Source organism: Paenibacillus agri (assembly GCF_013359945.1).
Lineage (GTDB): Bacteria > Bacillota > Bacilli > Paenibacillales > Paenibacillaceae > Paenibacillus_AQ > Paenibacillus_AQ agri.
Genome location: NZ_JABWCS010000186.1, coordinates 1 through 57,671, shown reverse-complemented (window position 1 = coordinate 57,671; position 57,671 = coordinate 1). Strand labels below are relative to the sequence as shown.

At 48.7% G+C, this 57,671-nt stretch carries 34 protein-coding genes; 30 read left to right on the top strand and 4 right to left on the bottom strand.

The genetic code is table 11. From position 1 onward, the window contains the following. Positions 1 to 161: 161 nt before the first annotated feature. Together HPT30_RS03615 and HPT30_RS03610 are read left to right on the top strand one after the other, a co-directional pair. Complete coding sequence (locus HPT30_RS03615) at positions 162 to 2,837, top strand: YhgE/Pip domain-containing protein (RefSeq protein WP_175370125.1); 2,676 nt, start codon at positions 162 to 164, stop codon at positions 2,835 to 2,837. A 147-nt stretch (positions 2,838 to 2,984) separates the two neighbouring features. Further along, entirely contained in the window at positions 2,985 to 4,382 is a 1,398-nt protein-coding gene (locus tag HPT30_RS03610; protein WP_175370124.1) for a helix-turn-helix domain-containing protein, read from the top strand. A gap of 199 nt (positions 4,383 to 4,581) precedes the next feature. Here the strand turns inward: HPT30_RS03610 and HPT30_RS03605 are convergent, their stop codons facing one another. After that, the gene (locus tag HPT30_RS03605) at positions 4,582 to 5,364 is read right to left on the bottom strand and encodes a DeoR/GlpR family DNA-binding transcription regulator (RefSeq protein WP_312876288.1); all 783 of its coding nucleotides are present in this window, start codon (positions 5,362 to 5,364) and stop codon (positions 4,582 to 4,584) included. A 255-nt stretch (positions 5,365 to 5,619) separates the two neighbouring features. Between HPT30_RS03605 and HPT30_RS03600 the strand changes: the two genes are divergently transcribed. The 7 genes from HPT30_RS03600 to HPT30_RS03570 all read left to right on the top strand — a co-directional run bounded on the left by HPT30_RS03600 (position 5,620) and on the right by HPT30_RS03570 (position 12,980). Beyond that, entirely contained in the window at positions 5,620 to 7,386 is a 1,767-nt protein-coding gene (locus HPT30_RS03600; RefSeq protein ID WP_175370123.1) for an L-fucose isomerase, read from the top strand. Between the two features lie 27 nt (positions 7,387 to 7,413). Continuing rightward, positions 7,414 to 8,856, top strand: coding sequence for a rhamnulokinase (locus HPT30_RS03595; RefSeq protein WP_175370122.1), 1,443 nt, complete (start codon positions 7,414 to 7,416; stop codon positions 8,854 to 8,856). Between the two features lie 89 nt (positions 8,857 to 8,945). Continuing rightward, the gene (locus HPT30_RS03590; protein ID WP_175370121.1) at positions 8,946 to 9,596 is read left to right on the top strand and encodes a class II aldolase/adducin family protein; all 651 of its coding nucleotides are present in this window, start codon (positions 8,946 to 8,948) and stop codon (positions 9,594 to 9,596) included. Positions 9,597 to 9,615: 19 nt separating this feature from the next. Continuing rightward, positions 9,616 to 10,044: an RbsD/FucU family protein gene (locus HPT30_RS03585; RefSeq protein WP_175370120.1), complete on the top strand. Its 429-nt coding sequence runs from the start codon at positions 9,616 to 9,618 to the stop codon at positions 10,042 to 10,044. Positions 10,045 to 10,485: 441 nt separating this feature from the next. Further along, the gene (locus HPT30_RS03580) at positions 10,486 to 11,427 is read left to right on the top strand and encodes an alpha/beta fold hydrolase (protein ID WP_376766987.1); all 942 of its coding nucleotides are present in this window, start codon (positions 10,486 to 10,488) and stop codon (positions 11,425 to 11,427) included. A gap of 22 nt (positions 11,428 to 11,449) precedes the next feature. Then, positions 11,450 to 12,412, top strand: a complete 963-nt coding sequence (locus HPT30_RS03575; RefSeq protein ID WP_175370119.1) for a phosphotransferase — start codon at positions 11,450 to 11,452, stop codon at positions 12,410 to 12,412. 208 nt (positions 12,413 to 12,620) lie between these two features. Next, on the top strand, positions 12,621 to 12,980 hold the full coding sequence (locus HPT30_RS03570; protein ID WP_175370118.1) for a nuclear transport factor 2 family protein: 360 nt from the start codon (positions 12,621 to 12,623) through the stop codon (positions 12,978 to 12,980). A gap of 150 nt (positions 12,981 to 13,130) precedes the next feature. On the opposite strand, the gene HPT30_RS03565 is transcribed toward HPT30_RS03570, so the two are convergent. Further along, the gene (locus HPT30_RS03565; RefSeq protein ID WP_175370117.1) at positions 13,131 to 13,943 is read right to left on the bottom strand and encodes an ABC transporter permease subunit; all 813 of its coding nucleotides are present in this window, start codon (positions 13,941 to 13,943) and stop codon (positions 13,131 to 13,133) included. Then, positions 13,940 to 14,827, bottom strand: coding sequence for an ABC transporter ATP-binding protein (locus HPT30_RS03560; RefSeq protein ID WP_175370116.1), 888 nt, complete (start codon positions 14,825 to 14,827; stop codon positions 13,940 to 13,942). Before HPT30_RS03560 ends, HPT30_RS03565 begins: the two co-directional genes overlap by 4 nt. A gap of 74 nt (positions 14,828 to 14,901) precedes the next feature. Here HPT30_RS03560 and HPT30_RS03555 point away from each other — a divergent pair, with 74 nt between their 5' ends. The 17 genes from HPT30_RS03555 to HPT30_RS03475 all read left to right on the top strand — a co-directional run bounded on the left by HPT30_RS03555 (position 14,902) and on the right by HPT30_RS03475 (position 44,077). Further along, positions 14,902 to 15,510 carry a TetR/AcrR family transcriptional regulator gene (locus HPT30_RS03555; RefSeq protein WP_175370115.1) on the top strand — a complete coding sequence of 203 codons (609 nt, stop codon included), beginning with the start codon at positions 14,902 to 14,904 and terminating at the stop codon, positions 15,508 to 15,510. Positions 15,511 to 15,782: 272 nt separating this feature from the next. Beyond that, positions 15,783 to 16,727, top strand: a complete 945-nt coding sequence (locus tag HPT30_RS03550; protein WP_246316916.1) for an ABC transporter permease — start codon at positions 15,783 to 15,785, stop codon at positions 16,725 to 16,727. A gap of 27 nt (positions 16,728 to 16,754) precedes the next feature. After that, the gene (locus HPT30_RS03545) at positions 16,755 to 17,642 is read left to right on the top strand and encodes a carbohydrate ABC transporter permease (protein WP_175370113.1); all 888 of its coding nucleotides are present in this window, start codon (positions 16,755 to 16,757) and stop codon (positions 17,640 to 17,642) included. Between the two features lie 82 nt (positions 17,643 to 17,724). After that, positions 17,725 to 19,401, top strand: a complete 1,677-nt coding sequence (locus tag HPT30_RS03540) for a type 2 periplasmic-binding domain-containing protein (protein WP_175370112.1) — start codon at positions 17,725 to 17,727, stop codon at positions 19,399 to 19,401. A 100-nt stretch (positions 19,402 to 19,501) separates the two neighbouring features. Beyond that, entirely contained in the window at positions 19,502 to 21,388 is a 1,887-nt protein-coding gene (locus tag HPT30_RS03535) for a sensor histidine kinase (RefSeq protein ID WP_246316913.1), read from the top strand. Then, positions 21,381 to 22,916: a response regulator gene (locus HPT30_RS03530; protein WP_175370131.1), complete on the top strand. Its 1,536-nt coding sequence runs from the start codon at positions 21,381 to 21,383 to the stop codon at positions 22,914 to 22,916. The genes HPT30_RS03535 and HPT30_RS03530 overlap by 8 nt, the downstream gene beginning before the upstream one ends. A gap of 59 nt (positions 22,917 to 22,975) precedes the next feature. After that, positions 22,976 to 24,604: a glycoside hydrolase family 5 protein gene (locus HPT30_RS03525; protein WP_175370111.1), complete on the top strand. Its 1,629-nt coding sequence runs from the start codon at positions 22,976 to 22,978 to the stop codon at positions 24,602 to 24,604. A gap of 435 nt (positions 24,605 to 25,039) precedes the next feature. Next, positions 25,040 to 28,993 carry a X2-like carbohydrate binding domain-containing protein gene (locus HPT30_RS03520; protein WP_175370110.1) on the top strand — a complete coding sequence of 1,318 codons (3,954 nt, stop codon included), beginning with the start codon at positions 25,040 to 25,042 and terminating at the stop codon, positions 28,991 to 28,993. A gap of 82 nt (positions 28,994 to 29,075) precedes the next feature. Continuing rightward, positions 29,076 to 29,930, top strand: a complete 855-nt coding sequence (locus tag HPT30_RS03515) for an NAD-dependent epimerase/dehydratase family protein (protein ID WP_175370109.1) — start codon at positions 29,076 to 29,078, stop codon at positions 29,928 to 29,930. 192 nt (positions 29,931 to 30,122) lie between these two features. After that, positions 30,123 to 32,414: a helix-turn-helix domain-containing protein gene (locus tag HPT30_RS03510; RefSeq protein WP_175370108.1), complete on the top strand. Its 2,292-nt coding sequence runs from the start codon at positions 30,123 to 30,125 to the stop codon at positions 32,412 to 32,414. Between the two features lie 324 nt (positions 32,415 to 32,738). Beyond that, the gene (locus HPT30_RS03505) at positions 32,739 to 33,623 is read left to right on the top strand and encodes an ABC transporter permease (protein ID WP_175370130.1); all 885 of its coding nucleotides are present in this window, start codon (positions 32,739 to 32,741) and stop codon (positions 33,621 to 33,623) included. 15 nt (positions 33,624 to 33,638) lie between these two features. Beyond that, positions 33,639 to 34,541, top strand: a complete 903-nt coding sequence (locus HPT30_RS03500; RefSeq protein WP_175370107.1) for a carbohydrate ABC transporter permease — start codon at positions 33,639 to 33,641, stop codon at positions 34,539 to 34,541. A 137-nt stretch (positions 34,542 to 34,678) separates the two neighbouring features. Further along, positions 34,679 to 36,292 (top strand): extracellular solute-binding protein, encoded by a 1,614-nt coding sequence (locus HPT30_RS03495; protein WP_175370129.1) that lies wholly within the window; start codon positions 34,679 to 34,681, stop codon positions 36,290 to 36,292. 97 nt (positions 36,293 to 36,389) lie between these two features. Beyond that, positions 36,390 to 37,523: an SGNH/GDSL hydrolase family protein gene (locus HPT30_RS03490; RefSeq protein WP_175370106.1), complete on the top strand. Its 1,134-nt coding sequence runs from the start codon at positions 36,390 to 36,392 to the stop codon at positions 37,521 to 37,523. A 90-nt stretch (positions 37,524 to 37,613) separates the two neighbouring features. Then, positions 37,614 to 39,305, top strand: coding sequence for a right-handed parallel beta-helix repeat-containing protein (locus tag HPT30_RS03485; protein ID WP_246316912.1), 1,692 nt, complete (start codon positions 37,614 to 37,616; stop codon positions 39,303 to 39,305). A gap of 49 nt (positions 39,306 to 39,354) precedes the next feature. After that, positions 39,355 to 41,739, top strand: a complete 2,385-nt coding sequence (locus tag HPT30_RS03480; protein WP_175370105.1) for a glycoside hydrolase family 95 protein — start codon at positions 39,355 to 39,357, stop codon at positions 41,737 to 41,739. 277 nt (positions 41,740 to 42,016) lie between these two features. Beyond that, positions 42,017 to 44,077: an alpha-galactosidase gene (locus HPT30_RS03475; protein ID WP_175370104.1), complete on the top strand. Its 2,061-nt coding sequence runs from the start codon at positions 42,017 to 42,019 to the stop codon at positions 44,075 to 44,077. A gap of 164 nt (positions 44,078 to 44,241) precedes the next feature. Here HPT30_RS03475 and HPT30_RS03470 read toward each other — a convergent pair whose 3' ends face one another. Then, the gene (locus HPT30_RS03470) at positions 44,242 to 45,111 is read right to left on the bottom strand and encodes a helix-turn-helix domain-containing protein (protein WP_175370103.1); all 870 of its coding nucleotides are present in this window, start codon (positions 45,109 to 45,111) and stop codon (positions 44,242 to 44,244) included. 330 nt (positions 45,112 to 45,441) lie between these two features. On the opposite strand from HPT30_RS03470, the gene HPT30_RS03465 reads away from it, so the two are divergent. From HPT30_RS03465 to HPT30_RS03450, 4 genes are all read left to right on the top strand, one after another. After that, a complete protein-coding gene (locus tag HPT30_RS03465) occupies positions 45,442 to 47,649 on the top strand; it encodes a beta-galactosidase trimerization domain-containing protein (RefSeq protein WP_175370102.1) in 2,208 nt (735 codons plus the stop codon). 15 nt (positions 47,650 to 47,664) lie between these two features. Further along, positions 47,665 to 49,989, top strand: a complete 2,325-nt coding sequence (locus HPT30_RS03460) for a glycoside hydrolase family 95 protein (RefSeq protein ID WP_175370101.1) — start codon at positions 47,665 to 47,667, stop codon at positions 49,987 to 49,989. A gap of 274 nt (positions 49,990 to 50,263) precedes the next feature. Continuing rightward, positions 50,264 to 51,802 carry a response regulator gene (locus HPT30_RS03455; RefSeq protein ID WP_175370100.1) on the top strand — a complete coding sequence of 513 codons (1,539 nt, stop codon included), beginning with the start codon at positions 50,264 to 50,266 and terminating at the stop codon, positions 51,800 to 51,802. A gap of 538 nt (positions 51,803 to 52,340) precedes the next feature. Further along, complete coding sequence (locus HPT30_RS03450; RefSeq protein ID WP_175370099.1) at positions 52,341 to 57,311, top strand: S-layer homology domain-containing protein; 4,971 nt, start codon at positions 52,341 to 52,343, stop codon at positions 57,309 to 57,311. The last annotated feature ends 360 nt before the right edge of the window (positions 57,312 to 57,671 follow it).

Genomic DNA, 57,671 nt, shown 5'->3' with positions numbered 1-57,671 from the left:
AATCAAACGAGTATTGTACTACTAATAACGATGAAATGGTGGAAAGGTTGCAGATATTTTTGGACTACTGCAAAAAAACTGAATAGTCGCCATTCATAGTAAACGAAGGCTGCTCCGGGCATATTAGAATATCCAAACTTGAGGCTGGGAGTGACCGGAAAATGGCTGGAATTATCCGTATCTACCGAAACGATTGGCGCAATGTATTCAAGGTCCCGACCGCAGTTCTGCTGATAGCTGCGCTGGTTGTGCTGCCTTCCATCTATGATTGGGTGAATGTGGCGGCTGTGTGGGACCCTTACAGCAACACCTCAGGGATCAAGATTGCGGTAGCCAGTCTGGATGAGGGGGCTTCCGTAGATAACAAGAGCTTCAACATCGGCGAGGAGGTACTGGAAAGCCTGCATCATAATAAAAGTCTGGGCTGGACCTTTGTGGATGCAGAGCAGGCCAGGTATGGAGTACAACGCGGGGATTATTATGCCAGTGTTGTCATCTCTAAGGATTTTTCCAGCAAAATGGCCGGTATTCTGGAAGGTCGGCTGAATAAGCCGGAAGTTGAATACACCGTGAATGAGAAGATTAATGCGATTGCACCTAAAATTACGGCCAAGGGTGCGTCATCCATCACGGCCCAGATTAGCGAGCATTTTACCGCTACCCTCAGTGAGACGGTGCTGACCGCTCTCGGCAGGATCGACCGACAGTTTCAGTCTGAGCTGCCCGTGATCCGCAGAGTGGAGAAGGGATTGTTCCTATTGGAGGATAACCTGCCAGAGATTGAAGCTGCCGGGAAAACAGTGCTGAAAATTCATCAGGATTGGCCGCAAATTCACCAGTCGGCAGAGCGGCTGGCGACGCTGGAGCAGAAGCTGCCAGAGGTCGAAAAGGCAGGGACAGCGATCGAAACGGTGGATGACCATTGGCCGCAGATCAATGAAGCGGCAGGGCATTTGACGGAGCTAGAGTCCAAGCTGCCGGAGCTGGAACGGGCAGCGAAACTTGTGAGCGGGCTCGATGAGCATTTTGATGACGTGGCCGGGGTCTTAGACAAGGCAAGTGTGGATATGGAAAATGGGCGGAAGATCGTGGATGCAGCGATTAAGGCCCTGCCACAGGCCGACAAGATTGCGGCAGCCGGAAGTGCCTTTGGTCAGCAACTGCAGCAATTTATCGAGAAGAACAACGCGGCCCTCGCTGCGATTCCCCCTGTAATCAAGCAGAATCTGTACTTGCTGGAGCAGACGGAGAATGCTGTCTCTCAGCTCGCAGAGGGATTGAAGGCTGGTACGATAGAGACAGCGGCCGCACTGAGCGCGCTTAATGCGAATTTGACCCGGCTTGCTGCCGGGAAAAATGTACTGGACCGCACGATCTCGCTCTTGAATTCACTGGATAAGTTGTCGTCCGGAAACGTACTTGCGGCCGAAATACAGGCTCTGGATGGGATCCGGGACCAATTCGCCGATCAATCCGCGCTAGCCGGAAGTCTTGCCTCGGCCTTGGAAGCCGGTGGCGAACCGGATGCTGGCAAGATACAGCAGCTTAGCACTGGAGCGGGACAGGGATCTACGGCGCTTGGCCGGCTGATCTCCCGCTTCGAGTCGCACACGCTGCCGGCCATTCAAAGCGCACTGCAGCCGCTGACGGCGGCTGCACAGGACGCTGCGACCCGGCTCCAGCAGGTGCCGGAGCAGCTGCCCGCGCTGGCCGCCATCCTGCAGGATGCAGCAGCGGCCATACAGTACGGGCAGGAGGGCTTGACGGCGCTGCAGAAGGATCTGCCCGCCATCCGGGCGGCCGTCCATACCTCGGCCGCCGGGATTGCGGACAAGATGCAGCGCTTCAGCACTTTTGTCCGCGATGTCCTGCCGCGGATTCAGCAGGGCCTTCCCGGCGCTGGACAGCGAATCCACGAAGCGGCGGATTTTGCCCGCCACGATCTGCCGGCGGTAGAGCAGAAGGTCCGCAAGGCAGCGGACCTGATCCGTACCGGGCTGCCGAAGGCGGACAAGGGGGTAGAGCGCGCCGCAGAGCTGGTGCGGGATGACCTGCCGCTACTGGAGGCCGCCATCCGTAAAGCGGCGGCGACGATCCGCCAGATCAAACAAGAGGTGAATCTGGAGCAGATTGCAGATCTGCTTGGGGGCGATATCAAGTCCAAAAGTGATTTTTTGGCTAATCCCGTAATCCTCAAGGAGAATAAGCTGTACCCAATCCCGAACTACGGGTCGGCCATGACACCTTTCTACGTGGTACTGTCCATATGGGTGGGCGGAACGCTGCTGATTTCGCTGCTCCGAACCTCTGTGGAGACAGGGGGCATAATTTATAAGTCGTATCAGCTCTACTTCGGACGACTGCTTACTTTTCTCACGGTAGGTATTTTACAGGCGTTGGTGGCCGCACTGGGTAATATTTATATCTTGAACTGTTATGTGGCCGACAAGCTGTGGTTCGTCCTGTTTGCAATGCTGATCAGTATCGTATTCGTGACGATCGTCTTCACCTTCGTCTCTGTGTTCGGTAACATCGGTAAAGGGATTGCCATCGTGTTCATGGTGCTGCAGTTTTCCAGCTCCGGAGGGACTTTTCCCATCAGCACTACCGGTCCTTTTTTCCAGGCACTGAATCCGTTCATGCCCTTTACTTATGCGATTAGTCTGCTGCGGGAAGCGGTTGGTGGCATCCTGCCAGAGGTGGCCATCCGTGATGCCCTGTATCTGGTTGGCTTCGGTCTGATCGCTCTGGTGCTGGCCTTGACACTTAAAAAGCCGTTGGAGCGGTTCATTCACAAGGCCGCAGAACAGGCAGAGAAATCAAAATTGATTTCTTGAAAATATAGAAAAAAAGAAAAAATTCTCAATTTCTTAAAGATATCTTTGAAAACTCAACCATTTTATTGACCTGTGTATTATTTACATCTAATATATAGGTATAAATGATCTTTAATTCTAAAATATGGGTTTGGAGGTGGTGTTTGTTTGAATCCAGAGACCACAATCCGGGCGGAATTGGACAAGTATCTGAGAGATAATGACCTGACGGTGAGCCAATTCTCCAAAATTTCCGGGATTCATTCCGGCACGCTCAGCAGACTTGTCAGCGGTAATCGTCCGATTGCCATGCAGCAGCTTGAGCGCATCACCTCGGGAATGGGACTTGGCGAAGGCGCTTTGTATGATTTGTATGTTGATGAATGCTTCGTGCATTCTGCCCCCAACTGGCGGCGATTGGGTCCCTTCCTTCATCGTTGTGCCGAATTGAACAAGCTGGAGTGTATCCGAAGGATAGCCGCTAATTTGATGGATAATCTGATGTATGCACAAGTACTGTTTGAGACAGCTGAAGATTTTTTTAACAATGACAAGTATGAAGCTGCTGCAATTCTGTACGAGAGCGTCGCTGAAAGTGAGAAATATCAGCATTCTGAGCGGCTGGCGCTTTGTCAGTACCGGCTGTTCAAGATCGCGCTAGGGTATGATCAGGATGCCAATCTGCGGGCTGCGGTGTATTTTGAGTATTTTGTCGAGCGGTTGGATGAGAGCGATCAACTGGATGCGCTGCGGGATTTGGCGAATATTTACACTTCGCTTCATCGCTGGAGCAATGTTGATTCCCTGGCTAAGCGAATGGGAGAGAAGGCATTCATTCAATATGAAAACAAATATAAGAAGTATATCAGCCGCGCTGAGCAAAAGGAACCCGAAAAACCGCTGTGCTTTTATATCTTATACTCTTATTTATTAAGAGCATCGGTCAGCCATGAGAATGGTGATTATGAGCAGGCCATGCAGTATGCGGCACTGTATTCTGATTCTAGCTGGATACGTGAAGACAGCGAAGAAGCCAAGTGGATCATGGAACAGTTCAAGGAATGGGCTGTAGCCAATACATACCTGCACCGTCTGATGAACGGGGAAGTTGAGGTCCTTTCAGAATACGTAGCGTATATTAAAACTAGAGAGAATGAAGTTCTGCCAGCTTTTATCAAAATCATGCAAGCAGCGAACCGTATCGGGTTCAATGCAGATGAGGTTATCACACAGTTCCAATCTCATTTAATGTATAAGGAACACCGGAGTAAATTGGGGAAACTTAGTATGCAAGTCATGTCAGATAAATATACTAATCTTTTGTGCGAACTGGCTACCTACTATATGCGAACCAATAAATATAAAAAAAGTGTCTATTATATATTAAAAAGTTTGGAACTTTCTGTTAAAATAAATAATGACAGCTGTGTGATTCAATGTGTCGGGCTATTTGAAGAAATCCGACATCTAACAACTAGAGAAAACCAAGAGAAGTACAAAAAACTAATTAGTGAGGTGCAAAGACTAAATGAAAAGAAAAATGAGTACGTTGCTGGTTGTTTTTAGTGTGGCACTGGCCATTGCGGTTCCTGCCTATGCTGCAGATGCTAATACTAGCCAACCATCTTTCAAAATTCTGATTCATGGAACTGGTAGCTAAGAAGCTATACTTAGGCATTGAAGATAATTGGTATACTTCTAAAATGAAGAAAGAATCTCTATTTCACGTAGAGATTCTTTTTTTGTTCGTTTTTCTATGATAAGGCTATTCTTCATTGGAATAGATCAGCGACACCTGATGCTTCTTCAAGAACTCAACCCATTCTTCGGACGGCTTCTGGTCAGTAACAATATAATCGATTTTATCAAAGCTCAGCAGCTTGATGAACGCAATCCGGTCAAATTTGGCATGGTCCACGAGAAGGACCACTTTATTGGCCTGCTGCTGCATAAGTACCTTCAGTTCGCTTTCCGCTTCGTTGGAATCGCTAACTCCGCCCGTCATAGACAACGCCTTGCAGCTGAAAATGGCCACATCCACATTGTATTTCTGAATGGTATGCGAAGCATTCGGACCGACGAAGGAACTGGTCTCGGGGCCCAGTGTACCGCCTGTAGAGATCAGCTTCTGCCCGGAATGCTGAAATTCTGACAGCACCACCAGCGAGTTGGTGATGATCGTCAGATTGCTCTTCACCTCGATGATCCGGCGCAACGCCTCAAAGGCGGTCGAGCTGGTATCCGTCATCAGGCTGTCGCCATCGTTGATGAGATCCAGCACGTTGTCTGCGATCAGCCGCTTAGCTTCAATGTTGACCTGATGCCGGCTGGCATAGGAGGGGTCCTCATTGGTATGGGCGTTCAGGATGGCGCCACCGTAGTTTTTCTTGGCCAGACCGTCCCGGTCCAGCTTGTCCAGATCGCGGCGAATCGTTTCCTCGGACACCTGAAACTTCTGTGCCAGATCCGCAACATGAACTTTTCTGTTCCGGTACAACTCGGTAATGATCAGGTCTCTCCGTTCAAATGCCTTCATCCGTCCACTCACCTTTTTCAATATCTCTATCTCCTAGTTTACTATAAGGATTATAAATACAAAAGAATTCTAAATAAATAAAAAACCACAATTAAATAATATAATATCACATAATACCACATTATTATTCAATTAACTGTGGTTTTTATGTTGACTTAAGCGTTTACACCTTTTATGATGAAGGAGAAATGTTTGTTGGCTGAAGTTGCAATTATATAGATTTCCTTATTTAAACCAAACTTAATGTGATGCTGAGGAGGAAGTACAGTGGCAGCTAAATATCCGAAGATTGGAATTCGTCCGACCATTGATGGCAGAAGACGCGGGGTACGTGAATCGCTGGAAGTACAGACCATGGGAATGGCAGAGCGGGTGGCTCAATTTTTACAACAGAACTTGAAATATCCCGACGGCTCGCCTGTGGAGTGCGTTATTGCTGATTCAACAATCGGTGGGGTGAAGGAAGCAGCGAATGCCCGCGATAAATTTGCCGGAGCCAATGTAGGGGTATCGATTACGGTGACACCTTGCTGGTGTTATGGCTCGGAAACGATGGATATGGATGCCACCATCCCGCATGCGGTGTGGGGCTTTAATGGTACGGAGCGTCCCGGAGCGGTGTACTTGGCAGCGGTACTGTCTGCCTACGCACAGAAAGGAATTCCAGCCTTCGGTATCTACGGCGAAGATGTACAGGAATCCGACAGTGAACTCATTCCGGATGATGTGCAGAGCAAGCTGCTGCAGTTTGCAAGATCCGCGCTGGCCGTAGCGATTATGAAAGGCCAATCATACCTTTCCCTGGGTTCGGTCTCCATGGGGATTGCCGGCTCGATCGTGAATGAGCAGTTCTTCCAGGATTACCTTGGCATGCGTAATGAATATGTGGATATGTCTGAATTTGTGCGCCGCATGGAAGAGGGCATTTATGATAAGCAGGAATTCGAACGTGCACTGGCTTGGGTGAAGGAGAACTGCGCTGAGGGTGCAGACAACAACCCGGCACATCTGCAGATCAGCCGTGAGCAGAAGGACAGCCAGTGGGAAACTGTCGTGAAAATGACGCTGATTGCCCGTGACCTTATGGTCGGAAATCCGGAGCTTGATAAACTTGGCTTCGCGGAAGAAGCCAATGGACATAACGCGATTGCGGCTGGATTCCAGGGACAACGGCACTGGACAGATCACTTCCCGAACGGTGACTTCATGGAGACGATTCTGAACTCGTCCTTTGACTGGAATGGCAGACGGGCGCCGTATCTTCTAGCGACAGAGAATGACAGCTTGAATGGCGTAACCATGCTGTTCAACTACTTGCTGACGAATACGGCACAAATCTTTGCCGACGTCCGTACCTACTGGAGTCCATCGGCTGTGGAACGCGTGACGGGTCACAAGCTGGAAGGCGAAGCGGCAGGCGGGATCCTGCATCTGATCAATTCTGGTTCGGCCGCACTGGACGGAACCGGAGAACAGACTATTGACGGCCAGCCGGCAATCAAACCGTTCTGGGAGATCACGGATGAGGAAGCAAAGAGCTGTCTGGAGAAGACGGAATTCCGTCCGGCGTCGCAGGAGTATTTCCGCGGGGGCGGTTTCTCGACCGATTATTTGACCAAGGGCGGCATGCCAGTAACGATGGCACGTTTGAATCTGGTGAAGGGGCTTGGTCCGGTTCTCCAGCTTGTTGAGGGTTATACGGTAGATCTGCCGGAGGATGTGCATCATACGCTGGATCAGCGGACTGACCCGACTTGGCCGACTACTTGGTTCGCACCGAAACTGACGGACAAGGGTTCGTTCAAATCGGTGTACGATGTGATGAATAACTGGGGAGCCAATCATGGCGCTATCAGCTATGGCCATATTGGTGCAGACCTGCTCACGCTGGCTTCCATTCTGCGTATTCCGGTCAGCATGCACAACGTAGAGGAAGAACGGATCTTCAGACCACGCGTCTGGTCGCTGTTCGGCACAGAGGATCTGGAGAGTGCAGATTACAGAGCCTGCCAGAACTTTGGACCACTCTATTAAACTTTGGAGTAGGCAGGGGGAAGGAAGATGAGCGAGACCCAAAAACTGCTTGCCATAGACCTTGGCGCCAGCTCGGGCCGGGTCATGTTAGGAAGTTATGACGGTTCCACGATTCAGGTCGAGGAGATTCACCGTTTTGACAATACACCAGTACAGGTTCAAGGACATTTGCACTGGGATGTGCTGAGACTCTTTCAAGAGATCAAACAAGGCGTACGCGAGGCTGCACGGGTGCATGGGAAGCTGCTGTCGCTGAGTGTGGATACGTGGGGCGTGGATTACGGGTTCATTGATCACAGGGGGAAGCTGCTCTATGCGCCGCACCATTACCGTGATCAGCGGACAGAGCCTCACCGCTCCGGGCTGGAAGAATTGATTCCACCCCGTGAACAGTTCACGTTGACCGGCAATCAGCCAGCGCTGATTAACACCGTCTACCAGCTCTACGCTGATTTGCAGGACCATCCATCCCTTGCGGAATCGGTCAAAACAATGCTGCTGACGCCCGATTTGTTTCACTATCTATTCTCCGGCGTAGCGGCTGCGGAAAAGTCGATCTGGAGTACTAGCGGATTGGCTGACGCGGTAACCGGTGAACCTTCGCATGAGGTCTTTAAGCGTCTGGGCCTGCCCCTCTCGCTGATTCCTGGACTTGTCGCCGCGTCTGGAACGGTGTTGGGTGAGGTGACACCGGCTATTCAGGAAGAGCTGGGACTAGGTGCGATGAAGGTGATAGCGGGCGCTTCTCATGATACGGCTTCGGCTGTAGCTTCTATTCCTTATGTCAATAAGGATGGGGCTGCGTTCATCAGCTGTGGTACCTGGTCCTTAGTGGGTAGAGAGAGTGAAGGGCCCGTGATCACAGACGAGAGCTACGCATACGGCTTCACTAATGAGGGCTGTTATGGCGGTACGAACCGGGTGTTGAAAAACATCACCGGATTGTGGATTCTGCAGGAGTCTCAGCGTCATTGGGCTGCGTCGGGCCAGCGTATCGGTCATGCCGAGCTGGCTGAGCTGGCTGCAGCAGCTGGTCCGGCCGTCGCGATCATCGATCCCGACGATCCGTTGTTCTCGACTCCGGGTGATATGCCGCAGCGAATCGCTGAATACTGCCGGAGAACAGGGCAGACGGAGCCGCGTACCCCTGGGGAGACGGCCCGCGTTATTGTGGAGAGTCTCGCCCATGCTTACAGCGTCGCAATAGATGAGCTGGAGGAAATCACAGGTGAACCGGTACGTGTCATTCATATGGTCGGCGGGGGGATTCAGAACCGGCTACTCTGTCAGCTCACGGCTGACGTGACCGGACGGGAAGTTGTGGCCGGACCCGTGGAGGCCAGTGCGATCGGAAATATAGTGACCCAGCTGCTAGCATTAGGCTTGGTAGAACGGGCTGACGTGAGCGAACTCATTGCCCATTCCAGTTCGCTGATCACCTACCAGCCCAGTCATCGTACGAACCCTTAACTCTCGTAGCGTCTGCCGCTACGTAGAGATCAAGCAATGACTTTGGTGTTGAATAGATATATCACATGGATAAGAGGAGAGATTATCGTATGGAGAATCATGAACAGCAGTTGCGTCGCCTGATTTGTGAGATTGGGAAGAACCTGTTTAATAAGGATTTTGTAGCGGCTAATGATGGCAATATCTCGGCCCGCCTGTCGGCTACCGAAGTACTGGCATCTCCAACTGGTGTCAGCAAAGGCTACCTTGAGCCTCACATGCTGGTCAAAGTGAATCTGCAAGGGGATATTCTGGAGGCAGCCGAAGGCTATCGTCCTTCTACAGAAGTAAAGATGCACCTGAAGATTTACAATGAGCTGCCGGAGATGAACGGAGTTGTGCATGCTCACCCGCCATATTCCACTGCTTTTGCCATTAAGGGGGAGGCACTGGATAAGATGCTGATGCCGGAATCCGTCATTGCGATGGGAGACATTCCGCTTGCCAAGTATGGTACGCCTTCCACCAATGAAATTCCAGACTCGCTGGAGCCTTTCCTGGGCAAGAAAACAGCTGTGCTGCTGGAGAGCCATGGTGCGCTGACTTGGGGCAAGGATGTCATGAGTGCGTACATGAACATGGAGCGGTTGGAGTTCACTGCCAAGCTGACCTATCTGGCCCGCATGCTTGATGGAGAACGGGAATTGCCACAGCATCGTATTGACGAATTGGTCGCATTGCGGTCGTTCTACGGCATGTAGTCTCAGAGGAGGAATTCTGATGTTAAAAAAGATTCCTAAATTGCTGTCACCTGAACTAGTCGCTGTGCTGATGGAAATGGGCCATGGTGATGAAATCGTGCTGGCGGATGCCAACTTTCCGGGTCATTCCCATCATTCCCGGATTATCCGGTACGATGGGATCGGTATTCCGGAACTGCTGAATGCGATTCTGGAGCTGTTCCCGCTGGACCATTATGCCGAACATCAGGCAGCGTTCATGTCTGTGGTACCTGGTGACCCTACGGTCCCGGTGATCTGGTCCACCTACAAGGAGATTATAATAGGGCATGACCCGGAGGCAGTGATCGGGTACGAGGAGCGTTTTGATTTTTATACCCGCTCGAAGCAGAGCTACGCCGTTGTAGTCACTGGGGAAGAAGCGCTGTATGGCAATGTGATTTTGAAAAAAGGAGTTATCCGCTCCTAAGCTAAGGATATAAGGATAACGTATAGAAGAAACCGTTCCTTGCAGGAGAGGCTGGCGTACAAAGCTACAGCTTGTCTACCGATAGGTACGGTTTCTTTTTTTATGGACAGAGTGGGCTTGCTGCCTATATTAATCGTATTTAAGGCTATTTTATATAACCGTTCTTATGGCTTTTTTGAACTTGATTGCCATCGTAAAGTTCACTTCAGAACGCTTCTATTCTTCCATTTATGGTAAAATAGTGATGGTATTCACGGGAATAAATACGACCTCTGGAACACAGAGTCCTTTGTTGATACATTCCGATCAGAAGCGAATATACCGATGCTATGTGTCCTCATCCTTCCGCTCCATTCAAAATAGGCAATCCTCGACGAAAAGTTTCTCTTTTTCTCCACAGCCGATTCTTTATACTGACCGTATACCAAGAACTCGGAAGAGGTGAGAGGATTGTCAACGATCCCCAAGCTGGACAACTATCTTCGTTACACGATTGCCGCTGCTTTTTTTCCGTTAACATGTACGCAGGCATTGTGGACGCAATATGATAGATTTCGATATAAGCCTGCAGGAAAGCGCATCAGCATCGGCTCCCGCGAGCTTCATGCGCATGTCACCGGAAGCGGCAGAACGACGATCGTCTTGGAAGCCGGGATGGGCGGGAATTTGCTGGATTGGTCATTGGTGCAGCCGGATCTGTCTCGAGATGCTACGGTTGTAGCCTATGATCGTGCCGGACTAGGCTGGAGCAAGGGCTCGGGCAAGCCTGCCACCTGCAAGCAGTATGTTGAAGATCTACGTAGCCTGCTGGCTGCCTTGGAGCTGCAACCCCCGTACGTGCTGGTAGGACATTCCTTTGGCGGAATGGTGATGAGGCTGTTCGCAGCAGAGTACCCAGATGAAGTGAAGGGCTTGATTCTGGTGGATGCGGTCCATGAGGGCCGTTATCTTACATCGGACATGTCGGAGCAGGGAAGACGCCACAAGGATAGTCTGAATCAGTTGAGACTAGGCTATCTACTGTCCCCGGCTGCGATTCTCAGGCTGACTGGCCGTCATATCGGTTCAAAGCGCCTACCATCTCCTATACTAGAGCAGGTTAAGGCCACCGGGTATAGAAGCAGTGCATACAAGACGCTTTATGCTGAACTGCTGGATGCACATGAAAGTGCCTTGCAGTTGGCTACAGCTGAGCGTCTGCGTGAAGATCTGCCGGTCGTTGTGTTAAGTGCAGGTCAGCAGGATAAAGAGTGGCATAGGGAGCAGCTTCGGCTGGCAGAGCTCACATCCTGTACCCAGCATATTGTAGTAAGGGATAGCTGGCACTCTATTCAGATTTACCGGCCGGATGTCGTTATTGACGCCATACGGAGCTTATTATAGCAAGGCAGAGGAGGGGAAGGAAGTGTCAGAAGCAGGGCAGGAGATACAACGTCTGCTGGAGACGACTGTGAGGCGATATGTTGATTCAGGCGCGGCAATTATTAAGGTCGACAGTACAAGGCTAGGACTTGGGTTTCAGGCTGTTGATTTGACTCGGCATCATCTATTAATAGAGACTGCTAAGGGAACAGAAGAGTTGTCCTTGATTACTAAGGTAGCCACAGCTTTGGAGCAACGGGTAACCGCACATCTATACGAGCAGGGGGCAAAAGTTCCTTTTATCTGGCCGGCTACTGGAGCTCCTATTTCTGAAGAACGTTCTCTGGTGTGTTTTCAGGATGTGGATTATCGCACGGATTACGGGAAGCTTGATCTAGAGCGGTTACAGCAGTGCGAGATTTCGGCATTGGCTGATATTCACGGGAAGAACCGGGGGCTGCGGCATGAATTGTCCTGGCTTCTATTCGCTGATCTTTCTCATATTACAGACATGCTCCATACGCGCTTTCGGCCGCAGTGGGAGGCCGCGAAGCTGAATGAAGCATTTAATGAAGAGTTCGGCCCGTACATACCGATTGTTGAAGCGGCAGCAAGAACGATAATTGACGATATGGTAACCGTTATTAAGGATGAAACTACCCATACGCTGATCCATAACGATTTGAATCCTGGGAATGTGCTGGTGCATGACAATCAAGAGGTGTTCTTTATCGATTGGGAGGAAGCAAGGTATGGCTCGTTGTTTCTGGATCTTCCACTGCGCTGCCGCACTACGCAGCAGGTTCTTCAATACAGAGAAGCGCTCAGCGTGCAGGGGTTTGAACTGGCGGATGCCCAGTTTACCACTCTATTCTCGATTGCATCGAGATATCTTGGGTTACGTTTTATGAGCTGGAATCTAGGGGCTTGGATGGATAATGCTCCGGCAAAAGCGGATTTGATCCGGTACTTGCACATGGTGGCGAATGAGTCTCTACACACTTAAAGGAGTGAGGGTGCCGAATCCGGAGCCTTTTCATCTATAAGTGGAAAGCGCTTTCTTTTAAAAGGTAAGTTAAATCTTGAAAGTTAATGGGGAGGTACGGTTATGGGGGTGTACTTTCTCCGCCATGGAGCGGATGAAGAAGGATACCTCGGGGACAGATGGAAATTAACTCAGGAGAACATAGTATCTTGAAAATAGGTGATGAACATTGGATACGAATGCTACGTTAAAAGCGCATCTACTTGAACTGGAAGAAAGACTGTTACAACCAGCGGTTCGTACATCGGTAGAAGAACTCTCAGCATTGCTGGATGATGATTTTTTCGAGTTTGGCAGCTCAGGAGCCGTATGGTACAGGCAAGAAGGTCTCCACGCCGAGGGGATCGGTATAGTAAATATGACTTTGAATGATTTTGAAATTCATCCATTATCCCCGGATACGACGTTAACAACGTACAGGATATTTAATGAGAACAAGCAGCAGTATTCCTTACGCAGCTCCATCTGGAGATACAGTGATGGCAGATGGCAGATGTTCTTTCATCAAGGGACCCCTGTTCCTGAATAAACTAGCTTACCACGATTTGAAGAAATCAGGATGCTTCATATATAAAAAGCCTCAGAGGTCGCAGTGACCCCTGGGGCTTGTATATGTCTACGGACCACTTCGGGAGGCTCCGCAGTGAGTGCGGATTGCCCATCGGGCGCATTGACTGCCCTAGAGGGGCAGGTCACGCCGCTTAAACAACGTTATGCCGAGGCCGAAGGCGATCAGACCTACTAACAGCAGGATGACCAAGACCAGGCCATCCTGCGCACTGCCCTTCACAATTTCTCCAGGGCGGTAGAGTGTGAACAGAGTCAAATACTTCACCCAGCTTAGCTGGTCACTGATTTTTCCCAGTAGATCAAGGGTGAAGAAGCCGAAGGTGATTGCGCCTGAAATGCCGAGCGCTTTCTTCTCGTCATTGGCCAGACAGGAGATAAGGAAGGAAATGCCGCCGATGGCGAAGAAGAGCAGGAACGCAACGGTATTAAGCATAAGGAAGCGCTCGCCATTGAAATCGTAGCCGTTCCCAAGGAACCAGAAGACGCCCAGGAACCCGGCACCAGTCGTTGCAGTCACGATAACCAGCAGGGCTGTAATCAGGACAAGGGCCTGTGTTAGCGCCACTTTGCTTCGGGTCGTTGGTGTGGATAGCAGGTAGGCCATGGAACCGCGGTCCACGAGTCTAGCCATGAGTCCAGTGGACATCTGCACACAGAGGATGGACAGCAACAGGACAAGAATAAGACCGTAGTACTCGCCGGAGATAAAAGCTTCGGCGCTGGAAAAGCCGCTGTTTAGCCCGAAGGCGTTGCCTACGCTCTCAGGCATGGCATTCACCAGATCATTTATAGCCTTCATATTGTTCGCCAAAGCCGGATAGAGCCAGATAATCAGCAGAATGTAGAAGGCGGAACCGAAGGCGTAATTCAAGATTCCTTTCAGGTTAACTTTTAACATTTCTTTATATAAGGGAAGGTTCATCGCGCTGGCCCCTCCCGTTCATAATAATTCATAAAGATATCCTCTAGATTCTGGGTGAATACATCCAAGCTGCGGATATTGTACTTCGCCGTTTCCCGGATGAACTGATCATAATTCCCCTGTACCGCCACTCTTACCCGGTTTCCGACACGGGACTCCACGTACAGACTTCCAGTACTAAACCTATCCGCATCCTCTCTGTGTTCAAACACTACATCAAACAGCTTCCGCTGCATGGATTGCAGTTCATGAACATCCTTGACGGTGATTAGACGTCCGTCCTTGATGATGGCGGCACGATCGCAGGTGCGTTCAATCTCCTGAAAGCTGTGCGAAGACATCAGAAAGGTGGTTCCAGCGGCTTTTTCTTCCAATACGAGTTCTATAAATACCTTCTGCATCAGCGGGTCGAGGCCAGAGGTTGGCTCATCCAGAATCAAGACTTCCGGACTGTGCATGAACGCAGCCACGATACCGACCTTCTGTTTCATTCCCTTGGACATTTTGCGGATAGGCGTCCCTGCATCGAATTGCAGACGTTCGATCAGGGTGGAGCGCTTCGTGGTGTCCTTCAAGCCCTGCATTTTCGCCATAAAATCAAGAAAGCCCTTGCCAGTCATCCCGTCAATAAAAGCAATCTCTCCCGGCAAATAACCGATCTGCCTCTGAACAGTTCCTTGCGCTTTCCAGACATCCAGGCCGGCTACGGTTACAGTCCCCCGGTCAGGCTTCATAAAGCCCATAATATGCCGGATGGTTGTAGATTTGCCTGCGCCATTCGGCCCTAGAAAGCCGAAGACTTCTCCATTCCTGACGGAGAACGATACATCTGTAATCCCCTTGCCATTGGCAAACTGCTTGGTCAAGCCTTGTACAGTCAGCATAGTGACACCTCCACTGTCCTGTAGAATGAAATAATGAACTATTATTGGAAATATATTTCATATGTTATATACGTATGAACGGTTTTGAGAAGAGATCCGCGCTGATCAAGGAGAAAATTACGAGCGCAACGCTTGAGATGTTAAAGACCTGGGAGCCGAAGCGGATGCGGATCGCTGATATTGCCAAAGCTGCGAACGTCTCACAGGTGACAATATATAAGCATTTTGGCAGCAAAGAAGAGCTGTTGAGGGAGACACTTAAACACCTAGTGGAGCAATCCACGAGTGAATTCGAGGCTTTTATTCATCAAGAGCCTTCCATGAAGGAGATCGTTCAGTATATCCTCGGGATGAAGAAAGGAACCTATACCTTGCTACGGCCAAGCCTGGTGCAGACATTGATGATAGAAGACCCGGAGATGTTCCAGTACTTGCAGGTGCAATATGCAGAACGGACGCTGCCGCTTATGGTGAGGATGGTAGAAGAGGGTCAGGCCCGAGGGGAAATTTCCTCCAAGGTATCGGCCAACGCTGTGCTGATGTATATGCAGATGTACATGAAAAGTATGGAGGAGCTGCTGGAGCAAGCCAAGGCGGAGGAGAGTCTGGATACCTTTATGGAAGAGACGCTTCATTTGTTTTTCTATGGGATTTTTGGAAGAGATGCTGGAGAGCAGGAGTAAGAGCATTGGCTTCAGGTACTATGACTGTGTGAATAACATATTTGCCTTGAGCTCACTGCAGCTACCCGAGTCGCGCGAACCTTCTTTATGAAGGTTTGGGCGGCTTTTTGGTATGTCCCTTACTTCTACGCGAAATAACCTTACCTGAAAATTAGTAACTCTACCTTGAATGAGGTGCCTAGTTTCAAAAAAATGAACCGTTTACAATTAATAACGTAAAGAGGTTTTTTTGGAGGTGCATAAGTGATATGAAAGCCAGCTCACAAATTACTATGGAATCAAACTCGCCTAATGCGAGAAGGGAAGGATGGAAGCCGATATTCAGAAAAATTTATAGGCAGCGCTACCTTCAGGTTATGGCTTTGCTTGGTATAGCGTGGATGATCGTATTCAATTATATCCCTATGTATGGAATTATCATCGCGTTTAAGGAATATGACATCATTTCCACAATTTCAGAGGCTCCATGGGTTGGTTTGGATCATTTCAAAGAATTTTTGCAGGACGATGCACTAATCGAGGTCATTCGCAACACGCTCGGGATCAGTTTAATCAAACTGATTGTTGGTTTTCCTTTACCTATTATATTTGCTTTATTACTAAATGAAGTCCGGTCTGTTTTCTTTAAAAAATCAGTTCAGACCATTACCTATCTTCCTCACTTTCTAAGCTGGGTTGTTCTAGGAGGAATCTTGGCCACTTGGCTGTCTGATGTAGGTGTGATTAATAAAATATTGTTGGCTATGAATGTAATTGATGCCCCGATAAGTTATCTGGCGGAAGCTAAATACTTTTGGACAATAATCATTGCCTCTGACATTTGGAAAGAACTCGGATGGTCGGCCATTATATATCTTGCAGCTATCAGTGGTGTTTCCCCTGAATTATATGAAGCGGCAACTATAGATGGTGCAGGGAGATTTCAAAAAATCCTTAATATTACGCTCCCGTCTATTATGGGTACCATTTCCATCTTATTTATTTTAGCTGTTGGCGGTGTATTGAACTCAAATTTCGATCAAATTCTGGTGCTCCGCAATCAGCTTAATGCAAGCGCAAGTAATGTTATCGATATCTATGTATATCAAACGGGGTTGAATGAAGGACGTTACTCGTATTCGACAGCCGTTGGTCTACTGAAAAACGTTATTGCTCTTACTCTTTTAATCGGAGCTAACTCTGTAACCAAAAAACTTAATAATACTTCACTATTCTAGTATTTTGACATGAAAAGAGGAATGCACATGATTTCAATGAAGAGGCAGACGAAAGGCGAATTCGCTTTCGAGATTATGAATGGCATTTTGATGCTTGCCATCTGCTTCATCACCCTTTACCCCATTTGGTATGTTGTCGTTAATGCCTTCAATGATGCTAACGATGCAATGCGGGGCGGGATCTATTGGTGGCCTCGGGAGTTTAGCTTAGAGAGTTTTAAGGCTGTATTTAACAGTAAGGGTATCATGACGGCTATGGGCGTTACTGTTGCAAAGACGGTCTTGGGGGTTCTGGTTCACGTCCTGTTTACTTCTATGGTAGCGTATGCGTTTAGCCGCGAAGAGTTATACGGACGTAAATTATATATGATTATCGGGACCATTACGATGTTTTTTGGCGGAGGATTAATTCCAACCTATCTTTTAATCCGGAATCTTCATCTACTTGATAATTTCATGGTTTATATCATTCCGGCAGCGTTTAGCTTTTTCGATCTGATCATCTTTATGAGCTTCTTTCGTGAGATCCCGGCAGGTTTGGAAGAGGCGGCTAAAATTGATGGTGCCAATGACTTTAAAATATTCCTGAGGGTTATTATCCCTGTATCTATGCCAGTAGTAGCAACCATAGCGCTCTTTCATGGTGTCTATCAATGGAATGATTACTTTACAGGCATGATCTATATCAATAATCCAAATCTGCAGCCTATTCAAACCTTCTTGTACCGGGTGGTTGCCCAGTCCAGCTCCAATCAGATGATCTCGGCAATGCCTACCGGAGTATCCAAGAATATAACTTCGCAGTCACTGAAGCTTGCCACCATGATTGTGACGACTGCGCCTATTGTAGTAGTATATCCTTTCCTGCAAAAATATTTTGTTAAAGGCTTTATGATCGGTTCCATTAAAGGATGAAATAGCACTCTGATCACAATTGTCCGTCCACTCTTAAGAGCTGGATTGATGATAAATTAAGAATTAGAAAAGGGGAAGAGCAATGGGGAATTCTTTACGAAAGACTACTTCCGGACTATTAGCACTGATTATGGCTTTTTCGGTTACTGCATGTTCTGGCGGGAATAACAATGCCAATGGTTCTGCAGAGAAGACTAACAACACACCGTCAACCAATACAACCGCAGAGGCAACCGCAGCTCCTTCAGCGGATGAACCAACCTGGAAGCAGGATACTTCACCGATTACGTTCGACTGGTATCTCAATTTCAGTTGGGCCGATGTCAAGTGGGGAGATAACGTGGTTACAGATTATATCACTAAAAAAACCGGTGTTGATGTGAATTTTATTATTCCTGCCGGGAATGAGAACGAAAAGCTTAATACGATGATGGCTTCCGGCTCGATGCCTGATTTCATTACTCTGGGCTGGTATGAAGAAGCCATTAAAAAGATGATTAAAGGCGATCTGGTACTTCCGCTCAACGAATTGGCAGAGCAATACGATCCGTACTTCTTAAAGGTGGCTGACCCGGCCAAACTAGGCTGGTACACACAACCTAATGGAAATGTGTATGGATATCCCAATGCGTCCTCCTCTCCTGCGGATTATAAAAAATATGGAGAGCAGTTTACTTCCAATCAAACATTCGTAGTGCGTAAAGATATGTATGAAGCGCTGGGTAAACCAGATATGAGAACTCCAGAGGGTTTCTTGAATGCGCTTAAGTTAGCCAAAGAAAAATATCCGGAAGTGAATGGCCAGCCGCTGATTCCGCTCGGACTGCATGAGTTTACAGAAACAGGAAACTACTCGCTTGAAGGCTATCTGCAAAATTTCCTGGCGATTCCTCAAGAGAAAGACGGCAAATTATACGACAGACGCCAAGATGCCGAATATCTGAATTGGTTGAAAGTTTTCCGCCAAGCTAATCAGGACGGACTGCTAGCCAAGGATGTCTTCATTGACAAACGGGCTCAAATGGAAGAAAAAATTGCTCAAGGACGTTACTTTGCAATGCTGTATCAACGCACGGACTTTGAACCGGTTAATACAACGTTGTACCAAAAAGACCCTAACTCCGTTTATATTGCTGTAGATGGACCAGCCAACAGTGCTAAAGATGCTCCTACACTTTCTGGTCCCGGAATTTCTGGCTGGACAGTGACCTTGATATCCAAGAACGTCAAAGATAAAAAACGGGCGATTGCCTTTATGAGTTATCTGCTCAGTGAAGAAGGAAATAAAGACTTGTTCCTAGGTGAAAAAGGGGTTACTTACGATACCATTGACGGTAAGGATCAATTCCTGCCTGATGTGCTAAAACTGTTGAACACGGATCGTACGACATTTGATCAGAAGTACGGTGCTTCATTCAGATATTGGATGCTTATGGATACCAATATGAACTTGGCATGGAATCCGCCGGGAGCAGAGCCTAACAGTCAAATGGCGGACTGGACCAAGGGTAAGGCTATCAGCATGGCCCAATTTGATAATCTTGATCCGGATGCGACCAGCAAGGAAGGTATTGCTAATAGCAAAAACGCCCGTTTATGGGGCAAGGCGCTTCCTAAAATGTTAATGTCAAACTCAGATGCAGAATTCGATAAGGTGTTCAACGACTACTTGAAAAACCGTGGCGAGCAAGATGCGATTGATGCGTATCGTCAAAATGCTTATGAGTCTAATATTAAAAAGCTAAGTTCCTTTGAATAGACTTTTCATTTATTAATAAGCAAGCCCGGATATTCACTCTGTAATTTCGAATGAATATAACCGGGCTTGCTTCTATCATTATGCAGGATGTGAGGGCTGCTTGAAGATTAAGAACATCAAGATGCTAGTGTATATCCAACAAATTATCCGTAGCCTTTCGCTTCAAGCTAAGTTGATCCTTTCGTTTATGTTTTTGATTTTTATTCCGGTGCTGCTTTTCTCGTCTTACAGCTTTTCTCATGAAAGTTCTAAGTCTATGGACGAACTGATCAGAAATAATGAAGCGATCCTGGATATTGAGAAAACAAATTTAGAAAATAATATTGAACTTATGGAGTGGACCGCTCAACTCGCACTTTCTAACCGGGAAATGAATGATTTTCTGCAATCCCAGCAAGATTTTAACACTGAAGCCTTGCTCGAAATCAAAACGAAATTAATAAGCGATTTTCAATATTATCTTTTTAACAATCCGCGAATATCCAAAGTCAGATTATTTACAAGTAACCCCAATGTGCAGGAGTTTTGGCCTGTACTTCTTCAGGAGTCCCGCATTCATAATAAATATTGGTATAGGGACGTACTGAGGCAAGAAGGCAGTAGTTATTGGGTAATGGGAGAGCAGGAGGGCGTACTGGTGGGTGCACCTTCAGAACCGGTGAGGTTTGAAGCATCGCTACTCAAGGGGTTTAAATTTTTCGATGATACTACGCATAACGGCATATTGGAAATAAGTATGAGCATGCAGAATTTTTTTCTGAAAACCTTCAGTAAAGTTCAAGATCCCGGTTCGCAATTGGTTATTGTAACTAGGGATCATAAAGTATTTAGTTTGGATTCTTCGGTTATGTTCAATAATGTCTCCGCCGAGCAATTCATTGAAAGCCTTGTATTGAATAATGAGCCAAGCAACGAAGTAGTTGAATTTTATACAGCTGGACAACCCTATTTGGCCATTCAGAGCTATATACCATCTATTGATGTCCATCTTGTAAATATTGTGAGTTTGGCAGATACTATGGCTGATATCAAAGAAAGGCGAAGCAAATTAATCATCATCATTATCTTTTTGATGGCATTCTTAAGTTTATTATCTTATTTCATGCAGTCCATGATTCTTAAACGGCTTAGAGTCCTGCAAGATTCAATGAAAAAAGTAAGAGGCGGCAACTTTAACGTGGATCTTCCGATAACCGGAACGGATGAGATTGGGGAGCTCGGACATCATTACCGGAAATTGCTTAGTAAAATTAATGAACTCATTGCGGAGCAGGCTAATAGGCAAGCGGCGGGTAAAGAAGCTGAGCTGAAAGCGCTCAAGAACCAAATCGATTCACATTTTCTATATAACACATTGGAAAATCTGAAGATGCTGGCGGAGATGGAGCAGCAATATGTTATTTCGGACGCGCTCACCTCGCTTGGAGGAATGATGCGTTATACACTGCAGTGGACACGGGAACATGTAAAGCTGGAAGAAGAGCTAAACCATGTTCATCATTATATTGACATTATGAATATCCGTTACAATGGTAAAATTGAGCTCAATGTAGTCATTGACCCTGCATTATTAGATCAGGAATCATTAAAGATGTCTTTGCAGCCCATTGTGGAAAATGCAGTGAAGCACGGGATGAGGCAGATGAACTCAAAATCTGGGACATTCATCATCTCTATTACTGCTATGGCTCAGAACAATACTTGTTTCATTGAGATTATGGATAATGGCTGCGGCATTCCCGAAGAGAAAATCCGTATTCTGTCTAACTTGCTGCGGATGGAGGAAAGAGATTATCAGGAATTACGGGAAATGGTTCAAAACGAAGGGGGCAGCGGCATCGGTCTTCGCAATGTGGATCAACGCCTGATTATGAGCTATGGACTTGATTATGGTATACGCATAGAGAGTATGGCAGGTAGTTATACTCGTGTTGTTATGAGTATGCCCCTTCTTAATTTTGAAGGGAGGAAGGACATTGATGATTAAATTAATGATTGTTGATGATGAGTATAATATACGAATGGGATTACAGTCCATGATCGAAAGGAAATTCCCTGAGGTCTATTCTTTTCGATTCGCAGAGGACGGAAGAGATGCCTTGGAGCAGCTAGAACAGGATTCAGCAGACGTCATCATAACAGACATCCGAATGCCTATAATGGATGGAATTACGTTATTATCCCATATTCAGCAGTTTCCGTATAAACCGGAGGTTTTATTACTTAGCGGGTACAATGATTTTCAATATGCACAAAAAGCGATACGATATCAGGTTAAAGATTATTTACTTAAGCCTGTCGTACGCGAAGAATTATATTCATTTATGGAGAGAATCAGAATTGAGATACTGGATCGAAAGAAGCAGAATGAATTATTAACCGAGCCTTCTCCTTCGGATTGGATCGCTAATATTCTCAATTCTAACAGCAATGATTCTAGTGAAACATCAACCAATTTGCTAAATGCAGGATACGGTTGGCTGGAGGACCAATATATATTAGGAATTATATGTATAAGGCAGAATGATCTTATATCTGTGCTGCTGTCTGAAGCGGAGAATTTTATTATTAGCAAAGACAAAGAAGGAAATATCATAGTTGTAGCTCAAAATAAAAATGAACTTCTTCAACTAGCAGAAGAGCTGAAGAAATTAGGTGAGCGGGAATACCGAATTGCTCTCAGTTCTAGTACGGAGGGTATTCAGCAGTTGCGCAAAGCGTATAGCGAAGCCAAACAGACGATGAAATATTTCCTCCTTATCAATAACACAGAAGTATTGTTCTATGACCATATTATAAAACGGTGTTCAAATTGTGAATTACCTCTAGAGACGATCCGCCGATTATCCAATCTGCTGGGTACCGATCGTCTGCCAGAGGTTAAGCAGCTCCTTCAGCAGATATTGAATATCCAGGTGATTAGCCGCTGTGAGATCGGATATTTGGAGCGTATCAGTGTCATTATGAATGAAGATATTTTTGATAAGGTTTACCGGTGCTATGGTCAAGAATCCATTCATATTCTGAGGCTATATAGTCAGGTGGGTCACATTGGAAATTTCCAGCGCTTTGAAGATTATTATAATAAGGTTGAAGAACTGTTAGTGCGTTTAGATGCCTTTATGAAAGTGGCCAGAGAGCAAAGCAGTCAGGAGAACAAGAGTATGCAGAAAGCTATTAATTACGTCCATGAGCATTTTGCCGAAGACTTGAACATGGCTGTGGTCTCGAATCAATTGTCACTGAACTATACTTACTTCAGTCATGCCTTTAAAGAATATACAGGAACAAGTTTTTCTTCATATCTAAGAAATTTTAGACTGGAGAAGGCCAAGGAGCTCCTTGCGGGTTCTGATCTAAAAGTATACGAAATAGGTCAACAGGTGGGCTTCGATAATGTGAAACATTTCATCCGGATTTTTAAAGAATCAGAGGGGATCACGGCTCTGGAGTACCGGAATCAGAACCAGCAGCCACCCAAAAAAACAATACCCTACCCGAAATTCGAAGGATAGGTTATTAAAATGGATTCTCTTATAATAAAAGTAAGGCGTTGAGAGGGGACATGGCATATATGTTTGAACATACGGACCGAAGCTTGGTCAAAGGGTTCCTGCGATCGCAGGGGACAGATGTTGTTAACGGAGACGGGGACAAAATTATACTAACCGGTTGGGGACTGGGGAACTGGTTACTGCCTGAAGGGTATATGTGGTTATCTCGTTCGGAAAGATTCGACCGTCCGCGAAGGATGGAACAGGTTATCCGCGAACTGACAGGTAGCCAGTATTCTGAAAGCTTCTGGACCCGTTTTCGTGAAAACTATGTTACCCGCGAGGATATTCGCATGATGGCTGAACTGGGCTATAACTCCGTGCGGATTCCGATTGGCTGGCGGGTGCTCATGAAGGATGAGCCGGGAACGTCCTGGAACGAAGATGGCTTTGCTTTGCTGGACCGATGTCTGGATTGGTGCGAGGAATTTAAGCTGTACGCTTTTTTAGATCTGCATGGTGCTCCTGGTGGACAGACAGGTGCGAATATCGACGATTCGGTGGATGATTCACCGCGGCTTTTCACCGATTCTGAAAGCTGGAATAAGGGCATCGAACTGTGGAAGGAATTGGCGCGCCGTTATAAGGACCGCTGGATTGTAGGTGGTTATGACCTGCTGAATGAGCCTCTTCGTCCAGGATTGAATGAAGGTTACCACCAGTATTATCTTCTGCAAAAGCTGGCAAATTTCTATGATGAGGCTATCCGCGAGATCCGCGCTATTGATCCAGTGCATATGTTATCTATTGAGGGTCATCATTGGTCTACAGATGTTTCCGTGTTCTACAAACGTTACGATGACAACATGGTCATTCATTTCCATCGGTACGCCTGTATGCCAGGAATCGAAGCTTTGCAGGAGTTTCTGGATACCTCTGAGCGTCTGAATCAGCCTTTGTGGCTCGGTGAGACGGGAGAGAATTATCCGGAATGGTTTGCTGCAATGTATCCTTTAGCGGTTTCTATGGGAATCGGTTACAATCTCTGGCCGTGGAAAAAAATGGAGTGTACCAACTCTCCGTTCTCTATCGCTCAACCTGAGGGATGGAAAGAATTTCTCGCGTACTCCGAAAGTGGCCCTCGACCGGAGCAAAAGGATGTGCAAAGGACGCTGGATGCTTTCCTTGAGAATATGAAGCTGGAGAATTGCCGTGCCAATTCGTTGGTAACGGATTCGGCATTCCGACGTCCGGGCTGCCGCGTCCGGGCAACAGATTTCGATGAGCTACCTGGTAAAGGTCGAAGCTTTAGCGGCCTGCGGGAAGAAGGCAATATTTATCGTTACCGGTCCACGACAGGGATGAAGCTGGTATCCTTATCCGATAAGCTGGAGAAGAAGCGTTTTGGTTTTGATAGCGGCTGGGACCTGTTAGGACTTGAACTCAGGGAGCGGGAGTTTGCTTGCTACACGTTCAGTGCAGTTAATGACGACGGTTATGCGCAGTTGGAGTTGAAGTGCACAGAAGATGCGCAATTAACAGTAGAGCAAGATGATAAGGAAATTCAGGTAGTCCATTTGAAGAGTGACGATGAGAAAACTCATATCCGTGTAGGTCCGTTTAAGAGATCACGGGAATCGGTAATAAAAGTAGCTCTTCAGCAAGGTACTATTGAACTGCTGTCCATAGAGCTCGAATGTTTAGCATGACAATACAACTTCTCCTCAATGCTTGCGGGAGTGCCTCCTGTTTGTGAGACGGAGATTCCAAAATCCTGCAAGTTTAAATAGCCAGTCTCCCGGGATCTGCCGGGGACTGGCTATTTAGGTGCACCCAGTATTGGCGTCATCTCTAATAATGTACCCGATTGAAATGGGGTTGAGGGAACAATGAACCAACAGTATTTGGTGAGAGGACTAAAGTGAGCGTCGTTCTAATGAGAACAGCGTTTTGTTGTTTTTTTTGCTTTTCTTCATTATAAATGGAAAACTGTCCGTTCTATGCTGTTTTGCCCCCTGTTTAAGGGTTAATTGTACGCAAAATACCGAAATGTACCTATCTTGGAAATTCATCTTCTACTATGATCTTCTCGTGAGAAAGCGCTATCAAAATGATTTACACCAACATTCTAGGAGGGGGTAGGGATGATTTTGAAAGTAATCGGGAAAAGGTTGGGAATGAGTCTGCTGGTATTCATTATTGCAGTAGCGCAGTTGGGCTTTGCAGGGACGAAAAGCAATGTGGCGCATGCGGCTGATGCCAGTATGGCTCAAAAGCCGTATATGGGCTGGAGCAGTTACAGCATGCAGGTGTATGATGGGGCAGGCAACTGGACATCGGCAGAAGGCGTCAAGAAGCAATCGGATGCCATGCGTGAGAAGCTGCAAGCCCATGGTTATGAATATATTAATATTGATGCGGGATGGAACGGTGCTGAGGATCAATACGGCCGGCCTATTCCGAGTGAGACCCTGTATCCGAACGGATTTCAGGAGGTTATCGACTATGTTCATAACAATGGACAGAAGATCGGTATTTATCTGATTCCGGGAATGTCGATAACGGGTTATAACGCAAACTATGAAATTTATGGAACTAACGGACAATGTCGTATGCAGGACATAGCGGCACAACCGCTGACCGTTATGGACTATTGGGATTCCTATACGTATAAAATTGATTTCAGTAACCCATGCGCCCAAAAGTATATTGATTCCATCGCGGATCTCCTTGGCGAATGGGGCATTAACTTTGTCAAATTTGACAGTGTGACTCCTGGTTCGGGCATCAACAACCTGAGCCGTGATGCTCGCGGCGATGTAGAAGCTTGGTCTAAGGCACTCGCAAGAAACAACATCTGGTTCGAGCTTTCATGGGCGCTGGACCATAACTATGTGGATTTCTGGAAAAAGTATGCTAACGGCTGGCGGATTGACTGGGATATTGAAGCCTACGACAGCAGTAAGGGCTTAACGGAATGGCCGAGTATTTCCCGTTTGTTCCCGCTTGCGGCGATCTGGTGGCGGGATGCAGGACCGGGAGGCTGGAATGATTTTGATTCCTTGAATATCGGAAACGGCTCCATGGATGGTCTGACTAGAGATGAGCGGAAGTCTGCGATGACATTCTGGTCGATCTCTTCTGCCCAGCTCTATACAGGCAATGACTTGACAAGGCTCGACGACTATGGACTGGAACTGCTTACCAATGATGAAGTAATTGCAGTCAATCAGGCTGGTCGTCCGGGTCATCCGGTATCTATGGATACGCAGCAGCAAGTCTGGTACGCCAATAACGGAGACGGCACTTACAGTGTAGCCCTGTTCAATCTGGGCAATCGGAGTGCGGAGGTTAAAGTGAAGTGGAGTGATCTTGGACTTGAGGGACCAGCTTCGGTACGTGACCTGTGGAGCCATTCCGAGCTAGGTAATTTTGAAAAAGAATTTAGCGGCGGTGTGCTTGAACCCCATGCTTCACGTATGCTTAAAGTGACTGCGCTGAGCGGCACGTCTGCCGTCAATGACGATGATACAGGCATGCGCTACAGCGGAGAATGGAAACGCAATGGTGGCAAGGAGCAGTTGAACGGGGCACAGGATATCAGCATAGCAATCAAAGATACCACAAGTACTAATCCAGCGCTTGCTCCACAAGCTGATAACCTGAACAATGCAGCCGACAATGCTGCAAATTCAGCACTGGCTAACAATGCAACCGTTACGAATGTAGTCTATATTAATGATGATGACAGCAATATTAAATACAACGGATCGTGGAATGCGAACACCGGTAGAAGCTTTGGTGATTACAATGGCGATGTGCATTACACTGAGACGGATGGCGATTCTTTTGAGTACACCTTTACGGGTACAGGCATTGACGTGCTGACAGAGAAGGATAGCAATCTGGGGGACATGATTGTTACCCTCGATAATGGCACACCGCAAACTGTAAGCGCTAATAACAATGGACCGAGAGAAGTACAGCAGGCTGTATACAGTGTGTCGGGTCTAGACAACGGTCCACATACGCTCAAGGTAGTTAAGGGTTCAGGCCAGTATATGCTGCTCGACGCGCTTAGAGTGACAACAGAAACACCGGCAGGAGGACAGAACAGCACGATTAATCCGGCCTCTGCAGCCTTCGATAAGGCGGTGGAACAACAAAAGGATGTCACTGTCACGCTGAGCTTGAATGGCAATACGCTGACCGGCATTGAAAATGACGGGGTGGCCCTCGATTCAGATGATTATACGGTAGTTAATGATAAGCTTACTATTAAAAAGGAGTACCTCGCACTGCAGCCTGCGGGTGCAACTAGCCTGAATGTAATTTTTAGTTCAGGTGATCCGCAGACGCTGACCATAAGAATCAGCGATTCTACAGGTATTCGTTATGCGCTTATCAATAACGACGATCCTGGCATTAAGTACAACGGTTCCTGGTCGCGCAGCACTGGAAGAGGGATGGGCGACTACAAGGATGATGTGCATTACGCTGAGGCGAACGGCGATTCTTTTGAATATACCTTCAGAGGAACGGGAATTCAGCTGATCACAGAAGTAGACCAGTCACAGGGAGATATGGATATCTATATTGACGGTCAATTTAAGGAAACTGTCAGTGCTTACCGTAATGGACGGTTGGCTCAGCAGGTACTGTACAGTATCTCTGATCTGCCGGATGGAATGCACACACTGAAGGCCGTGAAGAAATCAGGCCGGTTCATGCTGCTAGACATGCTGAAAGTTGAAATTCCGAATTTGATTAATCCGGTACAAGCGAATTTCGATAAGTCAGCATCTGCTCAAGCGGATATTGATGTGACGTTGCTGCAACAGGCGGAAAGCTTCACGGGAATTACCAGTGGATCATATAATCTAATTCCAGGGACAGATTATACGCTTACCGGGAACCATGTTACACTGAACAAATCTTATCTGGCTACGCAACCGGTGGGTACGCTGAACCTCAGCTTTACCTTCGGGGGCGATTATCACAATGATGTGCATTATACAGCGGTGGATGGTGATTCCTTTGAATATACATTCAAGGGTACTGGAATCAGCCTGATCACACCTACTGGACCAGAGCAAGGTGAAGTAGATATTTATGTAGACGGACAGCTGGTGCAGACCGTAAATGCTTACAGCCCAAGCCGTAAAAATCAACAGGAGATCTACAGTGTCTCGGGATTGGCCAGCGGTGTACACACGCTCAAAGCTGTCAAAAAATCCGGTGATTTCATGTTGACAGACCAGTTGAAGTTCACAGTTGTTGCTGCAGATAACGGCGGTCCTGTGGGTCCGACTGAAACACCAGCACCAACAGAAACACCAGTGCCAACGGATCCTGCTGGACCAACTGATCCAACTGGACCATCGAATCCAAGTGGTCCGTCTAGCTCAGTAGTTCAGCCTACAGCCACTCCAGTTCCAACGGTAACCCCTGCTCCTACTGCCACTCCGGCACCGGGCGCAGAGGATGATACTCAAACCATTCAACACACGGCATACATCAAAGGTTATCCTGGCGGCTTGTTCAAGCCGGATAACAAGATCACCCGTGCTGAAATGGCAACTATTCTTGCGGGTGTTGCTCAGACAGAGGCCACTGAACCAAATGTTGTATTCAGTGATATTAAGTCTGATTACTGGGCTGCAGAAGCTATTGCCAAGGTTGCTAAGATGGGTCTGATGAAAGGTTACCAGGATGGTACGTTCAAGCCGAACCAATCGTTGACCCGGGCAGAGCTGGCAGTTCTAGTAGCTGCTCTCGACGAGACAGATGCACCTGTGGGGCGTGGGTTCTCTGACATTGCAGACCATTGGGCACAAGCAGCCATCTTGAAAGCTCAAGGTGCAGGCATCTTGAATGGTTATGCCGACGGTACTTTCCGTCCTGGTGCAATTCTGACACGTGCGGAAGCGGTTGTTGCCATCAACAGAGTGCTGGGCAGAGGCCCGCTTACCGGCGTTTTACAACCACAGTGGAGTGATGTTCCAGCGTCCCACTGGGCGTTTGGTGACATTGAAGAAGCTTCGAGAGATCATGTCTCCAAGCCCGGAACAATAGGCGGAGAACAACTGGTGAAATAATTACAAGAAGGACTGGAGAAAAGGGGCCCCTTTGGCCCCTTTTTTCTGAATGAATAGAGTCGATAGCGAAAGGGGAAGCCATATGAATATTTTGATTACCGGTGCCAGTGGGTTTATCGGTAGAGCTTTGGTTAAGTACCTGGCGGACAAGCATTATGTTATTTGTCTGTCACGGAAAGCTCCAGAGGGAGCGGCAGCTTATGTACAGGGATCTTTTGACGATGTGGAGGACTTGAAGGGGCTTGATACTTACGACATAGAAGCCGTTATTCATCTTGCCGCTGTGACGGGAGGCTGTAGTGAAGAGGAAGGACTCGCGGTTAATGTATTAGGCACAAGGAGGCTCTTCCGATATCTGCTGGATCGTGGTTGCCGGAAGTTTATTACTGCGAGCTCTATTGCCGTGGCAGGTGGGCTGGATGAAGATTTTGTCCCGCTGGAGTTGCCTATTCCTGATGAGCACCCGTGTCTGGCCACGGATGCATACGGACTCAGCAAGGCTATGGTAGAGGAACTGACCCGCTATTTTCACCGTATTCACACCGATGCTGACTTTATTAATTTGCGTCTTGGTGCCGTAGCTGCGGAGGACTGGACTCCGCCTATTCTGGAAACGGGCTCCCGGCCATCGCTCCCGTTTATCACAATGGCCCACGTTTACGCTGATGATGTAATCGAGGGAATCGCTGCAGCACTGCATGCTCCACCTAGGCCGGGAGTGAGAACTTTAAATCTGGTGGGGCCGGATGTAACCAGCAATTTGCCAGTGGCGGAGATTATGAGTAATATTTTAGGAGATTCATATAATCTGGATAATTATCATTTCCCGGGTCATAATTATAAGTCATTATATACTATGGATCGGTTCAAAGAAGAATTTGGTTTTGTGCCTGTAAGGTCAACTCGAGACAAGAAAGACGGTAATCAGGAGAATTGAAGCGCGGAAAAAAGCAGAACTCGGGATTGCCTATAAAAAGCAGTGATAGCAGCGAAATCTCGCTGCTTTTTATGCATTTCCGAATGTACATAGCGTGACGGAATGAGGTTGAACACTTGACTATACTGAAAAATGTTTTAATCTATAATCATGACAGCGCTACCAATGCCACATTAAGGAGAGGGGTCCAACATGCTTAAATATTCCAGTGTATTCCGCAAATTTCTAATCTCCTATGTGGTTATTTTGATTATACCCAGCATTGGCGGCTACATGTCTTATCTAACGTCGATTTCGGTGACACGGTCCATCTCGATTGAGAACAGCGTGACCCAGCTTCAGAAGAGCCAGGATATTTTGGAGCGGCGTATGGCGGAGGTAGAGGGCTTTACTAGACAACTTGCGATAAACCAGGAATTGAACGTTCTGATGAACGAGCGGGATAATGAGAGGAATGTCTACGGCATATGGAAAGCGATGCGGAATGTCCTGACTTTCGGACAGACCAATGATTTTCTACAGGATTATTATATCTACCTAGCCAATTACAAGCTGATTCTAACTCCGGGTTCTTCTTACAGACCTGACCATTATTATGATAATTTCCATTACAACGACTTGTCGCTGGAAGAATGGAGTAAGGAAGTACTGGAGAAATCTCATCGAAGCGAAATCAAGCCACTTAGTTCTTTTGTCAGCAGAGGGACACAAACTTCAGTGATTACTTACATGCAGTCACTACCTCTGGACAGTTTCAATGATACTTCACCAGCTGTTGCGGTTGTAATCATAGACGAGAAAATCATTGCCAGTCTGCTCTCCGGTCTGACGGAGCGGTATGGCGGCTGGGTTCATATCAGCGATGCTGAAGGGCAGACCATTGTCCTGCAAGGGAGCAGTGAGCCGGAAATGGTCAAAATGGTGTCTGATCCGTCGTTTGACAAAAATGAAGTCAGCCAGTTCTATGGTGATGATTTGGTGATCACTACCACTTCAAATAAGAATGGATGGGTATACAGGGCAGGCATCCCCCGGCAGGTTCTGATGGAGAATGCCAACACGATTAAGGAAACGACTTGGCTGATTACGGGAGGCACGCTACTGATCGGCCTGATTGTCGGTCTGGTGCTGGCTTATCGTACAAGCGCGCCGATTAACCGTCTGCTCAATGTTATGAAGGAGCAATTTGGGAAGGACGAAGCAGGTCCGAGGAATGAATTTGACTTTTTGAGCGGAAATATCGCCGATATGATTACCCAGAACAAGTTCCTGGAGTCAGAGCTGAACCGTCAGCTTCCGCTAGTCAGGGATGCGTTCCTGAAGCGGTTGATTGCCGGCGAGTTCAAATCACGGGATGAGATTCTTTCTGCTGCCGAGCAGGCGGATATCGACCTGCTACAAGGCAAGGGGTATGCCGGAATCATCCAGATTAACGGATATGCGGGTATGGATAGCGTGGAGATTCTCAATGAGCTGAGTGCTTCCCGCCTGCTCGTAAAGCAGGGCTTGTCTGAGCTTGGCGTGGACGTTCTGATGACCGATATTGGCTCCGATAAAGTGGTCACTCTGTTCTTTTCAATGAATGAAGAATCGGGTAAAGAGAATGAGATTGCGGATATCAACCATACAATGGAGAATCTGGCGCAGTATGTATTTAATGAGTACCGCATTACGATTCAGGCGGGCTTTGGCGAACTGTTCGCCTCGGTAACTGAGGTCAGCCTGTCCTTTGATCAGGCCAACCAGGCCCTGGAATACGCCGTTTACATGAATAAAAAAGGAATTATGTGGTACAATGAGGCCCAGACTGAGAACACGACCTATTACTATCCTTTGGATTCGGAGCAGCGGCTGATTAGCACGATCCGGGCCGGAGAACTTGAGGAAGCCAAGCGGATTGTCCATGCTATCATTGTTCAGAATATGGAACAGCGCGAGCTGTCTATCGAAATGAAGCATCAGCTTGTCGGGGAAATGAAGGGTACCTTCCTTAAGCTGCTGGATCAAAAAGCCTTTACGGAATATGCTTCCATCGAGAGTGTCAAACGGCGGGTCATTGATATTGGGTCCTCAGAGACGCTCGAGACTATCCAGTCTGAATTCAATGAAATTATGGAAGAACTCTGCGGGCTTATTGCCAATAAGAAGAAGGACGCTCATATTCAGATCATTAAACAGATCAAGGAGTATACGGCAGAGATGTACTCTGATGCGGAGCTGACTTTATACCGGGTTGCTGAGCAAGTGGAAAGGCCCGAAAAATATATCTCCCAATTGTTCAAGGAGGTCACAGGTGTTAATTTCTCCGACCATCTTGTCAAAGTCAGAATGGATCAGGCTGTAGTTTTATTAAAAGAGAGCGGATATACCGTTGACGAGATCGCCACACGGGTAGGATACAATAGTTCGCACTCGTTCAGACGGGCTTTTAAACGGTTGATGGGCATATCACCAAGCGCGTACAGACAATGTGTTGATGAATAAATATCTTCAAGACCTAAGGCTGCGTTGTCCGGTTCCGGACAGCGTAGCCTTTTTCTCCCTTCCGGGTAGGGTACCGGAAAAATGGCCGTTCTTATGCTGTTTTGTGCCCCCAAAAACGGGTTATCTGTACGCTGAAACGCGCAATTGTACCTATTCAGGGGACATGAAGATCTACTATGATCAAGTCGTAGAAAGCGCTATCACAAAATACAAAACAGAGGCTGTTGGATAGGGGGAATTGTTCTGGAGAAACAAATCGCTTTAAACCGTAAGTCGTTGCCGCAGAGCAAGGGACCGGGCTTTTGGTACAATGCCCGCAAAAGTATGATGAAGCACTGGCAGTTGCATCTGCTGGTCATTCCGCCCTTGCTGTTTTTCCTCATCTTTAAGTATTACCCGATGGTAAACGCCGTTCTTGCCTTTAAGGACTACAACGTTATCAAGGGAATATGGGGAAGTCCTTGGGTTGGTTTTAAAAATTTCCAACTATTCTTTGAGAACCCACAGTTTTGGATCCTGGTTAAGAACACCATTATGCTTAGTGGTTATCAGTTACTGGCGGGATTCCCGATCCCGATTATTCTGGCTCTCATGATTAATGAGGTGCGCGGAGGAAGGTTCAAAAAATTCGTGCAGCTCGTATCGTTTGCACCTTATTTCATCTCAACAGTTGTTATGGTGTCGATCGTTATGCTATTCCTGGCACCGCGGCTCGGCTTTGTCAACATCGCCCTTAACTTCTTCGGACTGGATTCTGTTAACTTCTTGGGTGAACCCGGGATGTTCCGTTCGATTTATGTCTGGTCTGATATTTGGCAGACGGCGGGTTACAGCGCAGTCGTATATTTGGCAGCGCTTGCGGGAATAGACCCGACCCTTTATGAAGCGGCGAAAGTGGACGGTGCTTCACGTTTTCAAAAAATCCGTCACGTCGATTTGCCAGGGATTGTACCCACCATCGTCATCATCCTGATCCTGAATGTAGGGAATGTAATGGCGATCGGTTTTGAAAAGGTCTACCTGCTGCAGAATCCGCTAAACTTGGCTAATTCGGAGATCATTGCGACCTATGTCTATCGGGTTGGTTTGCTGAATGCCAACTACAGCTTCGCAACTGCCGTTGGACTATTTAACTCGATCATCAACCTGATCCTCTTGTTTACAGTGAACGGTTTGGCGAAAAGAATTACTAAGAACAGCATCTGGTAGGAAAGGAGCACACTTATGGCAGCAACAGTTCAAAAAAAGATTAAAGAATCCGCCGGAGACAAAGCGTTTCTATTCACGATCTATCTTGTGCTCGGCCTCGTGGTTATCGCTGTGCTTTACCCGTTGATCTTTATCATCAGCAGTTCGATCAGCAGCCCGGCAGCGGTTACTTCCGGCCGTGTCTGGCTCTGGCCTGTAGATATATCCTTCAAAGGTTTCGAAGTTTTATTCAAAACACCTGAAATTATTACCGGTTATGCTAACTCGATTTTTTACACCGCGGCGGGAACGCTGATTAGTGTAACTTTGACGGTTATGATTGCTTACCCGCTGTCCCGCAAAGGCTTTTTCGGGCGGAACACCCTGATGATGATCATCACCTTCACCATGATCTTCAACGGGGGGCTGATTCCCACCTATTTGGTGGTAAGAGAAATGAATTTAATTGATACCCGTTGGGCATTGCTGATTCCGAATGCCATTTGGGTATGGCAGGTCATTATTGCCCGCTCATTCTTTCAATCCTCAATTCCTGATGAGCTTATGGAAGCCAGTGAGATCGACGGTTGCAGTGATATGCGATTCATCTGGAGCGTCGTACTCCCGTTGTCGAAGCCGATTCTCGCCGTGCTGGTTCTTATGTACGCAGTAGGCCAGTGGAATGCGTATTTCGATGCATTGATCTATCTGAAATCAGCAGACCTGTTCCCGCTGCAGCTAGTCTTACGAAGCATCATTATTCAGAATAACAGCGCCGGCGGTGCTATGGACGTCGGGAAAATGGTGGAGAAACAGCAGCTTTCCGAGCTATTGAAATATTCTTTGATTGTGGTCGCCACCTTGCCAGTACTGGTTATCTATCCGTTTGTACAGCGTTATTTTGTACAGGGAATGCTGGTAGGTTCCGTGAAGGGCTGATTCTTGGAATGAACTACATGGAGAGGAGGGATGCCCGCAGTTTTACATTCAAGGTATCTTCGTATCAACTGCTAAACTACAAAAGGGAGTGATGGGATTTGAAGAAGAAAAGTTTGATAACTTTACTAACTCTAGTGATGGCGTTTACGGTTGTAATTAGTGGATGTGCTAGTAAAAATACAGATAACGCATCCAACTCACAGTCCGGCAACTCGTCTGACAAACCGGTTGAGATCAGTGTGTTCTCTGTTCAGGAATCCGGAATCGACCTTCCAACCAATAAATTCACACAATTTGTGGAAGACAAGTTCAACTTCAAATTTAAATGGCAGATTAACCCTTCGGACGGTGCCCAGGAAAAACGCCAGATCTCGCTGGCAAGTGGTGACTATCCTGATGCTTACCTGCTTACCCACTATATTGACCAGTTCTCGCAAGCTGACCTGCTGAAATATGGTAAACAAGGCGTACTCATTCCGTTAAACGATCTAATTAATGAATATGCGCCTAACATTAAAGCGGCGATGGAAGAGAACCCTGCGTTGAAGACGTTTAATACAGCGCCTGACGGCAACATCTACGGACTTGTAGCTTACACAGAATGTTTCCACTGTTCTTACCCTAACAAAATGTGGTTGAATACCGAGTGGTTGAAAAAGCTTAACTTGGAGATGCCAAAAACTACAGAAGAGTTCAAGAACGTTCTGAAAGCCTTTAAAACACAAGATCCAAATGGCAATGGCAAAGCGGATGAAGTACCACTGAGTGGTTCCATCGAGGAGTTCGGTGTACGGATTGTTCCTTACTTGATGAATGCCTTTGTCTATGATGATGATCGAAACTACCTGCAAATGGTAGATGGAAAAGTTCAATCCTCTGCAATTACACCAGAGTGGAAAGAAGGATTGACTTACATCAAATCCCTGTTTGACGAAGGTCTGATTGATCCGGGCGCATTCACACAAAATGCCGAAGCGTTCAAGAAAATCGGTGAAAACGCCGATGCGGAAATTTTGGGCGCAGGTGCGGGTATGCACCCAGCAATCTTCGTGAACATCGATCCGGGCAATACTCGTTCGGCACATTATAATCCACTGCCTCCGATTTCCGGACCTCAAGGGGTTTCCTATGCTACTCATGATGGGGGCGGTGTAGCTCCAGGTGCGAAATTCGTGATCACTAACAAAGCAAGCAAAGAAGCACAAATTGCTCTGATCAAAATGGTGGATTACATCTTTACACCTGAAGGTCAAACGAACGCTGCAGCAGGTATGAAGGGGACTGGCTGGACAGATCCGGAAGAAGGCGATGTAGCGCTGGGTAAAGATGTTAAACCAATGGTCAAAACCATTCCACCGGTTGAAGGTGCTGCACCTTCCAATGCGGGCTGGAGCGGCATGGGTCACTTCTATGAGCCAAAAGAATACCGTGATACCTACGTTCAAGGTACTGATATCTACGATTCTAGCAGTTATGAACGCAGACTGTATGATGCGACTCTGCTATACCAAGGTCATGAACCTAAAGAGTTGTTCCCAATCTGGTCCATCTGGATTGATCCAAACGAGATTGATGAAGCCAGTATGCTGCAAACCAACTTGAAGAACTACATTGAGCAAAACCAATTGCAATTCATCACTGGCAACAAGGATCTGAACAAGGACTGGGACGCTTATGTGAAAGGCCTTCAGAACTTGAAGCTTGACCGTTATCTCGAAATTTTACAAAAGGCTTATGATAGTTCTAAATAATAACTATTAAAATCAGAATCAGGTGCTGTACGATAGACCCAGCGCCTGATTTCTTTATATTCAGGACAGATATACGCATTATTTCTGGAGGATAGCCATGACGAACGAGAAACATTGTAATCATTCATTTGTGATTTCACGCAGAGGACTGCCGGGTATCCGTGCAAGACTTGCGGAAAAAGCGCCGGTGACCGTTGCCTTTCTGGGCGGTTCCATTACAGAAGGAGCAGGGGCTTCGGATGCAGATACATCTAGCTGGAGAGCATTAACCGGAAGGTATCTGCAGGAACGGTTCGCAGATCAGGAGTTCCACTTCATCAATGCCGGAGTGGGCGGTACTACTTCCACACTGGGGGCTCATCGGCTGCAGGAGCATGTGCTGCGGCACGGAAGAATCGATCTGTTGTTTGTTGAATTTAGCGTTAATGACGGCAGTGACCGGGAAGAATCGATCAGGGGCATGGAAGGGATTGTCCGCCAGTGCCGTAGAGTGTCGCCGGATACCGATATCTGCTTCCTGTATACGGCAGCGGAGAAGAATCTGTCGGGCAGTCATCCGTTTAACATTGCCGTCCATGAAGAGGTGGCAGCACATTATCATCTTCCGTCAGTCAACTTTGCCGCCAGAGTCTATGAACAGACGCGTGCAGGTCGTATGGAATGGACAGACTTGGCTCCGGACGGATATCATCCCAATGACGATGGCCATGCCCTCTATGCGGGCTTTTTGCGTGAATATTTAGACATAGCACTTGTCGTAGAGGGTACCGTATTGAACGCTGAGGAGGAAAGAACTATATCTCCTCTGGAAGTAAAGAATTACGAATACGGCAGTCTGCTTGATTTTCGTGCGGGTATTCACACAGAAGGGTTCGAACTCCGTGAGTTGTCACCTGAAGATCCGCTGATGAACTGGCGTTTCGGAACGGAGCATTTATATACGGACAGTCTGGAAGCGGTGTACACATTTAACGTTACTGGTCAAAGCGCAGGTCTGTTGCTGCTTTACGGACCGGATAGCGGGATTTTTGAGTATTCGGTAAACGGCAGCTCGTTTACATCTGTAAATCTGTTCGACGAGTGGTGTCCGATGGCGCACAGACCTATTCTGACGATGTTTCCACTACAGGAGCAGCGAGGGGAACTACAGGTCAAGGTTCGGATCACCGGAACGAAGGATGAAGCCAGTAAGGGCACTAGTTTGCGCATTATGAAGATATTAAGTAATTGATTATCTGGTGAAGAGGTATTATACTGCCTCTTATTAAGCGGTTACAAGAATAGAGAGGCGGGGAGACCCATTCATTCTGCAGAACAAGACTTGATTGCAACGCCGACAATCATTACTTTGACGGATTACGGAGCACAGCCGGATACTGAGCTGGACAACCAAGCGGCCATGACCGCTGCGCTTCAGGCGGCAGCCGGGATTTCCGGGCCTGTTGTGCTGGACTGTCCCAAAGGACGTTATCATTTTTACGTAGATGAGGCTACTAGAGCGCCCTATTATATCTCCAATACGACTAGTGAGACTGAAAATCCAGATGTGACCAAGACCATTGGTATTCTACTGAAAGGTCTGCACAACTTTACACTAGAGGGCAATGGCTCCCTGTTTATTTTCCATGGCAAGCAGACCATGATTCTGCTGGACGGCTGCTCCAATGTGGAGCTCCGCAACCTGCATACCGATTATTACCGGCCTACCGTAACCGAGATGACCATTACTAGCGGCGGCACGCATTCTTTCGATACGGAGGTTCATCCTGATTCCCGCTATGAGATCAGGGACGGCCGGCTGGTCTGGATCGGTGAGGGCTGGAGCTTCACGGAAGGCCCAATGCAGACCTATGATCCGGTGCGCAATACGACCTGGCGGATGGATAACTGGCTGGAACAGGCAACGTCTGTCGAAGAGCTGGAACCGATGAAGCTGCGTCTGCACTTTGATTTTCATCCAGAGGTAGTTCCAGGGCATGTCCTGCAGAACCGTGACGGGATTCGCGATCAGGTCGGGGTCTTCATTACGGGGAGCTCCAATGTTACCTTCACGGATGTTGGGTTGCATTTTCTGCATGGACTTGGAGTTGTAGGCCAGTTCAGCGAAAATCTCACTTTCCGCCGGATGGACTTGTCACCGCGACCAGAAACGGGGCGGACTGTCGCTGGTTTCGCAGATTTCATCCATATGTCCAGCTGTCGGGGAAAAGTTACCGTGGCGGACGGTTATTTTGCCGGTTCCCATGATGATCCCGTTAATGTTCACGGAACCTATCTGCGAATTGTAGAGCAGCCTGCGCCGAATGAAGTTAAGGTCCGGTTCATGCATCACCAGACCTACGGCTTCCTGGCTTTTCACCCGGGCGATGAGATTGAATTTGTCCGTTCCCGCTCGTTGATCAGCTACGCGAAGGGGAAAGTGGTTGCTGTGGATTTTTTAAATCCGCGTGAGCTTCTACTAACCCTCTCTGACCCGGCTCCCGAAGGTATTGGCAGCCACGATGTTATCGAGAACGTAACCTGGACCGCAGAGGTTGAGGTGGTCAATAATCACTTTGCCCGTGTTCCGACCCGTGGCGTACTCGTGACGAGCCGCCGTAAAGTGGTGATTGCGAACAATACGTTTGAGCGCATGCATATGAACGCAGTTCTGGTTGCAGTGGATGCTGAGTCCTGGTATGAGTCCGGAAAGGTGGAGGATGTTACCATTACCGGCAATCGTTTTGTGGAGTGCGGCAGCGGCGAGCATCCAGTGATCTTCATTGCGCCGGAGAATGTGGACGTTGATGAGAGCGCTCCCGTTCACCAGGGGATTATCATAACGGGGAACCGGTTCGAGTTGAAGGACACGCTGGCCTTAAGCGCGAAGAGCGCATCCGGTCTGGTTTTCCAATCCAATGAAATCGTGAGCGATGGCGGGGACGGGGGCGTTCTGTCCAGCCTTGATGAGGCCATTGTCTTAACCGCTTGCAGCGGAGTGGATATTGTGGGTAATACGCTCACAGCTGAATAAGATCTGATCTAACATGCTGTTAAATGATTGATAGTGGGGGAGAGAGCACATGAAACTTCAATATGACAAGCCAGCAAATGTGTGGACTGAAGGGCTGCCGATTGGTAACGGCCGTCTGGGGGGGATGATTTTCGGTGGTGTAGAGCAGGAGAAAATCAGTTTGAACGAGGATACGCTGTGGTCAGGATACCCGAAGGATGGGAATAATCCTGGCGCCAAGGAAGCTTTACCTAAGGTCCGGAAGCTGATTGAAGAAGGCCGCTATGAAGAGGCTGACACGGAGACCCGGAATATGCTGGGGCCGTATACGCAATCCTATCTGCCTTTTGGCGATCTGCTGCTCCGGTTTGATCACGGCTCTATTTACCGTTCCTATAAGCGGACGCTGGATGTGGAGAATGCGATCCATCGTGTGGAATACCAGATTGGCAATGTCACGTATACCCGTGAAATGTTCGCGTCGCACCCGGACCAGGTACTTGTACTGCGACTGACCGCCAGCGCACCCGGTGCGTTGAATGTACACGCGACCCTGGACAGCCCGCTGCGGCATAGCCTTCATGCACAGGGCGATAGCCTTGTACTCTCGGGAACAGCGCCAGAGCATGTAGACCCTAGTTATTTTGCAAGTGACAATCCTATCCGATATGGCGAACCCGGTGATAGCAAGGGAATGGCCTTCGAAGGCCAACTTACTGTGAAGGCTGAGGATGGCAAGGTAACCGTTGATGGCAGCGGTGTTCATGTGCTGGATGCGACAGCGGCTACGTTCTATTTCAGCGCGGCTACAGGCTTTAATGGCTATGATAAGATTCCGGGCAAAGAAGGGAAGGATGCCTCTGCGATTGCTGCGTCCCATCTTGCGGGTGCGGTAGACAAGTCTTACCCGAGCCTGCGGGAAGCACATGTCTCAGATTATCGCTCCCTGTTCGACCGGGTGAAGCTGTCACTTGGCAAGTCGCTTGCAGCGGAGGATCTGTCCACTGAACAGCGGATTACTACCTATGCCGCTAAAGATCCGGGGCTTGTGGAATTGCTCTTTCACTATGGGCGTTACTTGCTGATTGCCAGCTCTCGTCCTGGCACGCAAGCTGCGAATCTCCAGGGCATCTGGAATGCATTCACCCGTCCGCCATGGAGCAGCAACTACACATTGAACATCAACACGGAAATGAACTACTGGCCGGCTGAAATCTGCAATCTGGCAGAATGTCATGAGCCATTGCTGGAGATGATCGGGAATTTGGCGAAGAATGGCGCCGAGACCGCCCGGGTCAACTACGGAACACGGGGCTGGACCGCGCATCACAACGCCGATTTGTGGGCACAGACTGCTCCGGTAGGCGACTTCGGCGACGGTGATCCGAGCTGGGCTTACTGGCCAATGGGCGGCATCTGGCTGTCACAGCATTTGTGGGAGCATTATGCTTTTGGCGGAGATGAAGAGTACTTGCGCAGCACAGCCTATCCTGTACTGAAGGAAGCAGCCCTGTTCGCGCTGGACTGGCTCATTGAGGATGGCAGCGGTCATCTGGTGACCTCGCCGTCTACTTCCCCGGAGCACAAATTCCGGACAGCGGAAGGTGTAGCCGCAGTCAGCCCGGGTTCCACAATGGACATCTCGCTAATCTGGGAACTGTTCACCAACTGCATCGAAGCTTCAACACAGCTTGGAACAGATCAGGACTTCAGAGAAGAACTGGAGAACGCGCGTGAGCGTCTGCTGCCACTCCAGGTTGGCAAGTACGGCCAACTTCAGGAATGGTCGAAGGACTTCGAGGATGAGGACACGTACCACCGGCATACTTCGCATCTGGTCGGGGTGTATCCGGGACGTCAGCTGTCGGAAGAGGAGACACCGGAGCTGTTCACTGCCGCGAAGACCTCGCTGGAGCGGCGCGGCGATGAGAGCACCGGCTGGAGCCTGGGCTGGAGAGTAGCCCTGTGGGGCCGCTTCGGGGACGGTAACCGTTCCTTGCGCCTGCTCTCAAACATGCTGCGACTGGTGAAAGACGGAGAATCAGAGCAGTACAATCACGGTGGTGTATACGCCAACCTGCTTGGCGCACATCCGCCGTTCCAGATTGACGGCAACTTCGCGGCATCTGCCGGAATTGCAGAGATGCTGCTGCAATCGCATCGTCCATACCTGGAGCTGCTTCCAGCGTTGCCGGATGAATGGCAGGAGGGAAGCGTGGAAGGCCTGCGCGCACGCGGCGGCTTTGAAGTGGATATTCAATGGGAGAACGGACAGTTAGCGGAAGCTACAATCGTCTCCCTGCTGGGCACGGATTGTGTGATTCGCAGCGCGGCTTCGCTGGTAGTCACCGAAGCTGGCAATACGGTTGAAGTTGAACATTCCGCTGCGGGAACCGTAAGCTTTGCCACGGAAGCAGGAAAGACCTACAAACTGACCCTTCGCGGACAGCACTAGACTTATCAGCAAGGTTACGAGGGCAGCGGTGGGAACCCGAAAGACGGATTCCTGCCGCTGTTTTTTTTGTACACTCGCTAAGCATTGATTTATCGCGTAAATTCAGCACCACAGAAGGTGTAGTGAACAGCAGATCAAGATGTGTTAAATCGCGATATGGATCGGAAGATCGGTGTATGGTAAACGCTTTATTCTGTCTTTATAATGAGGGCAGACTCGGGTAAGAACAGTGCTTGTTCTACTCAAGGAACAGTACGCAACATTAAGGAGGCATTTTATGCTAACTAGCGATACATCTGTACAAGTGCAAGTAGAACAACAGAATGAAACTCTGATTCGGGTGACGAACGGTCATGTAAGCCTGGAGATCGATCTCGAAAAAGGTGAAGCTAGCCTCGAGAGTAGCACCTCACATGTGAAGGGAATCCGCAGCGCATTCCGCTGGCAGGGCCGGGAATATAACACGGAACACTACCAGAGCCACCAATTGAAGTCACAGGAAGAGGTTGTTCGTGAAGGCTTCGGCAAAGGCATTCATCTGGTAATCCTGCACGAAACATCCTTGCTGCCGCAGCTGGAGCAGCATTTCTATATTTATGAATCTTCACCGTATGTCCTTGTACAAAGTGCAATTGTAAGTGATGAAGAGCTGAAGACCAACCGTCTGGCCGTTGTGCAGACCAAAGAGGTAACTCTAGGCGGAGCAGCGGGACAGCCAGAGGAACTGAGCATTCTGCGTGTGCCGTTCGACAATGACAAATGGGTTCGTTATACAGTTGTAAAGCCGCCGCTGGATATTGAGAGCTATGAGGCAACGGCGTTGTTCGCGGCAGACAGCCGCCGGGGAATTGTTATGGGCTCCATCAGCCACAAGGTGTGGAAAACGGGTATTCGCATTAAAAGTGAAAAGATCGGCGGGATCGAAGAACTTGATCTTTATGGCGGTGCTGTCAGTGAGCTGACCCGCGATAGTCAAGCGCACGGTTATGTAAAGGGAAAGAGAGTGGAATCCCCGCTTGTATTTATCGGTTTCTATGACGACTACCGGGCAGGTCTCGAAGCCTATGGCCAGGCCAACACCTGGATCGAAGCCCAGCTCCCATGGGAGGGTGGCGTTCCTGTAGGCTGGAACAGCTGGTCGGCGGCAATGGCCGAGTTGGATTATGATTTGTACACATCGACCAGTGATTTTTTGAAAAATGAAGTGCAGCCGCTCGGCTTCCAAAGCGAGGACACCGTGTATATTAATTTCGATGCTTTCTGGGACAACTTTACCCCGGAAGAAATGAAGGATGCACTGGAGCGTGTACGGCAGAACGGCCACAGACCGGGAACGTACTGGACGCCATTCGCCTTCTGGGGAAGCCCGGCGCAATTCGGGCAGCCTGTGGAAGGAACAGACGGTAAATACACTTACGGAGATATTCTGCTGCGCGACAGTGAGGGCGAGATTCTGCCGGATGTTGACGGCGGTCTGGCTATCGACCCTACACATCCAGGGAACCTGCAAAGAATTGACTGGTTCACGAACAAGTTCATCTCAGAAGGGTTCGAGTACATCAAGCTGGATTTCCTGGCTCATGGTGCGCTGGAAGGACAGCATCACAATCCGGAGATCACAACCGGAATCGCGGCTTACCATTACGGCATGACTTACTTGCAGAACAAGCTCTCGCCGGAAGCCATCGGCCGTCCGTTCTTTATTAATCTGTCCATTGCTCCGCTATTCCCTTATGCATTTGCACACAGCCGCCGCGTATCCTGCGACGTCTTCGGCACACTGCAGGATACCGAGTATTTGCTGAACTCGCTGACACACGGCTGGTGGATGAGCAACACATTGTACCGTTACAATGATCCTGACCATTCCGTACTGTACAAGAGTTTTAACCAGGAAGCTACCGGCTGGCATGAAGGCCGAAGCCGCCTGACCGCATCGGTCATCGCCGGTACAGTACTGCTGATGGGGGATGACTTCCGCAAGGAGGAGGCCGCTGCACGGGCAAAAGAATGGCTGGGCAACAAAGAGATCATGCACGTAGCTCGCTTAGGCCAAACCTTCCGTCCTGTGGAAGGCGACCTTGGCAAGCAGGCTTCCGATTTGTTTGTGCTTGAAGCTACAGAAGAGAATGCCTTCTATCTGGCGGTCTTCAACTTCGATGCTGCACAAGCCGCACATAAATCCATCTCCCTGGAACGTGCTGGACTGGATGGCACGGCACGTTATAGCCTTCAAGATCTGTGGGAAGGTTCACAAGGAGAAGCAGCGGGTGTTCTTACGCTGAATCTGGAGCCAGCTGAATCCAAGATCTTTAAATTGACGATAAAGGCAGACTGAAAAACGATCACATCTTGGCGGCAAGGACAACACGGTCCAGGATAGCATCGTGATGATGCCTAACCAAGACAAGTAGAACCGCTGAGCGGTTATATAAAAAAACAGACAAAACGCGCTTCCGCTTCTTGCGGACAGCGCGTTTTGTCTGTTGACTGGCCTGTGGCCTACATTCGAATCCGGCTTCGCGGATTCAGGCGATACTGAGTCGGGTTTACACCATAACTGGCGCTGAAGTGTCTGGAGAAGGGATGAATTGAAGGATAGCCCAGCTTCTCGGCGATTGCAGTCACACTTAGTTCACTTTCCAGCAGAAGGCCAGCAGCGCGCCGCATAACCAGATTGTGATGATAGGTGCGCGGGGTTACCCCGGTCTCGCGCTGGAATAGTTCATGGAAATAGGTCCGCTTCAATCCACACATCTGGGCCCAGTCCTCAATGGACTCACCACGCTCGGGATGGGCGTTCAGGTATTCCAGCAGCCGGACAATACGGTAATCGCTTGGCTGATGCAGGTGCAGCGCATTGTACCAGCTCAAGATCCAGGCGTACAAATAGCTGTTCACAGCCTCGCTCCGGTAAAACTGCGCATCGTTGAACGTCTTCGCAATCATCACCAGACTGTCAATGAGCATGGGATGAGCCGCCAGTTGGAACACGCTGGGGAGCTGATCCAGCTCGGGACAGGCCGCCTGCAGCGCTTTTTTTTCAAAGCTTAAGGGTTCAGGGGCATAGATAAACGAATGGTTATCAGACATCGGAGACCGGTTGTCCCATAAATCGAAATAGAAATTGTAGGAGGAGAGCGGGTTGGAGGGGGAAATATGAAAGGCATGGGGTTGGCCCGGACGGAGGAAAATCAGTGTTCCCCGTTCGATCGGATAACGCCTTCCGTCAATTTCCATCTCACCGGGGCCACCCATAAATAAATGGAATGCATATACATTGCAGACCCGCAGATTTTCATTACTGCTGCCATCATACTGATAAGTCATGGTTTCGCCAACATAAGGCGTGATTGCGGATAGTTTGTTCATGCTGTGCCTTCACTTTCCGGTCTCATCGACCTGATCTCTATTTTCAGCATACAAGTAACCGTACAAATCGTCAAATGAATGAACCAGCGGGCAAAGACAGCGAATCGTCTCGGTGATACTATAAATGCAATGAATCCGTATGGTTTTAATGACACGAATTCAACTGGAAAATAACATGTATGTAAGTTAATAAAGGGAACTAAATAGAGGGAGCAAATCTAAAGTTAGATGCGTGATTTCGACGTTCAGCCCCCTTATTCTATCTACGGATAGCGGAGTAATTAACAACATAAGACGAAAGGCACAATCTTGTATACAGAGGTGAAAACAATGAGTAATTGGATAAATAGTACCTTCCGCAAGCTGCATCTGGACTATCATCAGCCGGAATGGATGAAAGCTGTAGCCGGTGGGTTTACAGAGGAAGAGGCACGGCGGCAGGTGGCAATGTTCAAGGAAGCTGGCATTGAGGCGGTTGAATTCTTCGCTTATGACCACTATGGACATACCTTTTACCCTTCGGATATCGCCCCGGCGCATCCTGGACTGCAGAATGATTATACGGGCCTGATGTCACGTGCGCTTAAAGAGGCTGGCCTCCGCACAATCTTATACTTGAATGCGTTCACAAGCGTGCATCTGCAAAAGGATCATCCGGAATGGCTGCGCGTTCTTGAGGATGGCACTCTGGCGAGAGGGGCCTGGCTTCAGCATGAAGCTTCGCAGGCTTGTATCTCTTCCGGTTTCCTGGATGAGTATTATCTTCCGCTCCTGAAGGAAGCCGTAACACGTCACGAGCCGGATGCAGTCTGGATCGATGGCGGCAGCTGGACTGTGGAATACCCTTGCTACTGTGAGAACTGCCGCAAGCAGTTCCTTGAAGATACGGGCAGAGGGCTGCCACTGGGACCAATGCCTGAACCTGGCGAAGAGTTGAATAGCCCGGACTGGCTGCAATGGCGCCTGTGGCGGCGGGGACAGATCTTTCATTATGTGCGCAAGCTGGTCGCCGCTGTGAAGGAGATTTCACCGGAGACATTGGTGGCTGAGAATAACCTCGGCAAATATTTCTATGGCCTCCCGCTGATGGAGGGCGGCAAGTTTGTGCGTTGGCTGACACCAAAGGAACTGGGGCTGGACTGGCTGTCTTGTGATCCGGTCCATTTCGGGGCCAATCATGAGATGATTTTCAGTAAGGAAGGACGTTATCAGGCAACCACGGGGCTGACTTATGACTATATGAACGAGCGGTTTCACGGTTGGGGCGAGTGGCAAATACGTCCAACCACCGACTGGAAGCTGGAGATGGCTACAATCCTGGCCGTGGGAGCGAGAGGCTTCTTCGCGGATCAGCCTTATCCGGACGGGCGGCTGGAGCCTGCGGTATACCGGGAGCTGGGGGCCGTTCATGAATTTATGAAGGAACGGGAGCCTTATGCGACAGGCACCCATATCGTGCCGGAGGTGGCAGTGCTGGCTAGCCTGCCCTCCCAGCTGCTGGGACCGGTGGCCGGAGCGGAATGGGGACGCGACAAGCACTGGGGTGCGCTGCCCAAATCGCGAATGGACCGCGTGGACGGCGCATCGCAGTTTCTGGTAGAGATGGGCATTCAGCATCTCATCTATGACGAAGCGACATTAAGGGAGCAGCTGGACCGTCAGGCACTGGTTATCGTGCCGGATCAATGTCTCATGGAGGCCGCTACGATTGCTGCTCTGGAGACCTATGTTGAGAACGGCGGCAGACTGATCGTTACAGGCAGATCGGGTCTGTGGGATGAGCAGGGACGCAGACGTCAGGGCGATCTTTTCGCTGGATTGCTGGGTCTGACACGTGGTGCAGTGCTTCCCGCCCCGCTGCATTATTGGCAGGCCGGTGATGAGCTTGCCGGTAAGCTGGCGTTTGGGCAGATCCGGCTGCAAGCCTGGGGCACGGCACTCCAAGCTGAGATGGAGGGAGCAGAACCGTTAGCCCAGCTGCTGGAGCCGGTGGAAGAGGTCTGGGCAGATAGCCGAAAACGGCGTTCAGACTGGCGGCATTATACTACAGTGGGGGCTGCACCTGCCGGGAACACAGTGGCGGCACCAGCGGTGACGCTGCACAGCTATGGGCAAGGCAGCGTTATGTACTTGAACGGTGATCTGTTTGCGTTGTATTACCTTGAAGGACATCGCCTGATCAGGGAATGGCTGGATGTTTGCATAAATGATATTTACCCCCGGGCGACTCGAATGATCCAGGTACAAAAACCACTTCATGTCGAGATGGTCTTGAATGCCCGCAGTACGGATTCCGGCGAGGAGCTCATGGTGCATTTCCTGAATTATTTCGCGCAGAAGCGCCCAGGGTATGTGATTCATAATGAAGAGATTATGCCGGTTCAGGGCATTTCCTTCCAGGTAGCGACTCCTGCGAAGCCAAGCAGGGTACTGCTGCAGCCGGAGAACATGGAGCTGGCATGGAAATGGGATGGAACCCGGGCGATCATAGAGCTACCGATGCTGGAGCTACACGCGATTGTACAGATTATAATATAGACAGGAGATTAGTATATGAGCGATTTTAAACTATGGTATCTGGCCCCTGCAGCGGGCTGGTCTCAAGGCCTGCCGCTTGGGAACGGAAGAATAGGAGCCGTTGTTATGGCCGCTCCGCACCGCGAGGTATGGAGCATGAGCGAGGTCACCTACTGGTCTGGTCAGGCCGATCCAGAGCTTCTTCCTGGAAGCGGGAAAGCTGCACTGGAAGAGATGCGGCAGCATTTCTTCGCCGGCGATTATGAAGCTGGCGATTCTCTGGCCAAGCAGCATTTGCAGGCGAAGAAGCGGAATTTCGGGACAAACCTCGGCTTATGCGAGGTTGTAATTGAATTTGCAGACCGGGCATCACAATCCGGTGAAGCCGGAGTCTTCCAGCGCGAGCTGGATTTGAGCAGCGCGGTGGCCGGAGCGGTGGCTAAGGGTAATGGAGCCACGCTGCACCGTGAGGTTTTCGCTTCCCATGCTGATGACCTCGTGGCTTCACGAATTTGGAGTGAGGCCCCAGGTGAGGTTTCCTTCGCCCTCCATTTGGAGGGAGGAACAGAGTCATTCAAGGCCGTAGCCTCGGACAATACTACGCTCGATTTCAAAGGACAGGCGACGGAAAAAGTGCACAGCAATGGTGAATGCGGCGTCTGGGCTCAGGGCTCTGTCAAGGTGGTTATCACTGGCGGTACGATTCAAAGCGAAGACGGCCAATTGACGGTGACCGGAGCGGATGAAGCCCAGATCTACTTTACTGTGAGCACTGATTATCGCCGGGCTGGCGAGGAATGGAAAGCGGAAAGTGCTGCTATCATAAAGCAGGCTTTGGACAAAGGTTATGCCCGCCTGAGAGAAGATCATATCGCCGATTACAGCCAGCAGTATGGCAAGTTGAATATTAGGCTGGGCGTCTCTGACAAAGCTAGTCTCCCTACCGATCAGCGAATTCAATTGCTGGCCCAGGGAGGGACAGAAGATCCGCAGTTATTTGCCTTGTTCCTGCAGTATGGACGTTATCTGACAATCGCCGGTTCACGGGGAGATTCACCTCTGCCGCTACATCTTCAGGGCATCTGGAATGATGGCGAAGCCTGCCGGATGGGCTGGAGCTGTGATTATCATCTGGATGTCAACACCCAGATGAATTACTACCCGACAGAGGTTACGAATCTGGGGGACAGCCATCTTCCGTTGATGCGCTATGTTGAAGATCTGGCTCAGGCGGGGAGATCTACGGCGCGTAATTTATACGGTAGTGAAGGCTGGGTTGCACACGTATTCTCTAATGTCTGGGGCTTTACGCTTCCAGGCTGGGAGACCTCCTGGGGACTTAACGTCACTGGCGGACTTTGGATCGCAACACATCTTATCGAACATTATGAATACAGCCAGGATCGGGTCTTCCTCGAAACCCAAGCTTATCCGGTACTCAAAGAGGCGGCTGCTTTCTACTTGGATTACATGACTGTGCATCCCAAGTACGGCTGGCTGGTGACTGGTCCCTCCAATTCGCCGGAGAATTCTTTCTATCCTGGCGATTCTCGTGAGGGTGGACAGCAGTTATCCATGGGGTCAACCATGGATCAGATTCTGGTACGTGAGCTTTTCGAATTCTGCCTGAAGTCGGCAATATTACTGAATCGGGATGTGGAGCTGCAGCGGAAGCTGGAGGAGGCTATCGCTATCTTACCGCCGCTGCAGATCGGCAAGAGAGGTCAGCTGCAGGAGTGGCTGGAGGACTACGAAGAGGCACAGCCGGAACACCGGCACCTGTCCCACCTATTCGCACTGTATCCCGCAAATCAAATCACACCGGACCGGACACCGGAACTCAGTGCGGCAGTAAGAGTGACGCTGGAGAACCGGATGGTTCAAGATGAGCTGGAGGATGTGGAATTCACCGCGGCCTTGTTCGGTCTGGGCTTTGCCAGATTGCATGACGGGGAGAAAGCCTACAAGCATATCTCCCACTTGATCGGCGGTTTATGCTTCGATAACCTGTTCACTTACTCCAAATCGGGCATTGCCGGAGCGGAGAGTAACATCTTTGTGATCGACGGGAATTTCGGCGGTACGGCGGTCATTGCGGAAATGCTGCTGCAAAGCCATGCGGATGAGATTCATCTGCTGCCAGCACTGCCAGAAGCATGGAGCACAGGGGAAGTAAGCGGTCTGCGGGCTAAAGGCAATGCCGAGATCGACATTGTCTGGGAGAACGGCCAACTGACTGAAGCCGTGGTTCACACGTTTACGCCAGGACCGGTAACGGTGCGCTGGGGTGATCAAAGAACTACTTTCCAGGCCGAAAGAGGCGGAAGATACAGACTTAATACCCGGTTGGAAGTGCTATAGAGCTGTATCTGGATTTGAGGGTTTGAGGACAGTGCTTGATGACGATAATCTGGTGTTTATACAAAATAATCCGGATGGCAGTAGACAAAATATAAATGGTGGCGTAGGATTTAACTTCCTGCACCACTATTTTTTTATGTGTGAAGTGCATGCTGAAACACTCCGATTTAACAATTTATGCTTGAAAATGACTTTCATTTATATGTACCATGATTGGTGTGGGGGAAAAGAATATAATAGAGACAGCGCAGACAACAAGGAGGAGGGGACTTCGATGTACAGTATTTTTCTTGTAGATGATGAAGAACTGGGACTCGAGATGATGAGAGATTATATTCGCTGGGAAGAAATGGGTATCTACGTCGTCGGAACAGCAGGCAATGGCAGGGAGGCTCTGGAGAAAATCGAAGCCACGCAGCCAGATATTGTCCTTACGGATGTTCAAATGCCAATTATGAACGGAATTGAACTGGCTAAAAATATACACGAGTGCTATGAAGGGATGCAAGTGATGTTCCTGACCGGACATGATGAATTTCATTATGTAAAATCGGCCCTTAATGTAGGTGCTGTCGGTTATTTGTTGAAACCGCTTGATTTAAACGAGATTGTAAGCGTTATCGAAAAGGTGAAACAGCGCTGTGAGGAAGTGCGGATGAAGAAACGCTCGATGGAGGCAGCCAAAGCTAACATCCTCAAGGAGCTTTCCTATGAGAAAAACGCAGAACGCGCTGCCGATCTGGCTTCCAGCTTTAGCAGACTAACCCGCCTGCCGGAGAGCAACCGCTATGCGTTGGCATTGTTCAGCATCGACCCCAAGGAGGCCGAGGGGGGACGGAGTCTGGAGGACTGCATAGGCCGTCTGGTGTCTTTTCTGGATTACTTTTTCAAGGCAAAGAACCTGGAGGTTGTCTTTGTTCCCTATAAGGAAGGGGAGATAGGCGTGTTTATGGAAGCGTCGGAGCAACCGGGTCATTATGCATGGGAGGACTTGGCCGAAGCTATTCGAGGTACGCTGGATTTTACGGTGACCGCTGCCGTCGGCGGTCAGGACGCTGAATTAATTCATGTGCATCAACTCTACGAGCAGATGCGTGTGATTTTGAATGAGCGATTCTATGAAGGTACAGGTACAATTATTCATGCTAATGCCGTTTGTAACCAGTTCTACAGCGAACATATACCGCCTTTTGCCAGAAAAGAGTGGTTTGACGCCATTAATCGGCTAGATTTCGAGCAGGCCGCACAGGATCTCCACCGGCATATTGAGGGACTGGCAACGCTGAGAATTAAGAAAAAAATCATCTGCGACTGGTCTATTGATCTTGTGGATGAGCTTCTAGAGCAGCTGCACGAGCCGGTTCCTGAGGGCTTCAAGCGGGCGGAACTATATCATTCTATCTATAATGCGCTAACCCTGAATGAGATCGAGGATCTGATTTTAGGAACTGCCGAGAATGCTGTGAGCTTGCTGGGCGAGCGTTTTATGGACAAAAATGCAAAGCTGATCCACAAGGTACGGACGATGATTGATCAGAATTATGATCAGCCAATTACGATCAACAGCCTGTCTGATCAGGTCTATTTGTCGCCGAATTATTTACGCTCTATTTTTAAAGATAAGACCGGTATGACGATCCACGATTATTTGACTCGCATTCGGCTCGATAAGGCTAAAGAATTGCTGGCGGACGGTTCACTCAAGATTCAGGATATCGCCCAGAGAGTAGGCTATGAAAGTACGTCCTATTTTATTTCGCTATTTCTAAAGAACCAGGGGGTTACACCGAACGAGTACAGGAAAAATATTTGACCGTGTCAGTACGGAAGACGCTATCCTCTCTGAGAATGGTGAATGAAAGACGCTTTCCTCTATGAATAGTAAGATTACGGTATAGATAATTCGCCGTCCGCTTTTTACAATTAGGCATGTATTCAAAACATAGTGCAAGAGACGGGCTGAAATCATCAGTGCCAATCAAAGGGAATCTTTCAGTTATCATAATTCGGCAGCGCTTTCAGGATTGACAGACAAACACAGAAAGGAGAAGAGAGGATTTGATAGCTCTTTTACGAAAGCGATTACAGAAATATGTGTAGCTGCACATTGGTATAGCAGACGCTATTTCCCTGCGGCCAGTTGGATAGATGTTCGTTGGCTGTCGATCGGTCAGGGGGTCTGTAACGCTTTGTTGTGGAAGCGATATCATTTATGAGTGGATAGTATTTTCCGGCGCGTGGATTCCTTTGTATCACTTGATTTGAGCAACATGGCCCGAGTATTACAGTGAAACAACAGAAGAATTGGCAGCAAGAAAGCACTACTATACAACACCAAACGGAGGGATGTTATGCTTGGACAGGTAATGAAAAAAGGATTTCTGCTCTTCATCATGATCTGCCTGGTGGCTACCGGTAGCGGACAATTCGCCAGGACGGTATATGCCGATGATACGAACACCTATGAGGCTGAGGCAGAAGGGAATACGCTGACTGGCAACGCTTCTATATCGGAGCTCACTTCAGCTTCCGGCGGCAAGAAGGTCGGGGGGATCTATCAAGGCAGTTCCTTGCAGTTCAATAATGTAACGGTAAGCGAGACCGGAAATTATAAAATTACAGTGTACTATATTTCTGGCGATCCGCGCCCATTCTATATCAGTGCCAACGGTGGCAACAAGCAGTTCGAAGAACCACCTAAGACGGCAAACTGGGAGACCGTGGGTACCTACGATGTGACGCTTCCCTTGAACGCGGGAGCCAATACCATCCTGATCGATGATAACGACTGGTATTCTCCAGACATCGACAAGATCGTAATTCGCGAACTCGACAATAGCAATCCAGGGGAAGGCCATGAAGGCGACTGGAAGAAGAACCTGCGCGGTGTAGTCATTGAGGCTGAGGCGCCTGAGAATATTATTACAGGCAATGCTAAGGTGGAAGACAGCAGCGTCAGCTCTAATGGTAAGAAAGTAACGGGTCTGTACAAGGATAGCTCCTTGACATTCACTAATGTTAATGCACCGGCTGACGGAACGTATTTGATCCGCATTTCATATATTTCGGGCGATCAACGTCCTGTGTATATGCAGGTGAATAGTGGGCCGGATGAGCTGATTGATTTGCCTAAGACGGCAAGTTGGAACACGATAGGCACTTATGATGTGGAAGTGATTCTACAAACGGGTACGAATACTATCACTTTCTCAGACCATGACTGGTATTCCCCGGATATGGATAAGATCGAAGTGATTCCTTATACGATCAGCTATGAAGCGGAATCTCCGGTCAATGAATTGACTGGCGAAGCCCGTGTTTCTGACAGCCCCAATGCTTCCGGCGGCAAAAAGGTAGGCTACCTGAATGGAGGCAGCTCTCTGATCTTCAAAAAGATTATAGCTCCTATGACCGGTGATTATAAAATCACTGTAGCCTACATTTCTGGTGACCCGCGCAGCTTCTATGTCAGCGCCAATGGGGGCACGGAGCAATACTACGAGCTGCCGAAGACGGCAGACTGGGATACGGTTGGCAACTATGACATAACACTACCGCTAACTGAGGGTGAGAATACAATCACATTCTCGGACGGTAACTGGTATGCACCGGATCTGGACCGGATTATCGTAGAGCCTGCGATGGGCTCAGAGCCAGGGAATCCGGGCGAAGAAGAGGATGACCTGGGAACACCGGGCGATACGCACAGCTACGGGGCGATCACGGTTACCGATTATACTTACGGCCTGCTGGTATCCAATGGACAATATCAAGTGTCCTATAATACCAAGAATGGATATGCTGGTTACAGCTGGGCCGATGGACAGAAGCTAAAAGGAATCTACGGCAGCATTAAGCTCGGTGATGAGCTTGTGGAGACCAAAAGCTACGAGAAACATGCAAGCGCTGGAGCGCCAGTTGAGATTCAGGATGGATTCGGCAAAGGGGTGGAGCTGTCATTCGTGCATACCTCTGCCGGTAAGCCAACACTGAAGCAAGTCTACAAATTCTATGAGGACAGAACATATTTCTTGACCCGTCTGGATGCAGCCAGTGATTCGGCAATCAAGAGCAATTATATATCACCGATTACGTTGAAACGTACAGGTGGTGTAGATATTGGCGCCAGCGCGGATAATCGTGTGCTGACCGTGCCTTTTGACAACGATGCGTGGATTCGTTACAAATCTCAAACGATGAACCGGGCAGATACCAGCTATGAGATGACGGCTATTTTTAACAATACGACCCGTAACGGGCTGATCATCGGTTCTGTGACGCACGATACCTGGAAGACAGGCATTGACTGGAAAGGCTCTTCCAACCGGCTCAACGAGCTGGCGGTGTATGGTGGTGCAGCAAGTGATGTTACCCGCGACACCCAGCCACACGGTAGCCTGACAGGCACCGAGCTATCCTCGCCATTGGTGATGGTGGGTGGATTCAGCGATTACCGTACCGGGCTTGAAGAATACGGCAAAGCTAATGCGATCATCACGCCTCCGCTGGAGCTGAACCCGGAATTGCCGCAAGGTGTACCGGTCGGCTGGAACAGCTGGGGAGCTTACGAAAGCTCACTGTCTTATCAAGACGTAGTGGATGTCTCTAATTATTTTAAAGAGAACCTGAAGGACTTCAACAATAACGGCAATGTATTCATCAATATGGATTCCTACTGGGATAATCTGAGCGATCAGCAGCTTGAAAGCGTTGTCTCTCACATTAAAGGCAATGGGCAACATGCAGGTATTTATTGGGGGCCGTTTGTATACTGGGGCGACAATATGAGTCAGACGGTAGATGGCACTAACGGTCAGTATACGTATGGCGACATCGTTCTCCGGGATGCTGAGGGTAATCCGCTGCCGACGCTGGACGGGGCTTATGCCCTCGATGTGACACATCCGGGTACGAAACTGCGTATGAATTATTTCCTGGATAAGTTCAAGGATCTTGGGTTTACTTTTATCAAATTGGATTTCTTAACTCATGGCGCACTGGAAGGTCAACACTATGATCCGAATGTGACAACAGGGATTCAGGCTTACAATGAAGGAATGCGTTATGTCAAAGACCGTCTGGATGGAAAAATGTTCATCAGCGAATCTATCGCGCCAATTTTCCCAAGCCAATATGCGCACAGCAGACGGATTTCCTGTGACACCTTCGGCAGGATCAATGAGACAGAATACATGCTGAATTCATTGACCTACGGTTTCTGGCAAAATGGAACGATCTATCCGTACACAGACCCGGATCATTTGGCACTAAGCCGTGCTACCAGCTTGACTGAAGCCCGCAGCCGCGTGAACTCCGGTGTCATCGCCGGAACAGTGATGCTGGATAGTGATGATGTGAACGATGCTACAGCACAGGAATACATGACAGCCTTGTACAACAACAAGGATGTTCTTGAAGTAGCTTTGAAAGGTAAAGCGTTCAAGCCTTTGGAAGGCAACACGAATGCCAATGCTGCAGATACTTTTGTACTGAAGGATGGCAACGATTATTACCTGGCTGTGTTCAACTATAGTGCTAATGCTTCGGCCAACAAAACCGTTGATTTTGCCCGTGCTGGACTGGACGCTTCTGAATCCTACACGATGCAAGATCTGTGGACGGGAGAGACTTCGTCCGTAACTGGTTCCTGGGCATTAACTTTGCAAAAGACAGAATCGAAACTGGTTAAATTGACAGCAAGTCCAAAGCCGGTAACAGGCGTAGCGCTGGATAAGACCGAGCTTACATTGACCGTTGGCGAAACCGGCAAGCTGGTAGCAACGGTGAACCCGGAAGTGGCGACTAACAAATCGGTAACTTGGACTTCAAGTGATGCAGAAGTAGCTACTGTAGAGAATGGCACGGTAACTGCTGTTGCAGATGGCAAAGCAACGATTACTGTAGAGACGGTTGACGGTGGCTTTAAGGCTACAGCTGAGATTACAGTCAAAGCTGCCATCACGGAAAATCCGGGCAATCCAGGAACTCCGGAGAACCCGGGAAACCCTGGAAATCCAGGGAATCCGGAGAACCCAGGAAATCCGGAGAACCCAGGAAATCCCGAGAATCCGGGTACCCCGGGTAATCCAGGTGTACCTGCCAATCCAGGGGATAACGGAAATGGAAATAACAGTAACAACGGAAACAACAGCAATAGCGGAAATAACGGCAATACCGGCAGCAGTGTTCCGGGTAGTATTGTAGATTCATCCAATGCCGCTAAACCGCTGAGCATCACACCAGATTTGCTGAAAGTGGACAGTGCAGGTAATAAAGCAGTTGTGGACATTAAGGAAGATACACAGGAAATACAACTGTCCCCTGCGGCGATTCTTCAACTCGGAAATCACACACTGGAAGTGAAATCCGGCAAGCTCTCGCTCCAAGTGCCTGCGGATCTGATCCGCGCACTGCAGAACAAACTGTCTGCTGATCAACGGGCAGACAGCACAATCTCCCTGAAGATGGTGCCTCTTGGCAGCACAGCTAATGAAACGATCTCCGCTGCTGCGGAAGCTACCCATGCGGATGTAGCGCTCAAGGGTGATATTTATGAATTCAGCCTGACGATCACTTCAAAAGCAGGTGCAACACAAACACTCTCCACGTTTGATCAACCAATTACCCTGAGCCTGACTGCAGCGGAAGGGTTCAATGCTTCGCGTGGAGGCATCTACTATATTGCCGATAACGGCAAGCTTGAATATATTCAAGCTGATTATGCTGGTGGAGTGTTGACGGCCAAGATCAGCCACTTCAGCAAATATGCGGTTCTGGAACTGAACCGGACGTTCACCGATGTTCCGGCCAGTCATTGGGCCAGCTCTGTTATCAAGGAGCTAGCGGCGAAGCTGCTTGTTCAAGGCACCAGCGGTGACAAGTTTGAACCGGGACGCGCAGTTACGCGTGCTGAGTTCACATCCATGCTCGTGCATTCTCTTGGACTGAACGAAGCGGGCGAAGCAAGCTTTGCTGACGTTGCAGCGACTGCTTGGTATGCGGAGCCGATCTCCATCGCTTACAAGGCTGGCATCGTAAGTGGCAGAGGTGCAGACAAGTTTGAGCCGGGCGCAGAGATCACCCGTGAAGAAATCACGGTGATGACGATGAAGGCTTATGAACTGAAGCATGGCAAAGCACCTGCTGCTTCTGATGCAGCGTTCACGGATTTGGACCTGGTTTCCTCCTGGGCAACCGCTTCTGTGAATGAAGCCGCCAGCCTTGGGCTGATTAAAGGCCAGAACCAAGGACAATTCGTGCCTAAAGGTATCGCATCCCGGGCCGAAGCGGCTCAGGTTATCTACAATTTGCTTGTGAAGTAAGGATTGAAAAGGGCTGAGGGGTGAAGGACTGGAAGGATGAAGGGTTGGAGGACTGAAGGGTGAAGCCCTGAAGACCTGAAGACTTTCAGGCCACCCCAAAGTGGGATATTCTACAGTGCAGATTGTTAATTCGATACCAAGATGTGAAAAAGCAGCAAGTCTCCAAAACAGAGACTTGCTGCTTTTTGTTTCTGGTCAATTGCTCATCATATCCGATACTTGCTAAACTAACCTCACCAGAGAGACTTTAACTAACGCAAAGAGTGTAACGGACTGTACAGCCGCTATTTGCGATTACAACTGGGTTTTAGACATGTAACGGACTCCAGCGCCGCTATTTACTCCAAAACCCCGCATTTT

Bases quoted from the DNA above. Each gene is read 5' to 3' on its own strand.
- HPT30_RS03550 (WP_246316916.1), top strand. From the start codon at position 15,783: ATGGAATCAAACTCGCCTAATGCGAGAAGGGAAGGATGGAAGCCGATA.
- HPT30_RS03495 (WP_175370129.1), top strand. From the start codon at position 34,679: ATGGCGTTTACGGTTGTAATTAGTGGATGTGCTAGTAAAAATACAGAT.
- HPT30_RS03470 (WP_175370103.1), bottom strand. From the start codon at position 45,111: ATGAACAAACTATCCGCAATCACGCCTTATGTTGGCGAAACCATGACT.
- HPT30_RS03465 (WP_175370102.1), top strand. From the start codon at position 45,442: ATGAGTAATTGGATAAATAGTACCTTCCGCAAGCTGCATCTGGACTAT.
- HPT30_RS03460 (WP_175370101.1), top strand. From the start codon at position 47,665: ATGAGCGATTTTAAACTATGGTATCTGGCCCCTGCAGCGGGCTGGTCT.
- HPT30_RS03505 (WP_175370130.1), top strand. From the start codon at position 32,739: ATGATGAAGCACTGGCAGTTGCATCTGCTGGTCATTCCGCCCTTGCTG.
- HPT30_RS03595 (WP_175370122.1), top strand. From the start codon at position 7,414: ATGAGCGAGACCCAAAAACTGCTTGCCATAGACCTTGGCGCCAGCTCG.
- HPT30_RS03480 (WP_175370105.1), top strand. From the start codon at position 39,355: ATGAAACTTCAATATGACAAGCCAGCAAATGTGTGGACTGAAGGGCTG.
- HPT30_RS03500 (WP_175370107.1), top strand. From the start codon at position 33,639: ATGGCAGCAACAGTTCAAAAAAAGATTAAAGAATCCGCCGGAGACAAA.
- HPT30_RS03615 (WP_175370125.1), top strand. From the start codon at position 162: ATGGCTGGAATTATCCGTATCTACCGAAACGATTGGCGCAATGTATTC.
- HPT30_RS03590 (WP_175370121.1), top strand. From the start codon at position 8,946: ATGGAGAATCATGAACAGCAGTTGCGTCGCCTGATTTGTGAGATTGGG.
- HPT30_RS03540 (WP_175370112.1), top strand. From the start codon at position 17,725: ATGGGGAATTCTTTACGAAAGACTACTTCCGGACTATTAGCACTGATT.
- HPT30_RS03455 (WP_175370100.1), top strand. From the start codon at position 50,264: ATGTACAGTATTTTTCTTGTAGATGATGAAGAACTGGGACTCGAGATG.
- HPT30_RS03530 (WP_175370131.1), top strand. From the start codon at position 21,381: ATGATTAAATTAATGATTGTTGATGATGAGTATAATATACGAATGGGA.
- HPT30_RS03475 (WP_175370104.1), top strand. From the start codon at position 42,017: ATGCTAACTAGCGATACATCTGTACAAGTGCAAGTAGAACAACAGAAT.
- HPT30_RS03525 (WP_175370111.1), top strand. From the start codon at position 22,976: ATGTTTGAACATACGGACCGAAGCTTGGTCAAAGGGTTCCTGCGATCG.
- HPT30_RS03565 (WP_175370117.1), bottom strand. From the start codon at position 13,943: ATGAACCTTCCCTTATATAAAGAAATGTTAAAAGTTAACCTGAAAGGA.
- HPT30_RS03560 (WP_175370116.1), bottom strand. From the start codon at position 14,827: ATGCTGACTGTACAAGGCTTGACCAAGCAGTTTGCCAATGGCAAGGGG.
- HPT30_RS03510 (WP_175370108.1), top strand. From the start codon at position 30,123: ATGCTTAAATATTCCAGTGTATTCCGCAAATTTCTAATCTCCTATGTG.
- HPT30_RS03515 (WP_175370109.1), top strand. From the start codon at position 29,076: ATGAATATTTTGATTACCGGTGCCAGTGGGTTTATCGGTAGAGCTTTG.
- HPT30_RS03520 (WP_175370110.1), top strand. From the start codon at position 25,040: ATGATTTTGAAAGTAATCGGGAAAAGGTTGGGAATGAGTCTGCTGGTA.
- HPT30_RS03545 (WP_175370113.1), top strand. From the start codon at position 16,755: ATGATTTCAATGAAGAGGCAGACGAAAGGCGAATTCGCTTTCGAGATT.
- HPT30_RS03555 (WP_175370115.1), top strand. From the start codon at position 14,902: ATGAACGGTTTTGAGAAGAGATCCGCGCTGATCAAGGAGAAAATTACG.
- HPT30_RS03450 (WP_175370099.1), top strand. From the start codon at position 52,341: ATGCTTGGACAGGTAATGAAAAAAGGATTTCTGCTCTTCATCATGATC.
- HPT30_RS03490 (WP_175370106.1), top strand. From the start codon at position 36,390: ATGACGAACGAGAAACATTGTAATCATTCATTTGTGATTTCACGCAGA.
- HPT30_RS03585 (WP_175370120.1), top strand. From the start codon at position 9,616: ATGTTAAAAAAGATTCCTAAATTGCTGTCACCTGAACTAGTCGCTGTG.